The organism is Enterobacter sichuanensis, assembly GCF_009036245.1.
GTDB lineage: Bacteria > Pseudomonadota > Gammaproteobacteria > Enterobacterales > Enterobacteriaceae > Enterobacter > Enterobacter sichuanensis.
The window spans coordinates 3545329-3599895 of sequence record NZ_CP027986.1; the positions used below are offsets into that span (position 1 = coordinate 3545329).

Below are 54567 nucleotides of genomic sequence, written 5' to 3' on the forward strand. Positions count from 1 at the left end.
CTTTTATGCGTGAACGCGAATAATCAGGGAACAATTCGGCCAAAGCCTGATCTAAGCGTTGACCGAGCTGATTTTCGGAGACTGTTGCGGTGAGTTCTACTCGTTGTGCCATAAACTGCTTCTTCGTTTAACGTTGGGTTTTACGGCTTTGCCGTTTAATATAGTGTGCTATTGTAGCTGGTCTTAATCGGGAGCAGGAACAGAGTTTCTCCCGGACAAACATTTGAGGAAAGTCAAAACGTCATGACGCGCATGAAATATCTGGTGGCAGCGGCCACGTTGAGCCTGGCTTTGGTGGGCTGCTCCGGTTCAAATGAACAGGTCCCTGACAATCCGCCGAATGAAATCTATGCGACTGCACAACAAAAGTTGCAGGACGGTAACTGGAAACAGGCGATAACGCAACTGGAAGCGTTGGATAATCGCTATCCATTTGGTCCGTATTCGCAGCAGGTACAGTTAGATCTCATCTACGCATACTATAAAAATGCCGATCTGCCGCTGGCACAGGCAACCATCGATCGTTTCATGCGTCTGAACCCGACTCATCCTAACATCGACTATGTCATGTACATGCGCGGTCTCACCAACATGGCACTGGATGACAGTGCGCTTCAGGGCTTCTTCGGCGTGGATCGTTCCGACCGTGACCCGCAGCATGCGCGTGACGCCTTCAATGACTTCTCCAAACTGGTGCGCGGCTATCCGAACAGTCAGTACGTGACTGACGCCACCAAACGTCTGGTGTTCCTGAAAGATCGTCTGGCGAAATATGAGTACTCCGTGGCGGAATACTATACCCGCCGTGGCGCATGGGTTGCCGTGGTTAACCGCGTAGAGGGTATGCTGCGTGATTATCCGGATACCCAGGCAACGCGCGACGGCCTGAAGCTGATGGAAAATGCGTACCGTCAGATGCAGATGACCGCCCAGGCTGAAAAAGTGGCGAAAATCATTGCTGCCAACAGCAGCAACACCTGATATGACCTCAATGCAAAACGGCAGCCCGAAGGCTGCCGTTTTTTTATTCATTTCTGAGCATCGCTGAAGCGCTTTAGCCTCAACACATCCCGTCAACTATGACCGCAATTTTTGCCTTCCACAAGGTAAATCTCACCTCTTCCTGCCCTGCCTCACAAAAAAGATTCCCTGACAAAAACCGACAAAATAACGTGATCTAAATCACACATTTTGACATTGGGTCGGGTATGCTGGAATCACCAAGACGGAAAGACAAGAGGTAAAATTTATGACAATGAACATTACCAGTAAACAAATGGAAATTACTCCGGCAATTCGCCAGCACGTCGCAGACCGTCTCGCCAAACTGGATAAATGGCAAACACATTTGATTAATCCACATATCATCCTGTCCAAGGAGCCGCAGGGTTTCATCGCTGACGCAACTATCAATACTCCAAACGGCCATCTGGTCGCCAGCGCAAAACATGAGGATATGTACACCGCAATTAACGATTTGATCAACAAGCTGGAACGGCAGCTCAATAAAGTGCAACACAAAGGTGAAGCCCGTCGCGCCACAACATCGGTGAAAGACGCCAGCTTCGCGGAAGAAGTTGAAGAAGAGTAATCCTTTAAATTGAGTGTACCGCCAACGCGCCTTCGGGCGCGTTTTTTGTTTTTTATTGACAGGGTGAAAACAGTACGGGTACTTTAACGATATCAATCACAGGATGACCTTATGAAACTGACACCGTTCTTCTTCGCATTCTTTTTTACCTTCCCCTGAACGGGAGGCGTTTCGTCGTGTGATAAAGAATGCGAAGACGAACAACAAGGCCTCCCACACCGGGGGGCCTTTTTTATTGATAACGATAAAATGAGACAGGCAACACTATGACACCGGAAAACCCGTTACTGGATCTGCGAGTTAAGATCAGCGCACTGGATGAAAAATTACTGGCGCTGCTGGCCGAACGCCGCGCGCTCGCCATCGAAGTGGGTAAAGCCAAGCTGGACTCCCATCGCCCGGTCCGAGATATTGACCGCGAGCGCGATCTGCTGGAGCGGCTGATTCAGCTCGGTAAAGCGCATCACCTCGATGCCCATTACATCACCCGGTTGTTCCAGCTCATCATCGAAGACTCTGTTCTGACCCAGCAAGCTTTACTCCAGCAGCACCTGAACAAAACCAATCCGCACTCTGCGCGTATCGCCTTCCTCGGACCGAAGGGCTCTTATTCTCACCTGGCCGCACGTCAGTATGCCGCACGCCATTTTGAAGAATTTATTGAGAGCGGCTGTGCGAAGTTTGCCGATATTTTCAATCAGGTCGAGACCGGCCAGGCGGATTACGCCGTCGTGCCGATTGAAAACACCAGCTCCGGCGCCATCAACGACGTTTATGATTTGCTGCAGCACACCAGCCTGTCGCTGGTTGGCGAACTGACGATCCCTATCGATCACTGCGTGCTGGTCTCTGGCTCAACGGACCTGAGCAAGATCGAAACCGTCTACAGCCACCCGCAGCCGTTCCAGCAGTGCAGCCAGTTTCTGAACCGCTACCCTAACTGGAAAATCGAGTACACCGAAAGCACCTCCGCGGCGATGGAAAAAGTCGCGCAGGCTAACTCCCCCACCGTCGCGGCGCTCGGTAGCGAAGCGGGCGGCGCGCTGTATGGTTTACAGGTGCTCGAACGCAACCTGGCAAACCAGACACAAAACATCACCCGCTTCGTGGTGCTGGCCCGCAAGGCCATTAATGTGTCAGACCAGGTCCCGGCCAAAACCACGCTGCTGATGGCGACCGGCCAGCAGGCCGGCGCGCTGGTTGAAGCCCTGCTGGTGCTGCGTAACCACAACCTGATCATGACGAAACTGGAATCACGTCCGATCCACGGGAACCCGTGGGAAGAGATGTTCTACCTTGATATCCAGGCCAACCTGGAGTCTGCTTCCATGCAGAAAGCCCTGCGCGAACTGGGTGAAATTACCCGTTCAATGAAAGTGCTGGGCTGCTATCCAAGTGAAAACGTCGTGCCGGTCGATCCCATCTAACGTTCGATAAAGCGGCTTTTCTTCATCCCTGCCACGTTAACGGGCAGGGTGAAGATGGCGCCGGAAAGTGGATACTGCGCCACCTCCTGCGCGTCCATATTTTCCCGCGTGGTCGTGATGAACAGCGTTTTCATGTCGTCACCGCCAAAACAGACCATCGTCGGGCAACGTACCGGCATTTCATACTCTTCCAGCTGCTCCCCTTGTGGAGAAAAACGCGCGATACGCCAGCCGTCAAACAGCGCGCTCCAGTAGCAGCCCTCCACATCCATTGCCGCGCCGTCCGGTATCCCCTCCCCCTCTTTAAACTGACGAAATACCTCACGCCTGCCCGGTTCGCCCTGCGCATCGAGCGGCGTACGGTAAATCACACCATTTGGCGTGTCTGAGGTAAACATCCACTGATTATCCGGGCTAAACGCTAAACCGTTGTGCCCGTGAATATCGCACTGGATCACTTTCGGCGTCAGGTCGTTGTCGATACGCATCAGCAGTGCGCCGTTGTAATCCCCCGGTCCCCAGAAGGTTCCCGCATAGAAGCGCCCCTGACTGTCGGTTCCTCCATCATTAAAACGCGCCAACTGCGGATTAGAGGGGTTATCGCACACCTTGCGCTGCAGAAGGCCATGCTTGTCAGCCAGCCAGATGCCAGTGCGCATAGCGACGATAAACCCGCCTCGCTCACGCAGTGCGAAACAGCCCACCTCCTCATGGAAAGAGAGCACGGTATGTTCCGCGGTCGGCAGATGGTATCGGTGGATCTCCCCTTCCAGAATATCCGCCCAGTAGAGTGCGCGCTCTTCTGCGCTCCACGTCGGGCATTCGGGCAGATGCCCGGTGTAATTGAACAGCAACTGCGGTTCGGCCATGACGGTTCCCCAAAATGAAAAAAGCCAGCAATGCTGGCTTTCAGTATATACATCATCGCATTACTGGCGACTGTCATTTGCCTGGCGCAACAGCGTGCGGCTCTCACTCTGGAAACGCTGTGCGTAGTCGCCAAACCAGTGTTCGACCTTGCGGAAACTGTCGATAAACGCCTGCTTGTCTCCGTGCTCCAGCAGCGTAATGGCTTCCCCAAATCGCTGATAGTAACGCTTGATGAGCGCCAGGTTGTTTTCGGAGGACATGATAATGTCCGCATACAGTTGCGGATCCTGCGCAAACAGACGCCCGACCATTGCCAGCTCCAGACGATAGATCGGTGAAGAGAGCGCCAGCAGCTGTTCAAGCTGAACGTTCTCTTCCGCCAGATGCAGACCATAGGCAAACGTGGCGAAGTGGCGCAGCGCCTGAATGAAAGCCATGTTTTGATCGTGTTCGACCGCGCTGATGCGGTGCAGCCGCGCGCCCCAGACCTGAATCTGTTCCAGGAACCACTGATAAGCTTCCGGCTGACGACCGTCACAGTAGACCACCACCTGCTTAGCCAGACTGCCACTGTCCGGGCCAAACATCGGGTGCAGCCCCAGCACCGGCCCGGTATGCGCCGCCAGCATTGCCTGCAGCGGACCATTTTTGACAGAGGCCAGATCCACCAGGATACAGTCTTTCGGTAAAGGAGGAAGTTTCCCGATGATCTGCTCCGTCACGTGGATCGGCACGCTGACGATAACCATCCCGGCATCTTTCATGAGCTCCGGTGCCTGTGCCCAGTCCTCTTTTTCCAGAATGCGTACCTGATAGCCAGAAAGGGTCAGCATTTTTTCAAACAGACGCCCCATCTGCCCTGCCCCGCCGACAATCACCACCGGACGCAGGGACGGGCAGAGGGTTTTGAAGCCCTTGTCGTTTTCGCTGGAATAGGATTCCCGCATCACGCGACGCAGAACATCTTCAATCAAATCCGGCGAAACGCCCAGCGCCTGCGCCTCTTTGCGACGGGAGGCCAGCATGGAGGCTTCGCGCTCCGGGACGTAAATTGGCAGACCGTATTTGCTTTTTACTTCACCAACTTCGGCAACCAGCGCCATACGGCGCGCCAGCAGATCCAGCAGCGCCTTATCCACTTCATCAATTTGATCGCGTAATGCGGTCAATTCAGCAACCATAACTAACCTCTTAAGCCAGACGCGCCGCCAGCTGGCCGTTTAAATCTTTATGGATCTCACGCAGCAGGGCATCGGTGGTCTCCCAGCTGATGCAGGCATCCGTCACGGATACGCCGTGCTTCATTGCGCTGCGCGGTTGTTCAGATGATTGATTGCCTTCATGAATGTTGCTCTCAATCATCAGTCCGATAATCGAACGGTTGCCATCTTTGATCTGCGCGACCACGGATTCCGCAACCGCAGGCTGACGACGGTAATCTTTATTGGAATTACCATGACTGCAATCTACCATCAGTGCCGGGCGCAGTCCCGCCTGCTCCATCTCTTTTTCACACTGCGCCACATCTGCCGGGCTGTAGTTCGGCGCTTTACCGCCGCGCAGGATCACATGCCCGTCCGGGTTGCCCTGGGTTTGCAGGAGACACACCTGGCCTGCCTGGTTAATACCGACAAAGCGGTGCGGCATGGCGGCAGCGCGCATGGCGTTGATCGCCGTCGCCAGGCTACCATCGGTACCGTTTTTAAAGCCAACCGGCATCGACAGGCCAGACGCCATCTCACGGTGGGTTTGTGATTCCGTGGTACGTGCACCAATGGCGGACCAGCTGAACAGATCGCCCAGGTACTGCGGGCTGTTTGGATCCAGCGCTTCGGTTGCCAGCGGCAGCCCCATGCTGACCAGCTCCACCAACAGGCGACGCGCAATCTTCAGGCCTGCTTCCACATCAAACGAGCCATCCATGTGCGGATCGTTAATCAACCCTTTCCAGCCAACGGTCGTACGTGGCTTCTCAAAATAGACGCGCATCACCAGATAGAGGCTATCGCTGACCTCCTCCGCTAATGCTTTAAATCGACGAGCGTACTCAATGGCGGTTTCAGGATCGTGAATGGAGCACGGACCACATACCACCAGCAGGCGCGGATCGCGGCCGGCGATGATGTCAGAAATGGTCTGGCGCGAGTGCTCAATCTGAGCCTCCTGCGCGACGCTCAGCGGGAACTCCGCTTTCAGTTGATCCGGCGTGATTAAAACCTGTTCGTCAGTGATATGTACATTGTTCAGCGCGTCTTTTTGCATGATGGCGATCCTGTAAAGCTCGTTTGCGATAGTTGTTTTCCTCAATGAGGTGACACCACGATACCATAAAAAGTAAACATTTCAATCCAAAATACGTACACTTTAATTTACAGAAGCCATTTTATTGCCAATATCAGCCGGTAAAAACGTAAAGATTAAATTACATACGAGCTAGCATTTGCCAGGCTATGCTGAAGAAAAAAGGAGAATGGCTATGCGTTCAATTGCTCTTGTGCTGTTGTCGCTGTTGTTATCGGGCTGCCAGATCAATCCTTACACTTTCCAGCCCGACTGGACCAGTCCATCCTGGTTTGATGCAGGTAAAGAAGACGCCATGAACGGCCTGCCGGTTAAAGATAACCAGACCCTGGCCGATAGTTTTAACGATCCACACGTTGATCGTAGTGAATATCTTCGCGGCTATGCCGATGGTCAGAAGAAAGTTTGCGAAGAAGGCTTTATCCACGCCTGGGGTTTAGCAGGCAAATCTTTTCCTGCCAGTTGCGATACTGTCGAAAACGCCGCAAAACTGCATACCGCATGGCAACAAGGAATGGATGAAAGTATGCGTTCCAGCAGACTGAATTAAATCTGTTTTTATTCATCGAAAAATAAACAACTGTAGGATTTAGCTTAGGTCGGCCGGACGCTATTCCTGACATAATGACGGCTTTGATAAACAATGGTATTCTGCCCGCAACTCTTAAGGACATCTATTTCCGGAGCGTTGTGGCGGATTCTGGTGAGAAATTCATTCTTGAACTCTTTGTTCCGACTTACTCTGGTGCTAATGCTGTTCTTTATGGTGGGCCCGGCGACGGCAGGCACGCTCACGGAAACGGATAAATCGGTACGTTCGATTGTCTCAGGCATAGTGAGCTATACGCGATGGCCGTCACTTTCCGGACAGCCTAAACTCTGCGTCTACGCCACCTCTCATTATACTCACGCACTCAGCAGCAATGAGGGGCATAGCGAGTTACCTTATACTCCCGTTATTGTGCGTAACGATCGGGAAGCCCTGGCCGCGACGTGCGATGCTATTTATTTCGGGTCTGAATCACCGGCCAAACAACTTGAATTAATAAGTCAATATCAGGGCAGAGCATTACTTTTAATCTCAGAGCAAAATCCGGAATGTGTAATTGGCAGCGCGTTTTGCCTGATGATCGATCGCGACCAGGTACGGTTCTCCGTCAATCTGGATGCGCTGACGCGCAGTGGCGTTAGAGTCAATCCGGATGTATTAATGCTTGCACGGAATAAGCAGCATGGATAAAGATTTCACTTCAACGCCACGTCCGACGTTTAAAAGAACGTTGAGGCGAAACAGCATGATAAGCGTCATCATCACGATGACGTTAATATGGGTGTTGCTCTGTTTTGCTTCCGTTGTGACGTTAAAACAATACGCGCAAAAGAACCTGGAATTAACTGGCGCAACAATGAGCCACAGCCTGGAAGCCTCGCTGGTGTTCAACGATTCTCTGGCGGCCAACGAAACGCTTGCGGCCCTGGGTAAACAGGGGCAGTTTGCCGTGGCCGAGGTGGTCAACGCGCATAAAAAGCGGTTTGCTTACTGGTCCTGGAACCCGGAGGATAACAACGACACGCTGGGTGCCCTGGTCAGTCGCTGGCTTTTTCCCGTTCCGGTTGCGCAGCCCATCATGCATAACGGCGCAATGGTTGGCGAAATTCGACTTACCGCGCGAGACAGTCTCATCAGTCATTTCATCTGGATGTCGTTTGCCGTGCTTACCGGCTGCATTCTTTTTGCTACCGTCGTCGCACTCACCATTACCCAGTCTTTGCATCACGGTATGGTGACGGCCCTGCAAAACATCACCGACGTCGTGCATGATGTCCGCACTAACCGCAACTTCTCCCGCAGGGTGAAAGATGGCCGCATCGAAGAGTTTCACCAGTTTGGTGAAGACTTCAACAGTCTTCTGGATGAGATGGAAGAGTGGCAGCTAAAACTGCAGGCCAAGAACGCCCAGCTGTTGCGGACCGCCATGCACGACCCGCTCACCGGCCTTGCCAACCGTGCGGCGTTTCGTAACAGCATTGCGGCCTTAATGAACGACCCTTCAGCCAGAACCAACTCGGCCCTGCTCTTCCTCGACGGTGATAACTTTAAGTTTATTAACGACACCTGGGGACATGCGGCAGGAGACTGCGTGCTGATTGAAGTGGCGAGCAGAATGATGGAGTTTGGCGACAAACGTCATCAGTCATATCGCCTTGGCGGTGACGAATTTGCCATGGTGCTCTACGGCGTGCACTCTGAGCTTGAGGTACAACACATTTGTGCTGCGCTTTCGCAGCAGTTTATCCGTCCGTTTGATCTCCATAACGGACAAAAAGCATCAATGTCACTCAGCATTGGCTTTGCTCTGGCGTGGGAAAATGCTTCCATGGAAGCATTACTGGAGAGGGCTGACCGCAATATGTACCAGGTTAAAAACCAGCGTACAAAAACAATAAGTTAGAAAGGATACACTATGTTAAAACGATACTTCGCGCCGTTAGTTCTGGCCTCAATGGTTCTGGCAGGCTGTCAGTCGCCGCCAGAAGGCAAATTCACTCCTGAGCAAATCGCGGCGATGAAGTCTTACGGTTTTAACGAACTGAACGGTGACTGGTCACTTGGCCTCTCGGATACCATCCTGTTTGATAAAAATGACGCCCGGCTGCGACCGGAAAGTGAAACACAGATCAAGTCCATGGCCTCTCGCCTTGCCGAAACCGGCCTGAACCACGCGCGAATGGACGGCCACACGGACAATTACGGTGAAGAAAGCTACAACAATGCGCTGTCGTTAAAACGCGCCAATGCCGTGGCCGACGCCTGGGCGAAGGGAGCGAATATCCCGCGCAGCAATCTCACCACGCAGGGATTGGGTCAAAAATACCCGGTTGCGAGCAACAGTACCCCACAAGGACGTGCTGAAAACCGCCGGGTTGCCGTGGTTATCAGCACGCCATAGGGTTATTTAGCGGAAGATTCGGCGAGCGTCACCCCTGTTGCCGCTCGCCAGCGTAGCCAGTCCACCAGAACAAACAGCGCCAGACTCACGCCCATGACTGGCAGGGCTATCCCCAGCAGCAGGCTAATCAACCCCGTAATGCCCCTTCCCCAGCCCGACAACGCCAGCCAGCTCTGGCAAAGCGTCTGCACCGGACTCACTGTCGATTGCGCCGGACGACGCATCCACCACATCCGGTATCCCCAGATGATGAGCACGCACAGGGCAAGGCCGAACACGACGAGCAGTAGCTGATTCACCAACCCGAATAAGATCCCCATATGAAAATCTACTCCCCAGCGGGTCAGTTTTGCCATTAGCGGGAAATCCTCAAATCGGGTTCGGTCCAGCACCTGCATCGTATGCGGATCAACCGCAACGGCGTCCACCTGGGTTGGCCAGCTGCGATCGATTTCCGTCACCGTCCAGGCGCGATCTGCCGTTTGCGCCGGGCGGATCTCCAGCTTGCTGGCATCAATCCCCGCTTTACGCGCCGCGCTTAAGACCCCATCAAACTGCGTCAGATCCATCGCCATCTCCGGCATCATCATTCCGCCGTGATGGCTATGGTGTTCGGCATGTTCATCCACGCTCTCCGGCACACCGGAGAGCGTGGTGTTCACCTGAGGGGTGAGCCAGTTCATCTCTGCCCGCAGCTTATCAACGTTCCCGCCAGCCCACTGGGACCAGGTCAGGCCGGTTGCAGAGAATAAGAGCATTCCGCCCAGCAAAGCCCAGCCCAGCGTCACGTGCACGCGACGCCGGTTCTGGAAGCGATTGTTGATCCGTCGTTTGGGTCGGGTATAAAACCACAGGGCAATACCACCCAGCGCGGCCCCCCACATCCAGGAGGCCGCCAGCTCGCTGTAGAGGCGCCCAATGTCGCCCAGCATCAGGGACGTATGCAGGTAATCAATAGTCTGACGCAGGGGTAAAATCCCGCTGGTGCCGTATACCGTCAGATCTCCCAGCACCGCCAGGCTCACCGGATCGATAAAGATAGCCCGGTTCTCCGATGGCCCAAGTTTCGGGTCAGCAAACATCACGCGGGTGGTTTCACCTTTAACCAGCCCCGGACGAACGGCGTGCAAACGTAAATCTGATCCAACGGTTTTTTCCGCCACGGCGATTTGTTCCGCCAGAGGCTGCGGCTCGCCCACGGAATCCGTGTGGAGCGCATGCCGGTAGAGCGCATTCTCCAGCTGCGGGGTTGCCACATACAGCGTACCGGTCAGCGCGGCGAAGAAGATAAACGGGCCGACAAACAGCCCAACATAGAAATGGAGGCGACGCAGCAGGTTTCCCCATGCCGCGCGCGAAGTGCAGGTCGTCATACTTTTCCTTTTTAAGGCAAAAAGTTATCAATATTTTTTTAAATGGAAAAAGCAGACTGCCGCGGTGGCGCGCGGGTATCAGGGTAAAGCCAGGGGAAAAAGTGCCAGTGGCTGACCGCCTGACGCGGCGGTTTCACGCGAAGCCTCTGCAGCACCACGCTGAGCAGGACGATAAGCGCCAGCATCATGCCCGGCACGTGCGCTAACAGCACGCAGTAGCCGCACGCTTCAGCATGGTCAACAGGTACCGTGTGGGACATATCGCCGTGGTGCTCATCCATCGACATCATGCTCATGTCATGGTGCATACCCGGCATGGCGCTCATGGGATCTTTTTGCAACGAGACGGAGATCAGCGGCGCCACCACGATCAGCAGGATCGCAAACAGCGCGATCAAGGCCGCTGCGCGTTTCCGGTTTTGCTGATGCAGTACGTTATCCACTTCCCCTCCCCTCAAGAGGCAAGCATTGTAAATGATTTATGACGAAATGGTTAACGCGAGAGGTGCGATGGGATAAAAAAAGGGCCAGCCTTTCGGCCAGCCCTTTCTAACAGGATGTCGCTTAAGCGAATCTTAGTTCAGACGCTCTTTAATACGAGCAGACTTACCAGTACGCTCACGCAGGTAGTACAGTTTAGCTTTACGTACAGCACCACGACGTTTAACAGCAATGCTGTCAACTACCGGAGAGTGAGTCTGGAAGACACGCTCAACGCCTTCGCCGTTGGAAATTTTACGAACAGTGAATGCAGAGTGCAGACCGCGGTTACGAATAGCGATAACCACGCCCTCGAATGCCTGCAGACGTTTTTTGGAACCTTCAACAACCCATACTTTCACTTCCACGGTGTCACCTGGACGGAAGGAAGGTACGTCCTGCTTCATCTGCTCTTGTTCAAGTTGCTTAATAATGTTGCTCATAATTTAATCTCTTATCCTGGGTAAACTGATATTCGGGTGCGTATTACGCATTCCCATCATGTTCATGCTGCTGTTGCGCGTGTTCAGTTTTGAACTCGGCCAGCAACTTTGCTTGCTCTTCAGTCAGAGCCAGGTTTTCCAGAAGTTCAGGTCTTCTAAGCCAGGTTCGGCCCAGCGACTGCTTCAAACGCCAGCGACGTATCTCGGCATGGTTTCCAGACAGTAACACTGCCGGTACTTCCATCCCTTCTAACACTTCAGGACGAGTATAGTGTGGACAGTCCAGCAATCCATCGGCAAAGGAATCTTCCGTTGCCGAAGCTTCATGGCCCAGAACACCCGGAATGAACCGGGCGACAGAGTCAATCAGCGTCATTGCGGGTAACTCACCACCGCTGAGAACGTAATCGCCGATAGACCATTCTTCGTCAATCTCGGTTTGAATTACGCGCTCATCTATCCCTTCGTAGCGACCACAGACCAGAATCAGCTTTTGATTCGTCGCCAGTTCGCTCACGCCCGCTTGATCAAGCTTGCGTCCCTGAGGTGACAGATAAATCACCTTTGCGCCTTCACCTGCCGCGGCTTTTGCTGTGTGAATGGCGTCCCGTAAGGGTTGCACCATCATTAACATCCCCGGTCCGCCGCCGTAAGGACGATCGTCCACGGTACGGTGTCGGTCATGCGTGAAGTCACGAGGACTCCAGCTCTGGATGCTCAGCAGGCCATTCTTTACTGCCCGGCCAGTTACCCCGTAATCGGTAATCGCGCGGAACATTTCAGGAAACAGGCTAATTATGCCAATCCACATAGCGCCGTCTTTTACCGTTTATCCGGAGAATTTAAAAACCAGGATCCCAATCTACTTCAATGGTTTGAGTAGTGAGATCGACTTTCTTGATAACCTGTCCATCGAGGAACGGGACCAACCGCTCCTTGATGCCAAATGCATCTTTCAGGTTTGCCTTAATGACGAGAACGTCATTTGACCCGGTTTCCATCATGTCGATGACTTTCCCCAGGCTGTAGCCTTCAGTGGTCACTACCTGGCAGCCCATAAGGTCTTTCCAGTAGTAGTCACCCTCTTCAAGCTCCGGCAACTGCGACGAATCCACGACAATTTCACAATTAGTCAGCGCATTCGCGGCATCACGATCGTCAACGCCTTTCAGCTTGATGATGATGTCCTGATTGTGGTGACGCCAGCTTTCCAGCTCGACCTCTTCCCACTTACCGCCTTTCTGGATAAACCAGGGCTGGTAATTAAAAATGCTATCAGCGTCTTCAGTGGAGGAAAACACTCTGAGCCAACCACGGATACCGTAGCAAGAACCCATTTTTCCCAATACAATCGGTTCAACAGGTGCTTTATTGCTCATCATGACCACCGTGACAGATTAAGCTGCTTTGTTTGCTGCTTTGATCAGCGTAGCAACGCGATCGGAAACAGTAGCGCCCTGGCCAACCCAGTGAGCGATACGATCCAGATCCAGACGAGTTTCTTCTTCTGCGCCAGCGGCCAGTGGGTTGAAGAAACCAACGCGCTCGATGAAGCGACCGTTGCGTGCATTACGGCTGTCAGTCACAACAACCTGGTAGAACGGACGCTTTTTAGCGCCGTGACGTGCTAAACGAATAGTTACCATAACATCCTCTTGTGTGAATAAAACAACCGGGCCCCATCGAGGAACGGAGCCCGGGTGTCATATTAAAAGCCCGAAAATTTTACTCATTTTCGGGCAAAAAGCAATCTCAAAAGCGATTAACGCCCTGGAAAACCGGGAGGCATCATCCCTTTCATGCCGCGCATCATCTTCGCCATGCCGCCTTTCTTCATTTTCTTCATCATGCGCTGCATGTCGTCGAACTGTTTCAGAAGACGGTTAACGTCCTGCACCTGCATGCCGCAACCGGCTGCGATACGGCGTTTACGGGAACCTTTGATGATATCCGGGTTAGCGCGTTCCTTGAGGGTCATCGAGTTGATGATCGCCTCCATCCGCACCAGCACCTTGTCATCCATCTGCGCTTTCACGTTGTCCGGGATCTGGCCCATGCCCGGCAGTTTGCCCATCAGGCTTGCCATGCCACCCATGTTTTTCATCTGACGCAGTTGCTCAAGGAAGTCGGTCAGATCGAAACCATCACCTTTTTTCAGCTTGCTGGCCAGCTTCTCAGCCTGCGCGCGGTCAACCTTGCTCTCGATATCTTCGATCAGCGACAGCACGTCGCCCATGCCGAGGATACGGGAGGCAATACGATCCGGATGGAACGGCTCCAGCGCTTCAGTTTTTTCGCCCACGCCGAGGAATTTGATCGGCTTACCGGTGATGTGACGAATGGAGAGCGCCGCACCGCCGCGGGCGTCACCGTCCACTTTGGTCAGCACCACGCCGGTTAACGGCAGGGCTTCGTTAAACGCTTTTGCGGTATTCGCCGCATCCTGACCGGTCATGGCGTCAACAACAAACAGGGTCTCTACCGGGTTAATAGAGGCATGCACCTGTTTGATCTCGTCCATCATCGCTTCGTCAACGTGCAAACGACCGGCGGTATCCACCAGCAGCACGTCGTAGAATTTCAGCTTCGCCTCTTTCAGCGCCGCGTTAACGATATCGACAGGTTTCTGGGCGACGTCTGACGGGAAGAAATCCACGCCGACCTGCTCAGCCAGGGTTTCCAGCTGCTTGATCGCCGCCGGGCGGTAGACGTCCGCAGACACCACCAGCACTTTCTTCTTGTGCTTCTCACGCAGGAATTTACCCAGCTTACCGACGCTGGTGGTTTTACCCGCACCCTGCAGGCCCGCCATCAGCACTACGGCCGGTGGCTGAGCCGCCAGGTTCAGGACCTGGTTCTCTTCGCCCATCGCCGAAACCAGTTCGTTACGAACGATTTTGACGAACTCCTGACCCGGGGTCAGGCTCTTGTTAACTTCATGACCAACCGCCTTCTCTTTAACGCGGTTGATAAAATCACGAACAACCGGCAACGCGACGTCTGCTTCCAGCAGCGCCATGCGCACTTCGCGCAGCGTTTCCTTGATGTTGTCTTCGGTAAGGCGTCCGCGGCCGCTGATGTTGCGCAGCGTGCGCGACAAACGATCGGTTAAATTATCAAACATTGTCTCTCGCCTGAGTAGAAACGTTGGGCCGCCATGAGCGACACATACACAGAATTTTGCCGGAGTATAACATGAAGGCGCCTTTGTTGTTATGCAACGGTTGGAGCAGGCGTCACGTAACGTTATACTGCTTCTCTTTCTTATTAAGACAACTGTCGATGCCTATATGCCTGTTTTCGCACTGATCGCCCTTGTTGCCTACTCTGTCAGCCTCGCGCTGATCATTCCCGGACTGCTGCAAAAAAACAGCGGCTGGCGGCGCATGGCTATTCTTTCGGCGGTTATCGCACTGATTAGCCACGCGTTTGCGCTGGAATCACGCATTATCCCCGGCGACGGCAGCGTACAAAACCTGAGCGTCCTCAATGTCGGCTCGCTGGTCAGCCTGATGATCTGTACGGTGATGACCATCGTGGCCTCTAAAAATCGCGGCTGGCTGCTGCTGCCAATTGTGTATACCTTCGCGCTGATCAATCTGGCCTTAGCCACCTTTATGCCTAATGAGTTCATTACGCATCTGGAGGCGACGCCAGGGATGCTGGTGCATATCGGCCTGTCGCTCTTTGCCTATGCGACGCTGATCATCGCCGCGCTCTACGCCATGCAGCTCGCCTGGATTGACTACCAGCTGAAAAACAAAAAGCTGGCGTTTAACCATGAGATGCCGCCGCTGATGGTGATTGAGCGTAAAATGTTCCACATCACCCAGGTGGGCGTGGTGCTGCTGACCCTGACGCTCTGCACGGGTCTGTTTTATATGAAGAACCTGTTCAGCGTGGAGAATATCGATAAAGCGGTGCTCTCCATCATTGCCTGGTTTGTCTATATTGTCCTGTTATGGGGCCATTATCATGAAGGCTGGCGCGGTCGCCGCGTGGTCTGGTTCAACGTCGCGGGTGCGGGCATTCTCACCCTTGCCTATTTTGGCAGCCGCTTCATACAGCAATTTGCTGGCTAAGAAACAAAGGAGTTCCCCCTGGAACACATCTCTACCACCACGCTGATCGTTATCCTGATCGTCATGGTGGTCATCTCCGCCTATTTCTCCGGCTCGGAAACCGGCATGATGACCTTAAACCGCTACCGGTTACGTCATCGTGCTAAACAGGGTAACCGTGCCGCACGTCGCGTTGAAAAGCTGCTCCGCAAGCCGGATCGCCTGATTAGCCTGGTGCTCATCGGCAACAACCTCGTCAACATTCTGGCCTCTGCCCTCGGCACCATCGTCGGGATGCGCCTGTACGGCAACGCCGGGGTGGCGATTGCCACCGGCGTGCTGACGTTTGTGGTGCTGGTGTTTGCCGAAGTGCTGCCGAAAACCATCGCCGCGCTTTACCCGGAGAAAGTCGCCTACCCGAGCAGCTTCCTGCTGGCACCGCTGCAAATTCTGATGATGCCGCTGGTCTGGCTGCTGAACATGGTGACGCGCGTCCTGATGCGGATGGTGGGGATCAAAGCCGATGTCACCATCAGCAGCGCGCTCAGCAAAGAGGAGCTGCGCACCATCGTGAACGAATCCCGCTCGCAGATCTCCCGACGTAACCAGGACATGCTCCTCTCGGTGCTGGATCTGGAAAAAGTGAGCGTGAACGACATCATGGTACCGCGTAATGAAATCGTCGGTATCGACATCAATGATGACTGGAAAGCCATTGTCCGTCAGCTGACGCACTCCCCGCACGGGCGCATTGTCCTGTATCGCGACTCGCTGGATGACGCCATCAGCATGCTGCGCGTGCGCGAAGCCTACCGTCTGATGACGGAGAAAAAAGAGTTCACCAAAGAGGTGATGCTGCGCGCCGCCGACGAGATTTACTACGTGCCGGAAGGCACCCCGCTCAGCACGCAGCTGGTAAAATTCCAGCGTAACAAGAAGAAAGTTGGCCTGGTGGTCAATGAATACGGTGACATTCAGGGCCTGGTGACGGTCGAAGATATTCTGGAAGAGATTGTCGGAGACTTTACCACCTCAATGTCCCCTTCCCTTGCGGAAGAAGTCACTCCGCAAAATGACGGCTCGGTACTGATTGACGGAAGCGCGAACATTCGCGAACTCAACAAAGCCTTTAACTGGCATCTGCCTGAAGATGAGGCTCGCACCATTAACGGGATGATTCTGGAAGCGCTGGAGGAGATCCCGGCGGCAGGCACGCGAGTGCGCATTGAGCAGTACGATATTGATATCCTGGACGTGCAGGACAATATGATTAAGCAGGTGAAGGTCCTGCCTGTTAAACCCCTGCGCGAAAGTATCGCTGAGTAAGGTTGTAGGCCGGGTGAGGCGAAGCCGCCCCACCCGGCACTACGCGTGCGGCAAATTACGCTTTCGCTTTCGCCACGGTCACCATCGCTGCGCGAATGGTACGGCCGTTCAGGGTGTAGCCTTTCTGCATCACGCCCAGCACTTTACCGGCTTCAATCTCTTCAGATTCCACCATCGCAATCGCCTGGTGAACGTTTGGATCCAGCGGTACGTCGGTATCGGCAATCACTTCCACGCCAAACTTACGCACCACGTCGAGCATGGATTTCAGCGTCAGCTCGATGCCTTCGATCATCGCCGCGTTGTCCGGATTCGCTTTGTCAGCGACTTCCAGCGCGCGATCGAGGCTGTCGATAACCGGCAGCAGTTCGTTGACGAATTTCTCCAGCGCAAACTTGTGCGCCTTCTCAACGTCCTGCTCGGTACGACGACGCAGGTTTTCCATCTCCGCCTTGATGCGCAGAACACTGTCGCGTTCGCGATTCTGTGCTTCTACCAGCTGGGCTTCCAGATTCGCAATTTTTTCATCGCGCGGGTCCACCTGCTCAGCAGATGCGTCTGGCTCTACAGCCTCAACTTCATCGTGCTGTTCCGTGATAATTTCTTCAGGGGCTTGCCCCTCAGGCGTTTTCTGTTCTTTACTACTCATGAATTTCTCCGCGTTTTTCTGCATTCATCTCGCTAACTTCGCTTATTATGGGGATCAGTTTCCGGGATTCAAGGGAACAAGACAGATTGTCATCATTCATCAGGCACAAGGACCTCCAGAAAATGAATAATCATTTCAGGTGTATTGGGATCGTCGGGCATCCGCGTCACCCTACCGCATTGACGACACATGAAATGTTGTATCGCTGGTTGTGTAGCAAAGGCTATGAAGTGATGGTCGAGCAGCAGATTGCCCAGGAGCTGCAGCTGAAGAGCGTCAAAACCGGCACGCTGGCGGAAATTGGCCAACAGGCCGACCTCGCCGTGGTGGTAGGCGGCGACGGCAACATGCTCGGCGCGGCCCGCACGCTGGCGCGGTATGACATCAAGGTCATCGGCATCAACCGTGGCAATCTCGGCTTTCTCACCGACCTCGACCCGGACAATGCGCAGCAGCAGCTAGCCGACGTGCTGGAAGGCCGCTATATCAGTGAAAAGCGCTTTTTACTGGAAGCGCAGGTGTGCCAGCAGGACTGCCAGAAACGCATCAGCACCGCGATTAACGAGGTGGTCCTCCACCCCGGTAAAGTGGCGCACATGATTGAATTCGAGGTCTATATCGATGAAATCTTTGCCTTCTCCCAGCGTTCTGACGGGCTGATTATCTCCACCCCGACCGGCTCAACCGCCTACTCGCTTTCTGCCGGCGGGCCGATCCTGACCCCGTCTCTGGATGCCATTACCCTGGTGCCGATGTTCCCGCACACGCTCTCCGCCCGGCCGCTGGTCATCAACGGCGACAGCACGATCCGTCTGCGATTCTCGCACCGGCGTAACGACCTGGAGATCAGCTGCGACAGCCAGATAGCGCTGCCAATCCAGGAGGGTGAAGACGTTCTTATTCGCCGGTGTGATTACCATCTGAATCTCATTCACCCGAAAGATTACAGCTATTTCAACACATTAAGCTCGAAGCTTGGCTGGTCAAAAAAATTGTTCTGATTTTGCATCCAGCACTTTACTGTATATAAAACCAGTTTATACTGTATGAAAACACAGTTATGGTTTTTCATACAGGAAAACAATTATGCTGGCACAACTGACCATCAGCAACTTTGCCATTGTTCGTGAGCTTGAGATCGATTTCCACAGCGGCATGACGGCGATCACCGGGGAAACCGGTGCAGGTAAATCCATTGCCATTGATGCCCTCGGCTTGTGCCTTGGCGGCCGTGCAGAGGGCGACATGGTGCGCATGGGCGCGAACCGTGCCGACCTTTGCGCCCGTTTCTCCCTGAAAGACACCCCTGCTGCTCAGCGCTGGCTGGAACAGAACCAGCTTGAAGATGGACGTGAATGTTTACTTCGCCGCGTGATCAGCAGCGACGGTCGCTCCCGTGGCTTTATCAACGGCACGGCGGTTCCGCTTTCCCAGCTTCGCGAACTCGGCCAGCTGCTTATTCAGATCCACGGTCAGCACGCGCATCAGCAATTGGTTAAACCCGAACAGCAGAAAGCGCTGCTGGACGGCTATGCGGGTGAGTACGCGCTTACTCAACTGATGGCTGAGCACTATCGCCAGTGGCATCAAAGCTGCCGGGAACTTGCCCAGCATCAACAGCAAAGCCAGGAGCGTGCCGCCCGTGCGGAGCTGCTGGAATACCAGCTTAAAGAGCTGAACGAATTTAACCCGCAGCCGGGTGAGTTTGAGCAAATCGACGAAGAGTACAAACGCCTGGCAAACAGCGGCCACCTGCTCTCAACCAGCCAGAATGCGCTCAACCTGCTGGCGGATGGCGAAGACGTGAACCTGCAGAGCCAGCTGTATAACGTTCGTCAGCTGCTTACCGAACTGGTCGGCATGGACAGCAAACTCTCTGGCGTCCTGGATATGCTGGAAGAGGCGGCCATTCAGATCTCCGAAGCCGGTGACGAACTGCGCCACTACTGTGAGCGTCTCGATCTCGACCCGAACCGTCTGTTTGAACTTGAACAGCGCATCTCCCGTCAGATCTCCCTGGCGCGTAAGCATCACGTCACGCCGGAAGAGCTGCCAGGCTACTATCAGTCTCTGCTGGAAGAGCAGCAGCAGCTTGACGATCAGGCTGACTCCCTGGAAACCCTCTCTCTGGCAGTGAGCCTGCACCATGAACAGGCGCTGGCGACAGCACAAAAGCTGCACGACATCCGTCAGCATTACGCTCAGGAACTGAGCCAGCATATCACGGACAGCATGCACACGCTGGCGATGCCGCACGGCGTCTTCACCATTGATGTTCGCTTTGAAGAAAACCACCTGACGGCAGAAGGTGCGGATCGCATAGAATTCCGCGTCACCACCAACCCGGGGCAGCCACTGCAGGCAATCTCCAAAGTGGCCTCCGGCGGTGAGCTGTCGCGTATTGCGCTGGCAATTCAGGTGATTACCGCGCGTAAAATGGAAACCCCGGCGCTGATTTTCGATGAAGTGGATGTCGGGATCAGCGGCCCGACGGCGGCGGTGGTCGGTAAACTGCTGCGCCAGTTAGGCGAATCAACGCAGGTGATGTGTGTCACCCACCTGCCGCAGGTTGCGGGCTGTGGACATCATCACTTTATCGTCAGTAAGGAAACCGACGGCGAGATGACCGAAACGCACATGAAGCCGCTGGATAAACGTGCGCGTCTGCAGGAGCTGGCGCGCCTGCTCGGCGGCAGCGAAGTGACGCGTAATACGCTCGCGAACGCGAAAGAACTGCTGGCGGCATAAACTTTTTCGGGATCTCAGGGTCATACAGAACAACAAAAACGCCGCCAGACCGGTTTCAAAGTGGGGCAAGGTCTATTATCATCGGCATATTACATATGAGCCGCGTTCTGCTCGGGCCCGAAAAGGAATCAAATCACTATGCGTTGTAAAATGCTGACCGCTGCCGCAGCGGTTCTTCTGATGTTGACCGCAGGCTGTTCCACTCTGGAGAAAGTGGTTTACCGTCCTGACATCAACCAGGGGAACTACCTTACCCCTAACGATGTGTCCAAAATCCGTGTGGGGATGACACAACAGCAGGTCGCTTATGCACTGGGAACCCCGATGATGTCCGATCCGTTCGGCACTAACACCTGGTTCTATGTCTTCCGTCAGAAGCCGGGCCATGAAGATGCAACCCAGCAGACCCTGACGCTGACCTTCAGCAGCGCTGGTGTGTTGACCAACATCGACAATAAGCCTGCCCTGACCAAATAACTCGGTGTCAGAAATGCAAAAGGTGCTCATTGAGCACCTTTTTTGTGTCTGAACACTTGCGCAGAATCGTAGCCCCGGTAAGCGCAGCGCCACCGGGGAAAGAAACCGCTACTTACCCGATTTCTCCGCACGCTGGCGACGCAGCTCTTTCGGGTCAGCAATCAGCGGACGATAAATCTCCACCCGGTCGCCCTCTTTCAGCACATCCCCCAGCTTCACCGGACGGCTGTAAATTCCAACCTTATTTTTCGCCAGGTCGATATCGCTGCGAAGCTCAAGGATGCCGGAAGCGCGGATAGCCGCTTCGACGGTCGCCCCCTCTTCCAGCGTCACGCGCTGCAGGTACTGCTTCTCCGGCAACGCATACACCACTTCTACCGCAATCTTATGCGACACTGTAAACCTCTTTGGCGCGGGTGGTGAACGCCTGAACCATGTTCGAGGCCAGCTCTTTAAAGATGCGGCCAAACGCCAGCTCAATCAGCTTATTGGTAAACTCAAAGTCCAGATGGAACTCAATGCGACAGGCGTCAGCGCTCAGGGGCGTAAATTTCCAGCCTCCCATCAGCTTTTTAAACGGGCCATCCACCAGATGCATCAAAATACTCTGATTGCTCGTCAGCGTATTACGGGTGGTGAACGTCTTGCTGATCCCCGCTTTGGAGACATCCACTGCCGCCGTCATCTGCGTCGGGCCGGACTCCAGAACGCGGCTCCCGGTGCATCCCGGAATAAACTCTGGATAAGACTGAACATCGTTCACTAACTGATACATTTGTTCCGCGCTGTAAGGCACAAGCGCAGTACGGCTAATCTGAGGCATAGCATTTCCCATGGTCACACAACGGACAAATAATAACATTTATCACCTGTTAAAAAAACGCTAAGCCTCATCTCGTGCTAAGATAGCGCGTTAGACCTCACAGGACGCAATGAGGTGACTTTTTGAAATCAGATTACCGACGGCTTTACGACACTTATGACGAAGAAAAAAGCACATAAACCAGGCTCGGCGACCATTGCGCTCAACAAGCGTGCTCGCCACGAGTATTTCATTGAAGAAGAATTCGAAGCAGGCCTTGCGTTGCAGGGCTGGGAAGTAAAATCGCTGCGCGCCGGGAAAGCCAACATCGGCGATAGCTACGTGATCCTGAAAGATGGCGAAGCCTTCCTGTTCGGTGCGAACTTTACGCCGCTGACCGTCGCCTCATCACACTATGTGTGTGACCCAACGCGCACCCGTAAGCTGCTGCTGAACAAGCGTGAGCTGGAATCCCTTTACGGGCGCATTAACCGTGAAGGTTTCACCGTGGTCGCCCTGTCGCTGTACTGGAAAAACGCCTGGTGCAAAGTGAAAATTGGCGTCGCGAAAGGTAAAAAACAGCACGACAAACGTACTGACCTGAAAGAGCGCGAGTGGCAGCTCGACAAAGCGCGCATCATGAAAAACGCAGGACGTTGATTCTGCACACTTATTGTACTATTCAATAAGTTAGCGTTCCGGGCTGGTATCCAGGAAGTGAAATCTGGTATACTTAGTTCAACACTATTGGGGCTGATTCTGGATTCGACGGGATTTGCGAAACCCAAGGTGCATGCCGAGGGGCGGTTTGCCTCGTTAAAAGCCGCAAAAAAATAGTCGCAAACGACGAAAACTACGCTTTAGCAGCTTAATAACCTGCTCTGAGCCCTCTCTCCCTAGCTTCCGCTCTTAAGACGGGGATCAAAGAGAGGTCAAACCCAAAAGAGATCGCGTGGAAGCCCTGCCTGGGGTTGAAGCGTTAAAACTAATCAGGCTAGTTCGTTAGTGGCGTGTCTGTCCGCAGCTGGCGTGCGAATGTAAAGACAAACTAAGCATGTAGTACCGAGGATGTAGAAATTTCGGACGCGGGTTCAACTCCCGCCAGCTCCACCAAATAAAACAAGGGGTTACGTGAAAACGTAGCCCCTTTGTCTTTGATAATGGCGGCAAAATGGCGACAGACTTTGTTGTGACTGCCCATTGACGCAGAGCATTTTAGAATGAGAAGTGAAGCCGTGATACTGGAAAATTCGCGTCACTGCAAAAAATCACTCAAGCTGCATCTTTCGTTTCAGCATTCAGCCCTTCAGCCATCTGCCTGTATTGAGCTGCTAAGTCATCTCGTTCTTTCCGTAGATTTCGTTCACCACTTGATGTTGGTACTTTGATAGGGTCTACTTTGTTGTTTTCAAGATTTGAAATCGCGGAATCATATGCGGCTATCGCATTTGCATAAGGGTCATATACTTTACTTACTGCTACTTGTTTAGCTCCAGTGTAATACGTTTGGAATGCTTGATTGATTTCGCCTTTCATTTTCTCCGCCAAACTATTAGCCTCTCCTTTTAATTGCTCACCCTTTTCTTGTAATTCACTGACTCTGGCATGCCAATCAGATGCAGTGAACTGTGGGACTGCAACAACCCAGTTTATTCTTTCGGAATTAATTTCTGGAATATCAATAGAGAAATCTACTCTCCCCATTGTAAACTCAGGTATATCCATAGAAATATCGATTCTCTTGGATCTAATATCCGGCACTGAAATTATCACTTTACCTGTAATAGGATTATCAGATATTACAACATCTTTCATATATGCCTCAGGTACATCAAAAGAAATCCCTTGCGTTTTCATCGTTACCTGAGGGAGATCAAGTGACATAGCCTTTGTTTTCATAATAACGGTTGGCACATCAAAGCTAACATCTTGATCCACCCACGTCACTGTTATTTTAAAATCAACCGCTGCACCTACATTGGAATCATCATCAGCCTCATTGGCTAAGGCCTCCCCTCTAGATTTAATGTCGTCAAAAAAAGGTTGATACTTCTGCTTAATTTGCTCAATGATTTCTTGGAAACTGGCCATACGCTCACCTCATAACCTATATTCATATTGAATTCTTAGTATGATTTAGTTTTAAAACATCTAAATAGCACTAAATGTTTATCGTAAATTTACAATTAATACTATCAGTCGAAAACAGTTAGCAAGATATCTTTTTTAAAGAAAAGATATCTTGCTAACTTTATGGTTGAACTTTATTTGGTGGAAGAAATACTAATTTAATAAGAAAACTGCTGCTGCATCCTTTTGGGGTGCGGTGGCGCGGCGCTGATCTTTTCAGGGCGGCACACAGAGCGAACAAAGGTTTCATGCGTTACGAACGTATGCCCGCACTCAATGTTGGTACACTGGTTGTAACGTTCTTTGGTGTGCGTGGAGGCTTGAAAACTGCTGCGTGTATGTACAGCCTGAGCGCACAATGGACAATTCATCATTTATCAACTCTCCTTTTCTTTTGCTAATATCGCAATAATTACAAATCATTATTCAACATTGAGAACCAATCATTCCATTTCGAGATCGTCAATTTTCACTTCAAACTCAATGCAGGTTGTGAAACCACTGTCAGCGCTGACCGTGTGTGTGAGCGTGTTGATCGTCCATTCCACTTCATCAATTGGCTGTTTAAACCCGCTCACCTTCACCGGCATTTCGGTATACAGATCAGCCCTTCCCTCTGCGAGCTGCAGGGAGAATGTTGCAACTCCGCGCTGCAGGCGCTCCCACTGCATCTTTGCCGCTCGCTCTGCATTGCTGCGGTTTGCATAAGTTCTGTTGAGTACCAGCACGCTTTCATCCGTTCCAACCAGGTAATCTCCCTGTTTTGCTTCCGACTCCTTTGCCGCGGTGATTTTCTTTCGACGGCGCTTAACCTTTGCCGTCTCTTTTTTCTTTGGCTCACGGGTATGGAGCCAGCTGGCAATCCCCCCGTATAAGCATCGCGATCGGCCAGGGTAAAACGATGACCGTCATCGGCCTGGCGGGTTATGGTGATAACCGGCAGCGGCTTACCGCTTGCCGTTCTGCCCTGCCCCTGGCGGATAAACAACAGATTGCCGTCCTTAACTGAGGCTACTCACCAGGTAGCGAGGCGTTTTCGCCAGTTCAGCAATACCTAGGTACTTCAGAATCTCTGCCACCGACTTACCTGAAAGCTCTGTCAACGTCGTATCCAGTGGCTGCTTACCTGAAAGCGCATTGGTCACCGTGGTAGCGAAGTTAGGATCGTTACCCAGCGCTGCGGCCAGTTCGTTTAACGTATCAAGTGCCGCCGGCGATGAACCGACAAGTGCCGCCAGAGCTGGCTTAACAAAAGCCGTGGTGGCACTCTGCGTGTTGTTGGCGGTCTGCACTGCAGTGGGTGCCGTCGGAGTTCCCGTCAGGACAGGATTTGCCAGTGGCGCTTTCAGTGACAGCGCGTTATTGAGTACCGCCACCACCGCCTGCACAAATGCCGTGCTGGCAATCTGGGTTGTATTGGTTCCCGCCGGAGCGGTAGGGGTTTAAGATGTCCCTGTCAGTGTCGGGCTGTCTTTCGGGGCATACTGCGAATGCGGATCGGCTGCAGCCAGGTGTTTTGCCTGTTGGTCATCCACGTACACCTTCAGCTCCAGCACCCGGTCATTCATTTATTTACGGGTTACCAGCACCACGGCAGGGTCAATTTTCAGGGTGATGGTATCGGTGCTACTGGTAATCAGCACCATGCGCACGGTCTGGGTGCGCCCGCTCCCCTCCGCCAGCTGCGGCTTGTAGCTCTCCGGGCAGTTGCCCACGGCAATCAGTGCGCCGGTTTCATCAAACAAACCAACCTCACGAATCCACCAACCGCCCTCAGTTTCGGGGATCACCTGCTCAGCAATAATCTGACTACTGTTCTGCGGATCGATGTACAGCATATTGAGGGAAGCGCGGCGTTTTTCAGCAACCAGCGCGGTCTGCTGAGCGCTTGGAGTCGGTAGCAAGCCGCCACCGTCACCCACAGCCATCTGGGTTATTTTCAACGGAACACCGAGCGCGGCGGCGCTTGCCAGTTTCGCCGCGCCGATATCCGTCAGCAGGGTATAAAATTTTGCGCTCATGGATTCACTCTCATTGTGTCAATAACATGGACCGCTCCGCCCTCATAAGCGGTGCCAGCGGAAATAATGGTTTCGTTGATGTACGGGTAAATCGTAATTTCTTCGCCGGTGTAGGTGGCTGCGCCCACAAAATAGGGGCCGCTGGTCTGCAGGTTGATGGACATGCCGATCAGATGGCGGCTGCACGGCTTGGCATCACCGATCTGGCGCTCCAGCTCCAGATAGGTTTCTTCCGTAATCCCCTGGTCCTGCACGCCGATATCCAGGCGAAACGTGCCCGGTTGCTCGCCGGTCTGCCACCACTCAATGATGCGGATCAGGAAGCCGAATGGCTCTACCACGCGCCGCACGGCGCTGGTTGTCCCCTTGTGCTGATGGATATAGAACGCATCCTGCACCACGCGGCGCTTTACGCTCTCCGCCCATCCTTCGTCCCAGCGATCAACCGAAAAGGCCCACGCCAGATAAGGCAGAAACTTAACCGGGCATGTTGCCGGGTTCCATAAATCGCGCAGCGGCACCTGCAGTTCGGAAATTCCGCTGCAGGTCTGAGCGAGACGGCGCTCAAGCGGCGATGAACCAGGAGGAAGCAGACTATTCATCCGTTCCCCCGTTGGTTACGCTCCATTCGGTACATGAAGCGGCTTGTGTCTTATCCAGCACCACATCAGCGAGCGGCGAGGCCAGCTCAACACGCTGCACACCTTCAACATGCAGCGCGGCATAAATAGCACTGCGGCGAATATCACGCCCCAGCCTCGTCTGGCTGGCGATATATTTCTGCAGGCTGGCTTTTGCCGCCTCCATCACCGGCTCAACTTCTGGCCCTGGGTAAAGAAAAATCGTCGCATCCACGCTGTACGGAATAATTTCAGCGCTGCGCACCGTCAGACGGTCAGCAACCGGCCGCACGTTCTCACAGTTAAGCGCCTGTTCAACCACTGCCAGCAGATCCGCCGCTGCCGTTCCGTCGCCCTCACGGCTCAGCACGGTAAGCACCACCTCCGCCGGTGCCGGGCTGGTTGCGCTGGCGTCAACCACTCGCCCGCCAGCGCTTTTAGCGTGAAACTCGTAGGCCGCCGTCGGCCCCGCAACGGACAGCCCCTCAAATGCAGCAGGAACACGCAGGCGCAGCGCCTCATCACTTTCCATTACCGCTGCGACCGGCGGCACCGCGTCGTTATCCGCAGGTGTAACCGTCAGCCGCTTCACGTTGTAGTTGGCCGCCATCTGATCGAGGTCGCCGCCGATGGCATAAGCCACCATGACCGCCTGCGCGGCCTCATTAATGCGCTGACGCAGGAGGATTTCACGATACGCATTTTCCTGCAGGAGCTTGGTCACAGGTTCAGACTCCAGCTCAAGCGTGCGCCTTACCGCGTCCTGCTCGTCTGCCGGATAAAGGGCCACAAAAGCGGCCTTGCGCTCAGCCAGCAGCGTTTCAGAATCCGGCACGTCCACTATCTGTGGCGCGGGCAGCTGGGAAAGGTCATTCACTGCCATTGTCTGCTCCTGTAGTTACCGAAAGGGAAACCGGTGCGCCGTTGTTGCGCTGCCCGGTAAGCTCAACCACCATGGAGCCGTCAAAATTGCTGCTAATGGTGATGGAATCCAGCGTAAGCCGTGGCTCCCAGCGACTCAGCGCCACATAGACCGCAGACATGATCTGCAGGCGCAGCGCCGGGTTCTGCGGCTGGTCAATCAGGGCGGAAAGCAGGGAGCCGTACTCCCGGCGGGCAATCCGGCTGCCCTGCGGGGTCAGCAGAATATCCCGCACTGACTGGCGCAGATGGTCCGTATCAGTAATGGCCTTGCCATTGCCCTGGCTCATGCCGATATACAGCGTCATACCGGGCCTCCTGACGTATCGCCGCCGGACTTCACACCAGTGTGACCGTGTTTATCCACCACGATCCCGTTGGAACTCATCGCGCCTCCGCCCTGGGTGACACTGCCATTGATCACCATCTCGCTGTTAATGCGCGTGGTATCAGCCTCCACCACAAACTCACCGGTTTTGAGGGTGATATTGTCTGCCGCCTCGATCACCATGGATTTGATACCCCGGACGTGCCACCGCCCGGTGGCGGGTTCATACTCAAACCAGCCCCCGTCCGGGTACTCCGTCACGCAACCGTCCACGGAATCCGAGGGCGGCGCAAACTGATTGGAGTAGATGGCAGGCAACGCAAAAGCAGTTTCCAGATTGCCGCCCATGCTCAGCAGCACCACCTGCTCATCCGGCGACGGACACCACCATGTACGGGCACCACCGGCACGCAGCGTCAGCCAGTTAATCCAGTTGGTTTCAAGCTCGCCCACTCTCACCCGGCACAGCCAGTTTTCCCGGTCCACTTCGGTCACGGTGCCGGTGCGGATCAGGTTGGTGATAAGACGCATGATTTCGGTCAGTTGTGCGTTCATGTTGTCAGATTGCATGTGATGTCATTTTTTAAAAACAATGCTTCATTGTCTGGTCTTTGATACAAATACTCATGGACATTAAACTGTGAGGGAACTCTGGATGGAGTTTGATAAAATAAATGCATTCTTAGCCACAGCTATAGGTGGACTAATATTTAAATGGCTTGCGGGTGGAGTATCCTCTTTTTGGGCATGGCTAAATAAGTCCCATCCAGAAGAAGATTTTTTGGTGTCCAAAATCGGCATCACAAAACCAGTTATCAGGCTTAGTTTTTGCAAGTACAAACGAAACACTAAACCGCACACTAAGAACAATAAAATATTTCTCACCATATTTGGTTCTATAGTTATAGCCCTATCCGCTGTTGGTTTTTATCAATTCACGAAACTTGTTATTCAAGGACCAGTGCAGTGGATCGATTTTAAATATAAAGAAACAGGTGATTCGTTATGGATTAGACAGGATGAAGCAAGAAACAAGCCAAACAGTCCAAAATGGAATATATCTCCTGACACCTGCCTTAACCAAAAGGCATTAGATAAAATCACATCAATAAAACCCAAAACCATTGAATTCATTTGCGGTTACATGCTAGATCCAAAAAGGCGAGAAGAATTAGGTGTAGCAGCCAATAAAAACTCTCTCGGGCTAATGGTTATGATTCCCATAGCTTATTTATCTCTTCTATTTTTCTTCATGCTTGGCACAGCCATGTTTATTGATTTATATATAAACGCAAAAATCACCTTATTCAATAAATCAGAAGCAGAGAAAAGTTATCAATACCTAACATGAACTAAAGCCTAACCAGCCAGCGCAGCAGAGTGTCACGGGTAATGGTTTCCACCTCATCATTCACGCCCAACAGGCGGCGCTCTGCGTAGCGGACCTCCGGGCCTTTTCGGCTGACGCGATCCCGCAGGCCATAATGGTGAACACGGGCAATGCGCTGCACCTTGCCATCAAACTGCACGCTGGCGGAGTCCGCACTGGCGGCGGTTTTCAGGTATTTTGTGGTGCGAAGCTTTGCAAACATCTGCCGTTTGATGCGCCCCTTCTTGCTGCGGGCTGTCACCCGGCGCGGCTCATAGCCGCTGCCGTCAGGATTACGCTGCAGCCTGATGTTCTGCTGCTGCGTCCGGCGCAGCTGTTGCGCCAGTTGCCGCATCATACGGCTGCGTGCGGCAGGCTCCAGATTTGCCAGCAGCGCCGTCAGCCAATCATCCACCCTCTACAGGTCATCCACGTTTCACCGTCCACATTTCTTCGGGTACATCGGGTTCCGGCACCGCTTCAACGCTCGATACGGTGCCGTCTGTGCTGACAATCACGCGCTCCGTGAGCTGCAGATTGAGGCTGAGATCACACAGATCGTTGCTCAGGATATCGACGTCAAAGGTAAAAAATTTTTCGCGCAGTTCCGGGTTGTTGATGGCGTCCGGTTGATTGGTCATTAACCAGAGCAGCACGGGCGCCATCACTAAATTCTGGTTGCCGCTAAAATCTTCAATCACCACGTTCAGAGTGTAGCGGTATTCCCATGACATTGAACGGGCGCCGGTTGCAACCAGCGAACCGTTATCAACAAAAAGGTGCAGTTTGTCCGGGTTGTCACGGACATACGCCACCGATTTATTCAGGGCGTTGCGTAAGGACTGCGGCTTGTTCACTGTCTCGCTCCTGACACGCAATAATCGTGTCCACTTTGTCGGCACATGCCGCCCAGGCGGCCTCAGTCTCATCCAGCACCTGATTCAGATCCCCATTACTGCGCGGCGTTGACCTGTCCAGGCGGCACTGGGTCACTTTTGGACAACCACTCACGGTAAGCTCCACCTCCGGCGAGGGCCGGGCGGTCCCGCAGCCGGATAATGTCAGCAGGCAAAGGAGTGTCAGCCCAGCGGCGTAAATCCTCGTTTTCACGTTTTAGCTCCTCGATCCGGCGCTGGCGACTCCGCAACAGCGCGGAAGTATCCTCCGCTGCAGCATAAAGTTGCATCTGCGCCCGACTGTTGGTTTCGGTAAGAATGGACAGGCTGATGAGCTGGCTGTTTTTCTTCGCCAGCTCCTGCTTGTTCTTTTTAAGCGCCTCAGCCTGCGTCCCGATGGTGTGACCGGCATTATTAAGCCGCCATGACTGCCAGCCCAGCAGTGCCAGCACCAGAGCCAGAATCACCGCCAGCGCGCGCGTCATGCCCCTGCTCCTTTAAGACACCAGGCAAGCTCACGGGCGCGCCGGTTTTCCAGCCCTTTATTCCATTGACCATTTACATAAACCCAGCGGGGGAGCTGGTTGCACGCCTGCCACCATTGTTGGCGATTGATGTAAGAAACCATTGTTGACCGGCAGATTGCCCCCGTTCCGACATTAAAGCCGATACTGATCAGGGCATCGTAAACATGCTGAGGTGGCTTAACCTGCAGGCAGGCTTCAATCCTTTTTTCCGTCAGCAACACGTTATTAATCAGCCCCTGCGCTGCCTGTCGCTCCGTTATGGTTTTGCCCGGCACTACCCCGGACGTATTGCCGATCCCGTCAGTCCAGACCCCGGCGCTGCACTGGTATGGCTGCAGGCGGCCCCCTTCGAAATCAGCAATCAGTTTCAGCCCCTCAACTGAGGTATGAAGCGACTGAAAACCCGGCAGCGTGGCGGCAATCGCCAGCACCGCGCCGACCAGGCAACGCTTAACGATTGAAGGACTCATATTCCCCCCTGGATATTCTGCCGTCCCGCAGCAGCTGGTAGGCTTTCAAGCGTAAATAACAGGTCACCGCTGCAGTAATAATCCCCAGCGCAAGACCGGTAATGGTCGATACATCTTTAAGAGACAAATCGCCGAGCCATGCCAGAAGCAGGGCAACGCAGTAAGTGATAAAGGCGCTGATTCGTTCAAGCGTCATAGTTCAGTCCCATAACTGGACAGTCTGCGCAGTGGTTGACGCCGTGATATCCGGCAGCTCCACCTGCAGCCCGTGCGGTAAAAAGGGGCCATATTCAGCCAGCCCCGGATTCGCCTGCAGCACCTGTTCAGTGACTCCCTGCGTGCGCCCGTAATGGCGCCAGCAGAGTGCGTCCACCGTGTCATACTGATGCGCACGCACTTTCATCAGATAAGCTCCACCGTGCAGTGCGGTGCATCCTGCACACGGCTGATAGCCCAGCGGGCATCACGCCACAGATCGCCGCTGACCTCCGCCAGTTCCTCCCCTCGCTTTACCCCGGACGCCGTGGCGTCATAATCCTGGTAACGCTCATTGAGCACGGCGCGCGCCCAGCAATACACGGCGTTGAGGTAGTGCTGAATGCGCTCGCTTTTGCCGTCCAGCATTTCCGCCGGCACGTCAGCCAGATCCCGGTAGCCCAGCATCTGCTGGCGGTTGCGGAAGTCGTACAGCTCAGCGTTAACTTCGGAAATGGCTGTCAGCGCAACCTGCCTCAGACGGGGCTGCGTCACCGTGCCGTCAGTGCGCATCACACTGCGAAATTCCGACAGGTCCACATCAGGCCAGAACGGCGTATTTTTAATAACGTCCGCCTGTTCCGGTGACTGTTCTGGCGCAACAAACTGCATGCGGCTTTCTCCTGAAATAGTGGGCGGTGGACGGGGTTTTGATGTGGCAGTGCCTTTCGCCACCCCGTGCCGCCCGTGCGCGGGGCACGTTCGTTAGCGGCTGTCACTGCGCAATCTGCGCTCCAGCTGCTGCTTTTCTTTTTTCACGCCGCAGCGGGGATCGAGCTGCAGCGCATGGGTAAGGTGATTAAGCGCAGAAGCCGGGTTGCTTTCGGTCAGTACCGCGCCGATGGCTTTGTGCAGGCGTGCCCGGGACTGGTCCGGCATATCCAGATCGGGAGTCAGTTCCAGCGTCTGCAGGAGCAGATCGGCATCAAAACCGGCGGCGGCCAGCAGGGCGCTTTGTGCGGCGTCAGCCATTTCTTCCGCCAGAACGGTCTGCACGTTGCGGTTGCCCAGCGGCATCACCCAGCCATGGCGCAGCGCATGACGCCCGATTTCCAGCGCACCGGCATAATCACCGGCATCGATACGCCACAGCATCACGTACATCAGCACGTCATCCTGCTGCGCACCTCCGGCAGCCAGCACGCCCTCCGCCCAGGCGGCATACTTCGGCAGAAGCTCCACCTTGATTGCCGCCTTTTTCACGGTGGACTGGATACCCTTAAGGCGGCGGCGGTCTTCTGACAGCTGCAGTAGCATCAGGTCATAGCCGGACGCATGGCGAACACTGCCGCACTCCCGGGCGGCCTGTTCGGCCTGAATGCGCAGGCGGTGCTGCCGTGCGGGACTCAGGCTCATGCGTTACTCCCCACCTTCCGGCGCAGCTGGCGCGGTGAAGTCACCGATAGTGATGTTTTCGACCAAGGCCGCGCAGCGGTAGTCTTCAATCACATACGCTTCGTTGACGGATTCGAAGTTCTCAATTCGGTCACGTTTTGGGTTGTCGATAACAGAACGGCGGCGGGTGTCCTCCTGCCAGTAAATGGACAGGTTATCCAAACGGGTGATCAGCAGGGCATTCGCCGGGAAGAACGGCGCACGAACCGCCTGCAACCCACCCATGCGTTTCTGGCTGATAATCAGATCGGCGGCGATTTTCTCGCTGTTTTCCTGCTCTTTGTTAACCAGCGGGAAATACTTGTCAGACAGCAGCTCGCGGCCGCAGATAACAACCATCTCGTCATCGTCCTGATAAACCACGTCGATCAGCTCGTTGACCGCATCCATCACCAAGGCGTCCAGGTTGGCATAGTCGCCGCCCTTGCCCACCTTCACCGCGCCTGCGGTGATGGTGCCGTCCTGGGTGGTGCTGCCCATAACGTGGTCCGGCGCATCTTCGCGGATTTTCTGCAGCCAGCCCTTATTCACGTCCTGCAGCAGCGGGTTTTCAGCGCGATTAGAGGTTTTGGCACGCTTAACGCCGTTGAAGCCGATCATGATGCGGTCCAGCGCCTGACGCTTGACGATGGCGTTACGGATACGCACCTGGAAGTCCTGGAATTTCGCCCACAGGTCCAGCTTTGCGTAGGTCAGCACCGTATCAAAGTTGGTCTGTTCGCATTTATATTCCACGTCCTCCATCAGCATCGGATCGATAGGTTCGCGCTCTTTGGTGGTGGTGTCGGTGGTCCCGGCAATGGTGGAGCCAACGCCCAGGCCAAGCAGCTGGCCGGACTGTTCCGCAACCGGCGTGATGTTAATCAGCGTCAGGAAAGCGGCGGACTGCTGGATCTGATCTTCCAGCGTCTGCTGTACGGACGGCTCTACGGTGAACTTGCTGGACAGTTCTTCCACTTCCACGTTGTTCAGGCGCGCCAGCTGCTGAAGGTAGGCGTTAAAGGCAAAGCGGGTATTCTTTTTCATCGGGTTTTATGCTCCATCAGCAATTGGTCAGGGTGCCAGCCGGTGCGTCACCGCCCGGCGCGCGCTGGCGGTAATCTTTACGGCTGTCTTCACGGCTCAGCTGCTGCTGAAGCTCGGCAAAGGCGGCCTGCTGCTCCTGCAGCGAAGATTCAAGCTCAGACATGCGCGCGTCCTGGTCGGACAGAGATTTATCAGTACGCTCGCTCAGGTTCTACTGCTCGGTGGCGACCAGCTCGACGGCTTTGTGCACATCTGAGAAACGCGCATCATCGGTCTGCTCTTTTTTGGTGAACAGGGCGGTGACGCGGGCAAAGAGGGACGGCTTTTCGTCCTGGGTTTCTTCCAGTTCGATCAGCGTTTCTTCGGCGGCGGTAAACAGGTTTTCAGGGCTTAACTTGCGATTAGCCAGCGGGTTCTGTTTGGCGGTGGCACTGAAAGCCAGCATCTCGGTGCCCAGGCTCGCCGGATCGTCAGTGGCAGCCAGGCCGACGAGATAGGCTTTGCCGGTGTCGGCAAATTTCGGGCTGACTTCCATAGAGGTGAATTGCTTTTGCCACTGCTTAATCAGACTAATCAGATCGGGCGAAGGGTTAATCTCGGCGTACAGCCCCATTTTCCCTTTTAATGGCCCTTCCGTGATTTCTTCGGCAGTTAAGCCGGTGACATGCCCATAACGCTTAAACGTGCCATCTGGTGAATAGCCTTTAATGTGCTCAGGGTTAATTTGTGCCGTATACACCTCAGGATTGTAGCTGGCAGCCATTTGTACCAGCCATTCACGCTGGATTTCGCGCCCGTCGGTGGTGGCACCTTCCACCCCGATACGGAAGCGCTTTGCTTTCACTGTCATGAGCCGTGCTCCGTTAGAAATAACTTACTGGAGCCTTATGGTTGCGGTGATGGGGGGAGTGAAACAACGCGCGGCGCTTGTACGGTCAGCCACACAAACCGCAGCCGGGGAAAGCCGCCGGGCAAGGCCGTATGTTTGGGCAATGAACACGACAATGACCCCCGCAGACCTCGATCCCCGTCGGCAGGCCATGCTGCTGTACTTTCAGGGATACCGTGTAGCCCGCATTGCTGAAATGCTGGGCGAGAAAGTTGCAACCGTTCACAGCTGGAAGAAGCGTGACAAGTGGGGCGAGTATGGGCCGCTGGATCTGATGCAGCTCACCACCGCCGCACGCTACTGCCAGCTCATTATGAAGGAGCAGAAAGAAGGGAAAGACTTCAAGGAAATTGACCTGCTGGCGCGCCAGTCAGAGCGCCACGCCCGGATCGGTAAATTTAACGATAGTGGGAACGAGGCTGATTTAAATCCGAAGGTTGCCAACCGCAACAAAGGCCCGCGCCGCCAGCCCGAAAAGAACGTTTTCACCGACGAACAGATCGAGAAGCTGCAGGAGGTTTTCCATGGCTCGATGTTCGCCTACCAGCGCCACTGGTACGAGGCAGGCAACCACCACCGTATCCGCAACCTGCTCAAATCGCGCCAGATCGGGGCAACCTTCTTTTTTGCCCGGGAGGCGCTGATTGACGCCATCACCACCGGCCGCAACCAGATTTTTCTCTCAGCCAGCAAAGCACAGGCGCACGTCTTCAAGCAGTACATCATCGACTTTGCGAAAGAGGTGGATGTAGAACTGAAGGGCGACCCGATGACGCTCAGCAACGGCGCGTGCCTGTACTTCCTCGGTACCAACGCCCGCACGGCGCAGAGCTACCACGGCAACCTGTACCTGGATGAATATTTCTGGATCCCGAAATTCCAGGAGCTGCGCAAGGTGGCCTCCGGCATGGCTATCCATAAAAAATGGCGGCAGACCTACTTTTCAACCCCGTCCAGCCTGACACACAGCGCCTATCCGTTCTGGTCCGGTGCGCTGTTCAACCGGGGCCGCGCCAAAGCGGACAAGGTGGATATTGACCTGACCCACGGCAATCTGGCCCCGGGCCTGCTTTGCCCGGACGGCCAGTACCGCCAGATCGTCACCGTGGAGGATGCGGTGCGCGGCGGCTGTAACCTGTTCGACCTGGATCAGCTGCGGATGGAGTACAGCCCGGACGAATACCAGAACCTGCTGATGTGCGAATTCATTGACGATCTGGCGTCAGTATTCCCGCTGAGCGAACTGCAGGCGTGCATGGTGGACAGCTGGGAAGTCTGGTCCGATTTTCAGGCGCTGGCGCTGCGCCCGTTTGGCTGGCGCGAAGTGTGGATCGGCTATGACCCGGCCAAAGGCACGCAGAATGGCGACAGCGCGGGCTGCGTGGTCATGGCTCCGCCTGCCGTGCCGGGCGGAAAGTTCCGCATTCTGGAGCGTCACCAGTGGCGCGGGATGGACTTCCGCGCCCAGGCAGACGCTATCAAAAAACTGACGCAGCAGTACAACGTGACCTATATCGGCATCGACTCCACCGGCGTTGGCCACGGCGTGTATGAGAACGTGAAGGCGTTCTTCCCTGCCGTGCGCGAGTTCGTCTACAACCCCAACGTCAAAAACGCCTTAGTGCTCAAGGCCTACGACATTATCAGCCACCGCCGTCTGGAGTTTGACGCAGGGCACACCGACATAGCGCAATCATTCATGGCAATCCGCCGCGCCACTACCGCTAGCGGGAACCGCCCCACCTACGAAGCCAGCCGCAGCGAAGAAGCTAGCCACGCAGACCTGGCCTGGGCAACGATGCACGCGCTGTTTAACGAACCGCTGCAGGGCGAAGCCGCCAATACCAGCAACATTGTGGAGATTTTTTAATGAGTGAACACGACGCCCTGACCAGCACTGCGCTAGTACAGGAAGCCGCGCAGCAGAAGAATACAACTCACGCCGAAGCGTTCAGCTTTGGCGATCCGATCCCGGTACTGGACCGTCGCGAGCTGCTGGACTATGTGGAATGCGTGCAGATGGATAAGTGGTATGAGCCTCCCGTGAGCTTTGACGGCCTAGCCCGCACCTACCGCGCCGCCGTGCATCACAGTTCACCGATTGCCGTTAAGCGCAACATCCTGACCAGCACGTTTATTCCCCATCCACTGCTGAGCCAGCAAGCATTCAGCCGATTTGTGCAGGATTATCTAGTATTCGGTAACGCCTATCTGGAGAAGCGCACCAACCGGCTGGGTGGCATTCTTTCGCTGGAACCATCACTGGCGAAATACACCCGTCGCGGGATCGATCTCGACACATACTGGTTTGTGCAATACGGCATGACCACACAGCCCTACGAGTTCACCAAAGGCAGTATCTTTCACCTGATGGAGCCAGACCTTAACCAGGAGATTTACGGCCTGCCGGACTATCTTTCAGCCATCCCTTCTGCCCTGCTGAATGAGTCCGCCACGCTGTTCCGCAGGAAGTACTACATCAACGGTAGCCATGCGGGTTTTATCATGTACTTGACCGACGCAGCGCAGAACCAGGAGGACGTGAACAACATCCGCCAGGCTATGAAAAGCGCCAAAGGACCAGGCAACTTCCGCAACCTGTTTATGTACTCGCCCAACGGCAAAAAGGACGGCATTCAGATCATCCCACTGTCGGAGGTGGCGGCAAAAGATGAGTTTCTGAACATCAAGAACGTGAGCCGGGACGATATGATGGCCGCGCACCGCGTTCCGCCACAGATGATGGGGATTATGCCGAGTAATCTTGGGGGGTTTGGGGATGTTGAGAAAGCAAGTAAGGTTTTTGTAAGAAATGAATTGCTTCCACTACAGGAGAGAATTAAGGAGTTGAACTATTGGCTGGGCATAAATGCAATAGTATTCAAACCCTATAAGTTAAACTAATAGTAAAAACGCCGTAAAAGGCGTTTTTTTACTAAATCGCTAAATTAATTATGTTACACATAATCTTCCACTTAAGCTTTCAATCGTTCTATAAAGAACATGATAAATATAGGACAAACTAGCCACAATATTTTTTTCATGTGGTTGCAATGTCCGGTTTCCGGCCCAAGATAAAGAAGAACCGTAACTTCTAATATTCCTATAGAATATTTCCCCAAGGTCCTGTCCTTTTTCCCCGTAATAATTAGAATATCTATAATTCCAATCATTCCTTATTCTACTGGGTTTATGCCAACGAACATCATCTTCATCACATATATTAAGGAACAATTCCTTTAACTGTACATCCTCGTCTTCAACATCCAATCTCCGTACAATTTCAGCAATATTTTTCCAAACTTCAACATGTACTCGAGGAGATTTTTTCTCGAAATAAACTTTAACCCTCTTATCATATTGTGAATTTTTCAGAACAGCTTGATATCCATAATTAGAATCATTTAATACCACACTCGAAGCTGAGGGATTTGATGACCTTCTAATTATTTCCTTCATATCATCATTTGAAAAATTGATGATATACCTACCACATAATTTTGTAATCTCAGTAGCCATAAAAAAGGCTGCATAATACGCAGTAACTAATACCCAAGATGTTTGACAAGAATTTGAAATTTGCACTTGCAAATTCTTGACCTGCTCTTCAATTCTAACCCTCCCAAAATGGAAGTCTGAAAATAATGCATCCCTATATAATTCAGAAGATAACTCGACCGAAAATGAACTTAAATCTCCAAAATCAAAAATCAAATCATGTCCTGGATCTAATAACACCTCTTTAATAGTATCTTTAGAACGATATTCTTTACCAGGTTCAGGTGAAAGAGAATGCTGACTAATGGCTTTAATCGTCCTGCTAAATAATTTATCAGGCAACATAGTTATTAACCTAACAAGTCATCTGGAGTTTCAAGGGTTCTAATATTAAGCTCAATGAGGTTTTTCAAATCATCAGCCAATGCTTTTACATTTTGAGAGTTCGTGCCGCTATGCAATTCAAAATTAATTTTATTCGCACCAGACAAAACCTTATAAAAAGATGACTGCGAATAATTTCTGTAATAGGTAATTGAGTACGAACAAACATCTTCAAATATTAAAAACAACGCTTGAAAAAACACCGATGTTGCTAGGCGCTTGTCATTACCCTCTATCTCCTTAAGAATATCTGAAGCAGCATTTAAATAATGCATGACTAATATTTTCTTTTTCTCGTAATCAAATTTCTTCAAAGTCCCGCTATCAATAAGTTTTTCTAAACTAGAATGAAATGGCACATGTGATAATTTGCCAGGAATAGATGCCGTTGGTGCTATTCTACCATACAATGGCGACGCAACATCATCCCCCAACTCACGGAACATTCTGACTAAAATAGATTCTTTAGACTCCGGTTCAGACAAGAACTTCAACAATTCAATTCGTAAAGTTTTTGGCACACCAACTTGATTCGAGTTTATATCTAAGAAGTATTGCACTTCTTGCTTAAGATTTAAACCACTAAAGATACAAACTGGCAATTCAATATCATTTTTACTTATGCTCGCACCAAACAATCTATGTTGTCCATCAATAACAAATAACTTCCCTGCAATATCTTCAAAATCTAACATTTTTTCAGCTTCATTATATTTAAGCTTGCATCCTTCCTTAGTACTTAAAATTATCGCACCTGGAATTATATTACCTTCATCAAGATAAGCAGCAATGGATTTCGCTCTTTTATCACTAAGAAGTCTTTGATAACCCTCTTTAGGATTGTCATCGGCCCTGGAAACCTCAGAAATATCAAATAATTTCTTCGCATTCATGACTGTTACGAAACAATCAACATCGCCATTACCTATATTCCATGCTAGAACTTTATTCATGTAACACTCTCAATTCAAAAGGAAAAAGTCAGTTAATGTTAATAGATGCTTGAAAAATTTCAAGTACAGAAATCATGAATCTCATCTAACCAAGAAGCTGAGCACATTTTGTCACTTATTCTAAATTTACTCGCAAAATCTTGACTATGCCCAGTTGACACCGAGTGAGCTAATCTTGAGATTGAACATCGTCTTCAAGGATATCACTCATAATAATCGAGTCAGTGAAGTGTCTATCTCAAAAGCAGATATAAAGCACTTAGCGCGCGCTCGTATCCCCGCCACGCCTGCCCACTTTGTGTAGAGGTTTTCATGCAGGTGCAGGACAGGTCGGAAAGCGCGCCAGTTCTGGCGGCCCCGGCCCGTTGCGATCCTTTTTGGATCATGCGAATCCATGCACCATAGACATGCACTACGTTCTCAAACCGCAGGATGCCATATGAGAGAGAGTTTCCCATCATGCGGAATCACTAATGCGTATTCTCATCCTGCCCTACTCCATAATCATTCATCCTGGTAACCAGATCGCTTGTCAGCTCCGACAGCCACGAAATCGCAACCTCCTTATCGTCATCGCTACAATCTGAACTGGCAACCAGCCGGGCCATAAGTTCTATCCGCTGCAGTGCAAGTGACTCCATGAACAAATCGTTCACAACTCCCTCCCAATATAACTGTTTATATATACAGTACATCATATGATTTTAAAGCTGAAATAGTTTTTTACTCAGCTAACTCTTTGATTAATAGATATGCCATTTCTCTGAGCTGTCAGTACCATTGACGCCATTTGTCATCCTCCTGTAGGCGCTTGTTCCGGTAGAACAGGCGCAGCCCGGCTCCAGATGGTAGGCTGCCGCCACGCAGAAGCAGATCCACTTCCGTTTCACTGGCGTCAAAGCCTCTGGACCTCAACTCCGCATCGAGCTGCAGGCGCTGGTGATCCGTAATTTCCTGTTTGTAGCCTTTTCTGCGTTTCGGTTTTACAAGCCTGAGCCGGGCAACCAGCTCCCGCCGTTCCTTTTTGCCCATGCCGTGCAGATAGTCCTGGAGCGCCTTTTCATCCATGGACGGAATATCCGGTTCTTCACCCCCTGTCCGGTTCAAATTTTCAACAGGGGGACAGTTATTGCCACGAGTCCAAGGGGCGCAAGCGCCCTGGTCGGCTGTCGCCTCCTGAAGGTCAACGGCTTTTCGAACCATTTTCCACTTCACTGCATGAGTGCAGATCCGGCCCTCAATGATCGGGGACCAGATACCATAAATACGAACACCGTGATCGCCGTAGGCGCTCGGATCGTCGTTCAGTTCATAGGCAGTTCTGACCAGGTGATGCTTGCGGGGAACAAGAACGCCGCCCTGCTTCATGATGTAGGTGGCAAAACAGCCAGCATCAGCTGCGGCCAGCACAGCATCCAGACGCGGGTTTTCCAGTACGGGCGCGCCGGCCTTCTTGTCACCCTGCACCCTGGCAGCCTGACCGGCCAGCAGGCGCAGCTCGCGGTACGCCTGGCGGCCAGGAATACCAAAGAAGCGGAATTGCTGGACACGGTGCAGCGAAGCCCAGGCGTTTACATTCTCAGCGTTATCGCGCAGTGATCTGCCTGTTTCTTTGCTGACTTCCTGCGCCAGCCCGCGCCCGTCGATATTCTTGCTGATGTATTTGGCGATATAGCTGGTCGGTGTACCCTTGCGCCGGTTGATAAGCTCAGACTTGAAGCGCGGCCCGGTATTGGTGCCCAGCTCCTCCCGGTCCTCACGAATGGCGAATTTACGCAGCAGCGCGGTGATGGATTTGCGGTCTTTCTTGCGCATGAAGCAAAGCAGGTGCCAGTGCACGGTGCCGTCATGGTGTGGTTCAGCAACGCGGACGCCATACCAGCGCAGCCCGGCTTTGTGCATCGCCTTACGGAAGGCGGCGAACATATTCACCAGGTAATCGCTGCTCTGGCGGACCGTGGCACTGGTCCATTTCGGGTTTGGCCTGCCATTATTAAGCGTCGCGTGAAAGCGTGACGGGCAGGTGATGGTATAGAACACGGCGCATTCACCACGCATTTCTGCGATCAGCTCCAGCCCCTTAACACAGGCCATCATTTCGTTGCGCCGGTGCGCCGGATTGCTGCTGCTGGCGTTTACCACTTCTTCCATATCCAGCGTGTCACCTTCGGCGTTAACCAGCTCATGCGAGCGAAAAAACTCCAGTGATTTGCGGCGCTGTTCGCGTTTGTGGATCACGGCCTCATAGCTGACATACGGGGACGCCTTTTTGTTAACCAGGCAGACAGCGCGCAGCTGTTCTTCCCGCCATTCACACCGCATCTGCCACAGCTTGCGATACCACCAGTCCGCGCAAAGCATACGGGCAAGCGAGCCCGGAATAAGTTCGTATGGGACCGGGTTACGGCGGTACTTTTTACGGCGCAGTTGCTCGAAAGCAGGTGGGATGACATCAAGGCGCATGGCCTCAGCGGCCACCCTTTCCCATGACCGGCGGATCTCTTCCGGCGTAACGTCTTCATCCGTAAACAGCTCACCGCAGGCAGCATCCAGACACATGCTCATGTGTGCCGCCACCAGGGTAGATAACCGCTTGACCTGCTCCTGGTTCATTTCCGGCAGAACCAGCAGGCCATCCAGCCCGTCGTGGCTCGCCATAAAACGGAATGACACAGAAATCTGGCTGTTACGCACGCGCTCGAGGCGTTCCAGGCACGGCCTGATGGTTTCACGCAGATAGCGGGAATATGCCTTCGGTTTTCCCAGACCCTCGAAATATTTAATCCGTTCAAGAAGCGGCTTACTGATATGCGCCGGCTGGGCGCTCACGTCAGCAACGATGACCAGATCGGGATTAAATTGCTGCTGTTCGCGGGCCATTTTGGCGCGGCTTAGCAGCTGGTCCTGCTCCATTTCCCGCTGAACAGGATCACGGGATTCATTGAAGAAATAGCGATCCCAGACCTCATTACTCAGGGCTTCGCGGCGCAGTTGTTCCTGCTCGTTATCCGCAGCATAGAGAGTAATCAGGTTTGAAAGCACGGATGAAATGGCACCCTTATCTGTATCCAGATAAGGGTTAACCGCTTTCTTTTCAGCATTCCAGGAATAGCGGTAATTGCTCATGCGATCTCCAGTTCAAGCTGGAAAGGCTGCAACCCTTTTGAGGACCATTCAGAGATAGAGGGCGGCCGCACTGCCTCGATAGCGCCTTTAAGAATGGCGCAACGGTTTTTCAAAATTACGGCTTTGAGCTCTTTTTCGCTAAGACCGCGTGAATACTCAGCCTCGCGGATAGCCCTGGTTAGTTCAGGATATTTAGAGTTGAATTTAGGAACATTGCAGGCCAGATTCGTGCTGTCAGCGGTGGCGAGTGGATAATTGCCCATCACACGCCCATCAAGCATACGCAGGCCATGAACTCTGGTTTGAAAGGTATATTTGCAGTAAATAGTTTCGAAAGCCTCCTGCATACGACGATGCCAGCGCTCTGTCCTGATAACCGCATATTCTCCAGATGACCCAAAACAAACCCGGGGCCATTCGCGGCAAAGCTCAACCAGACGATCTATAGATTCGTGCAGGTGCCAGACAGGAGCCGCCTTATCCCGAAACATGCTAGGAACCTGACGAATCAGTGCATCGTTATCACTTTCTCCCCCCTCCACAACGTCAGGGATTACGAAAAAAGCCACTTTAGGGTGGTGGTAATAGCCAAGCAGCCACTCATAGAATTCGCACCAGTTAATAACCAGGCCCCGCATCCATGCTGAAAATGCTCCGTTATCAATACCCACAGCGGCGGCATAATTGAGAGATGCTGCAATCTGGTCCGGGCGCACATATGAAACGAAAGCACCGGCTCCGCTCACCGCAATGCGATGAACATCACCGGCACTTCCCCAAACAGGCGTGCCGTGAAAATGATGGGCCCCGAGCTGCACATCTTTCACGCAGGCACCTTCCATACAACAGAGCAATCAGTGCCACCGGGATCGACGCCTACGCACACCCTTGGTTTAAGCACCGCAATGAGCTCGTAAGCTTTTTTCCCTTCGCCCGCGGCAACGCCAATGCTGCGTTTTGTGCTGATACGGTGAAGGGTGAATTTTCGATAAAACGAACAAATCAGCCTGGTGTCGCTGTTGGACACAATGATCGGATGGCCTTCTGATGACCGGCGCACCAGGATAGATGCCAAATCATACTGGTCATCATCAGAGAACCCGGCAGTGTGATAACCGCTAAAAGTACCGTCATAAGGCGGATCGCAGTAGACAACATCACCCGCCTGCAGCATTGCCAGCGTTTCGTCATAGCTGGCACAGATGAACGTGGCACGCACTGCCTTCTCAGCAAAGGACAGGATTTCTGCATGAGGGAAATATGGATTTTAATAATTACCGTAGGGAACATTAAATTTCCCGCTTTGGTTATAACGACACAACCCACGATAACAATGGCGATTCAAATACAGGAATAATGCGGCGCGCTCCAGGGCAGTCAGGGATGTATCTTCGTTAAAACGCAGTCGGTTTTCATAATATTTTTCAGCACTGTTATCTTCGCTGAAAAACCCCCACGCAACCTGTATTAATTCCTCAGAATGGTGGGCCGCTTTCTTATACAAATTAATAAGGTCAGCGTTAATATCTGCGACAAGATAATTGGGATAGTCTGTTGCCATCATCACAGCGCAGGAACCCGCGAAAGGTTCAACCAGTCGCAGGCCAGCAGGAAGGTGCTTAATCAATTCGGGCATGACATCAGTTTTATTGCCCGCCCATTTCAGGATAGTGCTCATACAACGCCTCCGTTGTAGTGCTTGCCTTTAAGCTCTGCGATTTCCTGGCAGGTCACACAGCACTGCACGCCCGGAATAGCGCGGCGGCGAGCTGGAGGGATGGGTGCATCGCATTCGATGCAAAGCACACGGGAAACGCCCGGCGCTCTGCTGCGGGCAGTGTGGATGTGGCGCTGACGTTCTTCTTCAACGCGCTGCTGTACGAGGTCCATAGAATCAGCCATTAGTGCAGCTCCTGAGATTCATTTTCGTAGCGGGTTGCTTCACAGCGCAGTAGCTCAGCCGCTTCTATACCGTTTAAACCTTTGTTGGTGATGTGAGTTGCCAGCGCCTCAAGGCGGATTGAAACTGCGAGCGCGCGGCCTTTGCGCTCCTCTCGTTTGGCAATATCGATCACCGCCATAAGCGAGTCGGTTTCGGCTACAAACATTTTTCGTAATTCTTTCTGCATGGTTCATTCTCCTGAATTTGGGCAAAAGAATGCCCGGCGGGTTTACGCCATTAATTTCTGTTGTGGGTTAATTCGGCATGGTTAGCCGTTTGGGAAATAAGCTCACCACTGCACGAAAATGATTCATTGCTTTAACCAGCTCCCGCTTTTCGTCAGTAGTTAGATCACTAATATTAACGCCGTGACGTTCTGCCGGAATTTTTGCCATAAAGAATATGGCTGCCAGTGCCCGCTCATTTTGTTTATGGTTTATATCGCGACGGTCACGCATATCTTTAATGAACCTTTCAAGCTCTGGCTCAGTATTCAGACCAAACACACTCGCCCTCAATTCAGCTATACGGTTCAAACCTTCAAGCCGTTGACCCGGGCTTAGTGGAACAGTCGCAGCAGTGCCTTCAATAGCCATGGTTTCACCTGTTTGGTAGTGGTCAGCCCTGCCAGCAGTTCTCCCTGAGAGGGGGACGGGTGCCAGCGCTTACCATCTTTCCCGATAATCCAGCCATGGCCGCAGTGCATACCTTGGCTTTGTTTAACCAAAAGCGATGCGAATGAGGGTTCTTTATTAAGCATGAGCACCTCAAATCAGACCAAAAGACGCGCTAAGGCCCGTCACTGTATCAACAGCACTTGCCATTGCCGGGTTGTACTGCAGGCGCGCGTGCATGGAAACAGCTGTAAGTGCCATTAAGCGAGTGACAGAATTGATGCTTTCGATAACCTGGCGGCGTTCCGTTGTTGTCTGGTGTTCGCCAGAAACAGCGCTTGCTGCAACACGACCAATCTCTGCTGTAGCATTCAACACGTAATGAGGCATTCTCTCGCTGGCTACTTCGTTCAGCGGCACACATGGCAAGCAATGGATTTGCGCCAGGAAACCATCAACCAGTGTTGAATCCTCTGTTATATCGGTAAGCATCCAAATTTCCGGCGCCGTGAGTTGATGGGGCTGCTCGGGGTTCAGTTTGTTGCGCAGCGTCTGGACGTTCATGCCTGCGCGGTCAGCCAACTTCGCCATATTGTGACGCAGTGCGAAAGCTCGGCAGGCTTCATCAAAGTGTGGATGTTTGGAAACCTTATAATCAAACATTTGATCCTCACAGAAAGTTCTCATAATCGAACTTACTGACCAACAATGACGCGGAAGTTGGAATGACCGAGAGACTCACGAACCTGATCGGTTTTGTACATCAAGTAACGCAAGCTTACGCGCCCCTTGTTTTTCTCTTTTTTAACCATGTACTTAGCAAGTTGACCATGATGAATTTTTTGGTACACAGAGCCGCGGGAAATACCTTCCCACTCCGCGAACTCTGCAGGCGTAGCCATCTCTTTTGGTACACGAATTGAAATATCTGTACTCATAGTGCAGTATCCTTAGGTTTAAGTTAGTTTTATCTCGTTCAAGCCCACTTTTCGGGATTCCCCTTGCGGGATAATTGCGATACTACGATCACTTTAAGTGGTCGTCAATGGAGTATTTGATGATCAACATCCAGGCAGGTCCCAATACGGGAGGTAGAGAGGCGATCGAAAGATTGCTTAAGGCATATGGATTCAGCACCAAACAAGCACTAGCTGACCATTTAAAAATTTCAAAAAGCACCATGGCAAACAGAAACTTACGGGATAGCTTCCCTGCTGAGTGGGTCATCCAGTGTGCACTTGAAACAGGGGTTTCGCTGCTATGGCTAGCCACAGGCCAGGGTGAAATGTTCACTTCAGAAGACCGAGAAAAAATCCCCGTAAACGAGTCAAACATCACGCTTCGACCACTTTCCAAAATCGTTGCCCCCAGCATTAAGCAAGCCGAATTGAAGAATGGAGAGTTGAATAACGAAGGGGAAGTCTTGCTTGATAGCAGCTTACTGGACAGTGAGCCCGGCAATTCATTGTTTATAAAAACGTCTACTGACTGCTTTGTAGTGGATATATCTGTCAAACAGGTTAGCAATGGTTACTGGCTTGTCGATATTGATGGGGTGAAAAGCATCGTCAAGATTGCCCGAATACCAGGCAATAGAATTGTTGTTCACCAGGACGACTCATCCTTTGAGTGTTCTGTTGATGATGTGGAAGTTGTCGGGCGAGCCATTAAAGTAATCAAGAGTATTTAGTCATGACCATCAGGAAACAGCCGAACGGAAAATGGTTGTGTGAGTGCTACCCTAATGGGCGGGACGGCAAGCGCGTCCGCAAGCAATTTGCGACGAAAGGCGAAGCCGTAGCATTCGAAAACTTCACCATGGATGAAGTGAACAAAAAGCCGTGGCTGGGTGAAAAGGAAGATCGGCGGCGTTTGTCTGAATTGATTGAGCAATGGCACTCCCTTTACGGCCAGACTCTCGCTGACCCCAAACGGCTAATGGCGAAACTCAACATTATCTGCAATGGGTTGGGAGACCCTGTAGCTTCAGAGTTAACCGCCGGTGACTTTACGAGATATCGTGAAGCACGATTGAAAGGTGAAGTACGTAACGAAGACGGCATGCTAATGTCACCAGTAAAGCCCCGCACGGTAAACTTGGAACAGCGTAACTTATCATCCGTTTTTGGTACCTTGAAAAAACTGGGCCACTGGTCAGCACCTAACCCGCTCGCCGGGTTACCAACTTTCAAAATCGCAGAGGGAGAATTGGCGTTCCTGGACTCTGACGAAATAAAACGCCTTCTCGATGCCTGCGCTGATTCTCAAAGCCCCGGCCTGTTGATGATAGCAAAGGTATGCCCAGCAACTGGCGCACGATGGAGTGAAGCCGAAAACCTACAGGGCCATCAGTTATCAAAATACCGAATTACCTATACCAAAACCAAAGGCAAGAAAAACCGGACCGTGCCAATATCTCAGAAACTGTACGACGAACTTCCCAAAAACAGAGGGAAGTTATTCACGCCATGCCGAAAAGCCTTTGAACGTGCCGTTAAGCGAGCTGAGATAGAGCTACCTGAGGGCCAGTGTACCCATGTACTACGGCATACATTTGCGAGTCACTTTATGATGAACGGTGGAAATATACTTGTTCTTAAAGAAATTCTCGGGCATGCCGATATAAAAATGACAATGGTTTACTCGCATTTTTCTCCAGACCATTTGGAGGATGCTGTTACAAAAAACCCGCTTTCGACAATAGGATATTAAAATGAAACTAATAGACGAACTTATTGAGATATACGACACATTAAATAAACACCCTTTACTACAACCGCCCTATGAACATAAAGGAAACTTGATAAGTGACTTTAATGAGCGTATTGAATGTTATTTGAGAGCCATAGATGAAATAGCTCTAAAACACCCTGGTAACAACTTAATAAAAAAGATAAAGAAAAGAAAAATAACAATCTCCACATTTTCAGAAAAAATAACAGACACACTAGCACAATATTTAAGAGGGAATATAAGAGAAGCATATACAACTTTTGACCAAGCCATTACACGTACAGCCATGAACACTCACATATATAATATGACAAGGCCTCTATCTAAAATAGGTAACAAAGATAATCTATTATTCCGAGTGAGAAGTAGTGATACAATATTAAAAGAACGCAAAGAACTGTTTCATATACCTTTTGAGGATAGACATAGAGTTGGTGCGATGCGATTCTCTGTTTCTGGATTGCCATGTCTTTATCTTGGTTCATCGATATTTGTTTGCTGGCAAGAGATGGGGAAACCAGATTTTGATAAACTGTACATTTCTTCATTTAAGACTGATGAAGAAACAGATGATTTAAGAATATTAGATCTTGGTTACAACTTAACATCAGCAGTAAAAACACAGCCATTAGATCGTTTCTTCCATTTCGATATCGATTATAATCAAGAAAGTGAACCAGAAGAAATCAGTGATATTGAAATCGACTATCAGGAGTCAAACAATAATTACGGCTCATGGGGAATCAATAATATTATCTCCAAGCTATTAGCATGGCCTCTAGTGCTTGCTTGCAATTACAGTAAATATCATAGCACCGCTAATTTCCACAAGGAATATATCATTCCTAATCTTCTTATGCAGTGGATAAGCAGTGACAAAAACAAAGATATTTCGGGTATATCATACCGCTCAACAAAAATACTTAATCAAAAAAACAAAAGCATCGGTATAAATGTTATCATCCCCCCAAAAATGGAAGAGTTGCCTATTGATTATTCAGGCCATTGCCCTGTATTAAAAAGAACATTCCTAATGACAAATCCAGTATCATGGACAGTATTCAGTACTCTCGACATAATTCCAGAAAAATACAAGGGAGATAGTGCTACTGCTTCAGATGATGAACATCGATTTAGTTCTAGCTCTAGCTCTAGCTCTAAAATTGAAAGTCTAGATGAATCTTTAGTTGAACTCTATGAAAGATCAACTTTCAGGAAGGTAGAACTCCTGATAGATCAAAAAATGAACTACAAACGCATACCATAATGGCGGCATTTTGGCGGCAGAGCATTAAAAAAGTATGAAATAGCCAAAAACCACAAAACACCAACATACTGTTTTTAATTATAAATAACTGTTTTCGTTATAATAAAAATGGTATGTAGAAATTTCGGACGCGGGTTCAACTCCCGCCAGCTCCACCAAATAATGATCCGGATACGTCCGGTGAAGTACAGAAAGCCCGCATGGCACAAGCCCTGCGGGCTTTTTTGTGTCTGCCGTTGTCCGAGTGCATCCGGCTAAATCCGGGGAATATTGGTATACGTTTAGGTATACGGTAAAATGTATACTAAAAGCGTATACCAATTCATGAAGGAGCGGCCACAGTGGCACGGACAACACGCCCCCTGACCAACACCGAAGTTCTGCGCGTTAAAGCGTTAGAGAAGGATCTAACGCTGCATGATGGCGATGGCCTTTTCCTGATAGTAAAAACCAGCGGGAAAAAGCTCTGGCGATTCCGTTATCAACGCCCGGCAACAAAGCAGCGAACAATGATGGGGCTCGGTGCCTTCCCTGCACTTTCACTTGCTGATGCCCGAGGGTTAAGAGCTGCTTACCTTGCCTTATTAGCCAACGGAATTGACCCACAAATTCAGGCCGAAGTTGCAGAGGAACAGCAGCAAATCGCACTGGACAGTATTTTTTCAACGGTCGCCGCTAACTGGTTCCATCTTAAAAGCAAAAGCGTTACCCCTGATTACGCAAAAGATATTTGGCGCTCACTGGAGAAAGATATATTCCCTGCCATCGGAGAAATCCCCGTTCAGCTAATCAAAGCCCGGACATTGGTTGAAGCTCTTGAGCCAATCAAAGCTCGTGGGGCGCTGGAAACAGTTCGTCGCCTGGTACAACGTATCAACGAAATAATGATTTATGCGGTTAACACTGGTTTGATTGATGCCAACCCAGCATCAGGTATTGGTATGGCTTTTGAAAAACCTAAAAAGCAAAACATGCCGACGCTCCGGCCAGAAGAACTACCTAAGCTGATGCGATCTCTGGTTATGTCAAATCTTTCTGTTTCGACTCGCTGCCTAATTGAGTGGCAGCTCCTGACCCTCGTGCGTCCTTCAGAGGCATCCGGCGCTCGGTGGACAGAGATCGATCTCGATTCAAAGCTCTGGACAATTCCTGCCGAGCGCATGAAGGCTAAGCGTGAGCATATCGTGCCTCTATCACCTCAGGCATTAGATATCCTAGAACTGATGAAGCCGATTAGTGCTCATCGTGAACATATTTTCCCAAGCAGAAATAATCCAAATAAATCAATGAACAGCCAAACTGCAAATGCAGCCCTAAAACGGATCGGTTTCGCTGGAAAATTGGTAGCTCATGGTCTCCGATCAATAGCCAGTACCGCCTTGAACGAACAAGGCTGCAATCCCGATGTTATAGAGGCGGCTCTTGCTCATAGTGATAAAAATGAAGTACGCCGTGCTTATAATCGATCGATATATTTAGAACAACGAAAACAATTAATGAATTATTGGGGTAGCATTGTGTGCCCCCCAATAATAAAAAACTAAATTCGGCCCAAGCTAACTTTCGAAATTAATGACTTAGGCGATTCAAGTAGATTTAACATCAAGATGTTCACCACAGTAGCCAATTATTATTTTACGTTTTTTCCTGTCAACAAAAAAATGGATCCTTATAGTCTCAGATTTTGAACGGGCCGTTCCTATCCCAACATGCTGAAACATTTTTATTTTATTACCATCATATTCAAACTCTCTCATTTTAGACAATGTAGCGGAGCGCTCTACAGTCTCTGACTCATTTGCTGAATAGGCGTCGCCAAGAATATCTTTAGCTGTATTATCCCCATTTTCAAGATACTCGATGAGGTACACCGTGCAAAGTTTATACAACAAATAAATCAATCTATGGTTATGCTTGAATTTAGAAGATTCCCGTGCTGATATGAACGCTGACTTAAGAATCTCAACATTATTAGGAATAAGGAGCTCTAATAATCTTAGAACAGACTCAGGATTTAATCTATTACTAATTAAAGATATTATATTCTCAACATCAATGTCATCTCCATCATTTGTTGCCCGACGATTAAAATTCCTTACCTCAAACTTTAATCTTTCTAATTCGGCTTCAATTTTATTCTTCTCTGCTACAACCGCATCATGCTTTCCATCTATTTCATCAATCCTTTTCAGATAATCGAGTTCTAACTCTTCGCTTGCTGACTTGAACTCTTCAAACTCTAACAGAGCCTCATCAAGCAAAGCTTCAAACTGAACCCCACCCTTTAATTCGTTCATTCGTTGCCTAAACGCAATGTTATCATCTCGCTGTCTTTTGGCTCGGACATTTGCAGGTGATAAATGTAGTTTTTTATTATAACCATTAAATGAATGTGTTATCACAGATAATATATGGTTGTTAACAGGTATATTACTAACCTTAATCTCATCAATTTGCTTTGGAAGAAAAAGCTTTGTCCCTATATAACCAGACTGATTCATTGGGTAAATGATATTTATTGCACCACCCCAAGATGAATAATTCCTCCCGAGCAAACGTTCCATTTCCCAAGAGTCCATTTTACCACTTGTTGCAACAACCTGAGCAAGGCCGATGAGTTGTTCTTGTAATTTTTCTGGAATAACAGGAAATCCATTAACTCCTTCACTAATAAAAACTAGAGGGTAAGTCCGGTCATCTCTAGAGATTTCATGCATTAAATATTGAAAGTCACCGTATTGACTTTTAATATAATCCACTCGCTGACCAACAACATCAAAATCGAATACGCAGTTTCTTTTTAAATATGAAACAAGCGACGGTCTGGTGGCTATTGGCTTGGCATCAACCAGGGTACTAACATCACTTATTTCTAATAATATGGATACAAACGTGTTTGCACCTTCCCTTCTAATACCAATTTCGGTAATCCATTGTCTACCACTTACATCTTTATCTGGATGTGTATACATTATGGAATAGATTTTGGGATCCATCCGATCTGCCGTGTAGGTTCTGACATAGGCTCTTTCTAAATTCCAATCACGACGTGAAAGTAGCTCATCTGGAGAAATTCGAATTTTAGAAACTCTGTTAAGCCAACCGCAAACAGAGCGCACCACACTAAAAAAACCATCCTCACCAACACAATTAAACGAATTAACATAAACTAGCACAACAACCTCCTTTGTTTTTGATAAGTTTCAATTTTGACATCCCAGCTCTTACTATAAGAAAAATCTCATAAATCAAGCATTTCATCTTTATATACTTTTTGTAATTTATTTCAATCTTTGCGCGCAATGCTCTCCCCGCCCCGCCTGCCCGCTTAAGGGGGCGCTTTTAATGCAGGTGCATGACCGGCCTCAGGGCCGCCAGTGCTGGCGCTGGCGGGGGATTCAGTGTCGGTAAACGCATGCAAAACCATGCACCTTATGAATGCATGGCTTTTATACGTAAAAATGGAGGGATTTTGGGGATTTTTAAGCGGACTACGGCACAGCCAGTTCTGCACGGCGGCGAGTATAATTCAGGTTCTGTGCAGGCGTGAATTTTTCACGACTATCATCGCGCGAAACCGCGTCAGGTCTGAATCCGATGGCCGTTAAAATGTCATTATCTTGCGCCGAATAATTAATTTTTTCACCGGCGACCAGCCAGAGCTGTAGCGCCTCACGCAGATAGTCGAGTGAGTGCTGCATGGCGCAGCGCTGAACGGCGGAGTGTTGCCCGGAATAATTCATCAGTTCAGGGGCAAGGGCGGCGGCCAGCTCCGCGCCGTGCACCTGCATAAAATCATTTAAACGTTCGCGGATGCTGATGCGCTGCACCTCCTCATGCGAGCGGATGTAGCGACCGGCAGCCTGATTAATTTCCCATTTTTTAACGTCGATAACCGCATTCCGTTATCTGACGGACGGCTTCTTCCTTAAATTCAGGTGTAAATCGTGGGATGCCCATACGTTCCTCCTATGCTCAAACTATAGGGCAGGATCGTCTACCGGGGCGGAGTCAGTCCACACGGCGCGCATGTGATCACTGGCCGCAACCTTAACCACATAGGACAGCCCACTATTGCTTATAACATATTCTCAGCCACCAAAACCGACACGTTGAACTACCGCGTCTCTATTAAAGTTGGAATGCTAAAAATTGTTCTTAGGCGTCGCCAGCAAGTAAAGCATGGAGAAAAACAAGGATCCCCAATATACCGAGTCATATCGATAGGGATCAAAATTAATATGCAAAAAGCCGCTTACAAATTCGTAGCCATTTGCAAAGATGTTTATCTGAATGGATGCAATAGCGATTACAAATATCATATAAGCAATAAATAATGGATATTTATGAAGCCTGTTAACTTTTAACTTCCCCAAATAAAGCAAGAAGAAAACCACAATAGATACAATAAAATAGACCACAGCAGGCCAGACAGGAGGATAAAGCGAAAATTCCAAATCTTGTGGCATAATCAGTTCCCTTTAGTTATCTGGTACATCTGCCAACCTGTAATGCTACTACTGGTCGCATCCAGAGTGATTGCGGTTTTGGATGCCTCTTGCCAGCCTGGGCGGCGGCTGGCTCCACGCAGTGCGCCTGCATAAAATCATTTAATCGGTCGCGGATGCTGATGCGCTGTACCTCTTTATGCAAGCGGATATAACACCCTACAGCCTGGATTATGTTCCATTATTCACACCAATAATCTCGCGCAGCGTTTGCTTGCTCCGGCCACTGTAGCCATCACTCGCAAGCATTAACCTGGCAGCATTATTCTCCCCCGAAAGGGCTGATAATGGCACGGTTTATCCTGTCTTATCGTTAAAAAAGCCAGCGACCAGCATTCGCCGATTCAATAAGCATACTCACTGTCAACGGCTCGGGCGCATGATGATCGGTTCTAAGATAGCGGGGCAATATCGCATTTGGCAGGAAGCGAATCCCCTCATTTGGGAAGTAACGATTAAAGACGAAGCCAGACATATCCACATCCAGACTTCCTGAATATTCCTCAAGGAAATCAGTCATATCTTCCGGCAGTACACTTCGTTTCCCTGTGCTTACAGAGGTATCGTCCGACATTTCCCAGAAGTGTTTTTTAATGAGTTCCCTGACGAGTGTGGCTTTGTCTGTCATTACCTTTCTCCTGGCCCAACGATAAGCTGATAACGGTGGATAACGTTATGGGTGATCATAGCAAGGTCATAGGCCGTCAGTACGGCACCAACCCAAGGGAGCCATCTCCCGATGTATGCCCCTATACTGGTTGTGTATGCCCACTCGCCACGTAAGAGTTTTGCCCTGGTGATGGTTCTACGGCCCTGCTTAAAACGCTGTCGGGTAAGCGTACGAAGCCCAAGAGAAAGCGGGCTTGTTCCCCTGGTTGCAGCACCTGCCCCCAGTTTCCCGCTAACAGGAATTACCGGCAAGCTGACCAACATGGAAGCAATTGCCAGCAAGTCAATCACATCACTAAACTGCTTTTTAAATTCATCCAGAAGAAGCCAGTAAAGTAGCTCCTCTTTATCGACGCTCATTCCATCAAAGAAGTATGTTCCGTTTAACTGTTTGGTCGTATCCATAACCTTTCCCTGTTTAAGCTGAAGAACTAAATCCTAATACTGGCCTTTGGTACCGTCCAGAACATACACCTTAGCGTTATCCTAATTTTGGGATCAGACGATGCCACGACAAAAAATGTTGG

65 protein-coding genes, 1 other RNA gene, 6 pseudogenes and 1 other annotated feature (1 of these 73 only partly in view) are annotated in these 54567 nt (G+C 51.4%); of the genes and pseudogenes, 22 read left to right on the forward strand and 50 right to left on the reverse strand.

Annotation, left to right across the window (positions count from 1 at the left end):
- A protein-coding gene (gene rluD / locus C1N69_RS17015) for a 23S rRNA pseudouridine(1911/1915/1917) synthase RluD (protein WP_025759248.1) crosses the window boundary here: on the reverse strand, positions 1–112 show its 5' end (the start). Its footprint begins 869 nt before the window's first position; the window shows 112 of its 981 coding nt (coding positions 1–112); its start codon is at positions 110–112; its stop codon lies off the left edge, out of view.
- A gap of 131 nt (positions 113–243) precedes the next feature.
- Here rluD and bamD point away from each other — a divergent pair, with 131 nt between their 5' ends.
- The 4 genes from bamD (at position 244) to pheA (ending at position 3018) form a co-directional block, all read left to right on the forward strand.
- A complete protein-coding gene (bamD, locus tag C1N69_RS17020) occupies positions 244–981 on the forward strand; it encodes an outer membrane protein assembly factor BamD (RefSeq protein ID WP_023308867.1) in 738 nt (245 codons plus the stop codon).
- 268 nt (positions 982–1249) lie between these two features.
- Complete coding sequence (gene raiA / locus C1N69_RS17025; RefSeq protein ID WP_008502470.1) at positions 1250–1591, forward strand: ribosome-associated translation inhibitor RaiA; 342 nt, start codon at positions 1250–1252, stop codon at positions 1589–1591.
- A gap of 110 nt (positions 1592–1701) precedes the next feature.
- Positions 1702–1827, forward strand: a sequence feature (Phe leader region).
- Positions 1703–1750 carry a pheA operon leader peptide PheL gene (pheL, locus tag C1N69_RS17030; protein ID WP_100249759.1) on the forward strand — a complete coding sequence of 16 codons (48 nt, stop codon included), beginning with the start codon at positions 1703–1705 and terminating at the stop codon, positions 1748–1750. (Overlaps the previous feature by 48 nt.)
- Positions 1828–1857: 30 nt before the next feature.
- Positions 1858–3018, forward strand: a complete 1161-nt coding sequence (gene pheA / locus C1N69_RS17035; RefSeq protein ID WP_155031574.1) for a bifunctional chorismate mutase/prephenate dehydratase — start codon at positions 1858–1860, stop codon at positions 3016–3018.
- Here the strand turns inward: pheA and C1N69_RS17040 are convergent.
- From C1N69_RS17040 to aroF, 3 genes are read right to left on the reverse strand one after another with little or no spacing between them, the layout of a single operon-like run.
- On the reverse strand, positions 3015–3887 hold the full coding sequence (locus tag C1N69_RS17040; protein WP_025759251.1) for an SMP-30/gluconolactonase/LRE family protein: 873 nt from the start codon (positions 3885–3887) through the stop codon (positions 3015–3017). The two genes, pheA and C1N69_RS17040, sit on opposite strands and share 4 nt — an antisense overlap.
- 60 nt (positions 3888–3947) lie before the next feature.
- Positions 3948–5069: a bifunctional chorismate mutase/prephenate dehydrogenase gene (gene tyrA, locus C1N69_RS17045; protein WP_025759253.1), complete on the reverse strand. Its 1122-nt coding sequence runs from the start codon at positions 5067–5069 to the stop codon at positions 3948–3950.
- A gap of 10 nt (positions 5070–5079) precedes the next feature.
- Positions 5080–6150 carry a 3-deoxy-7-phosphoheptulonate synthase AroF gene (gene aroF, locus C1N69_RS17050; protein WP_025759254.1) on the reverse strand — a complete coding sequence of 357 codons (1071 nt, stop codon included), beginning with the start codon at positions 6148–6150 and terminating at the stop codon, positions 5080–5082.
- Between the two features lie 214 nt (positions 6151–6364).
- Here aroF and C1N69_RS17055 point away from each other — a divergent pair, with 214 nt between their 5' ends.
- The 4 genes from C1N69_RS17055 to C1N69_RS17070 all read left to right on the forward strand — a co-directional run bounded on the left by C1N69_RS17055 (position 6365) and on the right by C1N69_RS17070 (position 9140).
- Positions 6365–6739, forward strand: coding sequence for a DUF2799 domain-containing protein (locus tag C1N69_RS17055; RefSeq protein WP_025759255.1), 375 nt, complete (start codon positions 6365–6367; stop codon positions 6737–6739).
- Positions 6740–6940: 201 nt separating this feature from the next.
- A complete protein-coding gene (yfiR, locus tag C1N69_RS17060; protein ID WP_224753061.1) occupies positions 6941–7429 on the forward strand; it encodes a regulatory sequestration protein YfiR in 489 nt (162 codons plus the stop codon).
- Positions 7422–8642, forward strand: a complete 1221-nt coding sequence (gene dgcN, locus C1N69_RS17065; protein ID WP_045286631.1) for a diguanylate cyclase DgcN/YfiN — start codon at positions 7422–7424, stop codon at positions 8640–8642. The genes yfiR and dgcN overlap by 8 nt, the downstream gene beginning before the upstream one ends.
- A 12-nt stretch (positions 8643–8654) precedes the next feature.
- Entirely contained in the window at positions 8655–9140 is a 486-nt protein-coding gene (locus tag C1N69_RS17070; RefSeq protein ID WP_025759259.1) for an OmpA family protein, read from the forward strand.
- A 2-nt stretch (positions 9141–9142) separates the two neighbouring features.
- Here C1N69_RS17070 and C1N69_RS17075 read toward each other — a convergent pair whose 3' ends face one another.
- The 7 genes from C1N69_RS17075 to ffh all read right to left on the reverse strand — a co-directional run bounded on the left by C1N69_RS17075 (position 9143) and on the right by ffh (position 14560).
- A complete protein-coding gene (locus C1N69_RS17075) occupies positions 9143–10513 on the reverse strand; it encodes a PepSY-associated TM helix domain-containing protein (RefSeq protein WP_155031575.1) in 1371 nt (456 codons plus the stop codon).
- A 38-nt stretch (positions 10514–10551) separates the two neighbouring features.
- Positions 10552–10956 (reverse strand): DUF2946 domain-containing protein, encoded by a 405-nt coding sequence (locus C1N69_RS17080; protein ID WP_094918824.1) that lies wholly within the window; start codon positions 10954–10956, stop codon positions 10552–10554.
- A gap of 132 nt (positions 10957–11088) precedes the next feature.
- Positions 11089–11436, reverse strand: a complete 348-nt coding sequence (rplS, locus tag C1N69_RS17085; protein WP_002914145.1) for a 50S ribosomal protein L19 — start codon at positions 11434–11436, stop codon at positions 11089–11091.
- Between the two features lie 43 nt (positions 11437–11479).
- Positions 11480–12247 carry a tRNA (guanosine(37)-N1)-methyltransferase TrmD gene (trmD, locus tag C1N69_RS17090; protein ID WP_008502493.1) on the reverse strand — a complete coding sequence of 256 codons (768 nt, stop codon included), beginning with the start codon at positions 12245–12247 and terminating at the stop codon, positions 11480–11482.
- 31 nt (positions 12248–12278) lie between these two features.
- Entirely contained in the window at positions 12279–12818 is a 540-nt protein-coding gene (gene rimM, locus C1N69_RS17095; RefSeq protein WP_032672618.1) for a ribosome maturation factor RimM, read from the reverse strand.
- A 15-nt stretch (positions 12819–12833) separates the two neighbouring features.
- Positions 12834–13082 carry a 30S ribosomal protein S16 gene (gene rpsP / locus C1N69_RS17100; RefSeq protein ID WP_003863133.1) on the reverse strand — a complete coding sequence of 83 codons (249 nt, stop codon included), beginning with the start codon at positions 13080–13082 and terminating at the stop codon, positions 12834–12836.
- 116 nt (positions 13083–13198) lie between these two features.
- Entirely contained in the window at positions 13199–14560 is a 1362-nt protein-coding gene (gene ffh / locus C1N69_RS17105) for a signal recognition particle protein (RefSeq protein WP_008502496.1), read from the reverse strand.
- A gap of 166 nt (positions 14561–14726) precedes the next feature.
- On the opposite strand from ffh, the gene C1N69_RS17110 reads away from it, so the two are divergent.
- Entirely contained in the window at positions 14727–15518 is a 792-nt protein-coding gene (locus tag C1N69_RS17110) for a cytochrome C assembly family protein (RefSeq protein WP_032623031.1), read from the forward strand.
- 18 nt (positions 15519–15536) lie between these two features.
- Positions 15537–16823 (forward strand): HlyC/CorC family transporter, encoded by a 1287-nt coding sequence (locus C1N69_RS17115; protein ID WP_025759264.1) that lies wholly within the window; start codon positions 15537–15539, stop codon positions 16821–16823.
- Positions 16824–16878: 55 nt separating this feature from the next.
- Here the strand turns inward: C1N69_RS17115 and grpE are convergent, their stop codons facing one another.
- On the reverse strand, positions 16879–17472 hold the full coding sequence (grpE, locus tag C1N69_RS17120) for a nucleotide exchange factor GrpE (protein ID WP_008502499.1): 594 nt from the start codon (positions 17470–17472) through the stop codon (positions 16879–16881).
- A 122-nt stretch (positions 17473–17594) separates the two neighbouring features.
- Between grpE and nadK the strand changes: the two genes are divergently transcribed.
- The 3 genes from nadK to bamE all read left to right on the forward strand — a co-directional run bounded on the left by nadK (position 17595) and on the right by bamE (position 20697).
- On the forward strand, positions 17595–18473 hold the full coding sequence (nadK, locus tag C1N69_RS17125; protein WP_155031576.1) for an NAD(+) kinase: 879 nt from the start codon (positions 17595–17597) through the stop codon (positions 18471–18473).
- A gap of 85 nt (positions 18474–18558) precedes the next feature.
- Complete coding sequence (gene recN, locus C1N69_RS17130) at positions 18559–20220, forward strand: DNA repair protein RecN (RefSeq protein WP_155031577.1); 1662 nt, start codon at positions 18559–18561, stop codon at positions 20218–20220.
- A 138-nt stretch (positions 20221–20358) separates the two neighbouring features.
- Positions 20359–20697, forward strand: a complete 339-nt coding sequence (gene bamE, locus C1N69_RS17135; RefSeq protein WP_008502502.1) for an outer membrane protein assembly factor BamE — start codon at positions 20359–20361, stop codon at positions 20695–20697.
- Between the two features lie 108 nt (positions 20698–20805).
- On the opposite strand, the gene C1N69_RS17140 is transcribed toward bamE, so the two are convergent.
- Both C1N69_RS17140 and C1N69_RS17145 read right to left on the reverse strand, forming a co-directional pair.
- Positions 20806–21093 (reverse strand): RnfH family protein, encoded by a 288-nt coding sequence (locus C1N69_RS17140; RefSeq protein WP_025759268.1) that lies wholly within the window; start codon positions 21091–21093, stop codon positions 20806–20808.
- On the reverse strand, positions 21083–21520 hold the full coding sequence (locus C1N69_RS17145; protein ID WP_003863117.1) for a type II toxin-antitoxin system RatA family toxin: 438 nt from the start codon (positions 21518–21520) through the stop codon (positions 21083–21085). The genes C1N69_RS17140 and C1N69_RS17145 overlap by 11 nt, the downstream gene beginning before the upstream one ends.
- A 156-nt stretch (positions 21521–21676) precedes the next feature.
- Between C1N69_RS17145 and smpB the strand changes: the two genes are divergently transcribed.
- Together smpB and ssrA are read left to right on the forward strand one after the other, a co-directional pair.
- On the forward strand, positions 21677–22159 hold the full coding sequence (gene smpB, locus C1N69_RS17150; RefSeq protein ID WP_024908331.1) for an SsrA-binding protein SmpB: 483 nt from the start codon (positions 21677–21679) through the stop codon (positions 22157–22159).
- Between the two features lie 89 nt (positions 22160–22248).
- Positions 22249–22612: a transfer-messenger RNA gene (ssrA, locus tag C1N69_RS17155) on the forward strand.
- Positions 22613–22771: 159 nt separating this feature from the next.
- Here the strand turns inward: ssrA and C1N69_RS17160 are convergent.
- The 8 genes and pseudogenes from C1N69_RS17160 to C1N69_RS17195 all read right to left on the reverse strand — a co-directional run bounded on the left by C1N69_RS17160 (position 22772) and on the right by C1N69_RS17195 (position 28074).
- On the reverse strand, positions 22772–23590 hold the full coding sequence (locus tag C1N69_RS17160; RefSeq protein WP_155031578.1) for a hypothetical protein: 819 nt from the start codon (positions 23588–23590) through the stop codon (positions 22772–22774).
- Positions 23591–23787: 197 nt separating this feature from the next.
- Complete coding sequence (locus C1N69_RS17165) at positions 23788–24003, reverse strand: ogr/Delta-like zinc finger family protein (protein WP_155031579.1); 216 nt, start codon at positions 24001–24003, stop codon at positions 23788–23790.
- Positions 24004–24072: 69 nt separating this feature from the next.
- Positions 24073–24644: pseudogene (locus C1N69_RS17170) on the reverse strand (contractile injection system protein, VgrG/Pvc8 family); the annotation flags it as partial.
- Between the two features lie 34 nt (positions 24645–24678).
- Positions 24679–25650: pseudogene (locus tag C1N69_RS17175) on the reverse strand (phage tail protein); the annotation flags it as partial.
- On the reverse strand, positions 25647–26252 hold the full coding sequence (locus C1N69_RS17180; protein ID WP_155031580.1) for a phage tail protein I: 606 nt from the start codon (positions 26250–26252) through the stop codon (positions 25647–25649). The pseudogene C1N69_RS17175 and the gene C1N69_RS17180, both read right to left, overlap by 4 nt.
- Positions 26245–27153 (reverse strand): baseplate assembly protein, encoded by a 909-nt coding sequence (locus C1N69_RS17185; protein ID WP_155031581.1) that lies wholly within the window; start codon positions 27151–27153, stop codon positions 26245–26247. Before C1N69_RS17185 ends, C1N69_RS17180 begins: the two co-directional genes overlap by 8 nt.
- Positions 27140–27499, reverse strand: a complete 360-nt coding sequence (locus tag C1N69_RS17190) for a GPW/gp25 family protein (RefSeq protein ID WP_155031582.1) — start codon at positions 27497–27499, stop codon at positions 27140–27142. The genes C1N69_RS17185 and C1N69_RS17190 overlap by 14 nt, the downstream gene beginning before the upstream one ends.
- Positions 27496–28074 carry a phage baseplate assembly protein V gene (locus C1N69_RS17195; RefSeq protein WP_155031940.1) on the reverse strand — a complete coding sequence of 193 codons (579 nt, stop codon included), beginning with the start codon at positions 28072–28074 and terminating at the stop codon, positions 27496–27498. The genes C1N69_RS17190 and C1N69_RS17195 overlap by 4 nt, the downstream gene beginning before the upstream one ends.
- Positions 28075–28174: 100 nt before the next feature.
- Here C1N69_RS17195 and C1N69_RS17200 point away from each other — a divergent pair, with 100 nt between their 5' ends.
- A complete protein-coding gene (locus C1N69_RS17200) occupies positions 28175–28870 on the forward strand; it encodes a DUF6216 family protein (RefSeq protein ID WP_155031583.1) in 696 nt (231 codons plus the stop codon).
- 1 nt (position 28871) lies between these two features.
- Here C1N69_RS17200 and C1N69_RS17205 read toward each other — a convergent pair whose 3' ends face one another.
- From C1N69_RS17205 to C1N69_RS17255, 11 genes and pseudogenes are all read right to left on the reverse strand, one after another.
- Positions 28872–29303: a phage virion morphogenesis protein gene (locus tag C1N69_RS17205; RefSeq protein WP_075287537.1), complete on the reverse strand. Its 432-nt coding sequence runs from the start codon at positions 29301–29303 to the stop codon at positions 28872–28874.
- 10 nt (positions 29304–29313) lie between these two features.
- Entirely contained in the window at positions 29314–29745 is a 432-nt protein-coding gene (locus tag C1N69_RS17210; protein ID WP_155031584.1) for a phage tail protein, read from the reverse strand.
- A complete protein-coding gene (lysC, locus tag C1N69_RS22860) occupies positions 29708–29956 on the reverse strand; it encodes an Rz1-like lysis system protein LysC (RefSeq protein ID WP_244956331.1) in 249 nt (82 codons plus the stop codon). The genes C1N69_RS17210 and lysC overlap by 38 nt, the downstream gene beginning before the upstream one ends.
- Positions 29841–30269 (reverse strand): Rz-like lysis system protein LysB, encoded by a 429-nt coding sequence (gene lysB / locus C1N69_RS22990; RefSeq protein WP_155031586.1) that lies wholly within the window; start codon positions 30267–30269, stop codon positions 29841–29843. The genes lysC and lysB overlap by 116 nt, the downstream gene beginning before the upstream one ends.
- Complete coding sequence (locus C1N69_RS17225; RefSeq protein ID WP_155031587.1) at positions 30266–30781, reverse strand: lysozyme; 516 nt, start codon at positions 30779–30781, stop codon at positions 30266–30268. The genes lysB and C1N69_RS17225 overlap by 4 nt, the downstream gene beginning before the upstream one ends.
- Complete coding sequence (locus tag C1N69_RS17230) at positions 30762–30977, reverse strand: hypothetical protein (RefSeq protein WP_050870765.1); 216 nt, start codon at positions 30975–30977, stop codon at positions 30762–30764. The genes C1N69_RS17225 and C1N69_RS17230 overlap by 20 nt, the downstream gene beginning before the upstream one ends.
- Positions 30978–30980: 3 nt before the next feature.
- Positions 30981–31184 carry a tail protein X gene (locus C1N69_RS17235; protein ID WP_000868184.1) on the reverse strand — a complete coding sequence of 68 codons (204 nt, stop codon included), beginning with the start codon at positions 31182–31184 and terminating at the stop codon, positions 30981–30983.
- On the reverse strand, positions 31184–31648 hold the full coding sequence (locus C1N69_RS17240; protein WP_155031588.1) for a head completion/stabilization protein: 465 nt from the start codon (positions 31646–31648) through the stop codon (positions 31184–31186). The genes C1N69_RS17235 and C1N69_RS17240 overlap by 1 nt, the downstream gene beginning before the upstream one ends.
- A gap of 93 nt (positions 31649–31741) precedes the next feature.
- Entirely contained in the window at positions 31742–32392 is a 651-nt protein-coding gene (locus tag C1N69_RS17245) for a phage terminase small subunit (RefSeq protein WP_155031589.1), read from the reverse strand.
- A gap of 3 nt (positions 32393–32395) precedes the next feature.
- Positions 32396–33457, reverse strand: a complete 1062-nt coding sequence (locus C1N69_RS17250; RefSeq protein WP_155031590.1) for a phage major capsid protein, P2 family — start codon at positions 33455–33457, stop codon at positions 32396–32398.
- 16 nt (positions 33458–33473) lie between these two features.
- A pseudogene (locus tag C1N69_RS17255) lies at positions 33474–34307 on the reverse strand (GPO family capsid scaffolding protein).
- Positions 34308–34449: 142 nt separating this feature from the next.
- Between C1N69_RS17255 and C1N69_RS17260 the strand changes: the two are divergent.
- The gene (locus C1N69_RS17260; RefSeq protein ID WP_155031591.1) at positions 34450–36216 is read left to right on the forward strand and encodes a terminase ATPase subunit family protein; all 1767 of its coding nucleotides are present in this window, start codon (positions 34450–34452) and stop codon (positions 36214–36216) included.
- Entirely contained in the window at positions 36216–37250 is a 1035-nt protein-coding gene (locus C1N69_RS17265) for a phage portal protein (RefSeq protein WP_155031592.1), read from the forward strand. The genes C1N69_RS17260 and C1N69_RS17265 overlap by 1 nt, the downstream gene beginning before the upstream one ends.
- Positions 37251–37298: 48 nt before the next feature.
- Here C1N69_RS17265 and C1N69_RS17270 read toward each other — a convergent pair whose 3' ends face one another.
- The 11 genes and pseudogenes from C1N69_RS17270 to C1N69_RS17330 all read right to left on the reverse strand — a co-directional run bounded on the left by C1N69_RS17270 (position 37299) and on the right by C1N69_RS17330 (position 45801).
- The gene (locus tag C1N69_RS17270) at positions 37299–38189 is read right to left on the reverse strand and encodes a hypothetical protein (protein ID WP_155031593.1); all 891 of its coding nucleotides are present in this window, start codon (positions 38187–38189) and stop codon (positions 37299–37301) included.
- 5 nt (positions 38190–38194) lie between these two features.
- A complete protein-coding gene (locus tag C1N69_RS17275) occupies positions 38195–39181 on the reverse strand; it encodes a DGQHR domain-containing protein (protein WP_155031594.1) in 987 nt (328 codons plus the stop codon).
- Positions 39182–39952: 771 nt separating this feature from the next.
- Positions 39953–42307: a replication endonuclease gene (locus tag C1N69_RS17290; RefSeq protein ID WP_155031596.1), complete on the reverse strand. Its 2355-nt coding sequence runs from the start codon at positions 42305–42307 to the stop codon at positions 39953–39955.
- Positions 42304–43125 carry a hypothetical protein gene (locus C1N69_RS17295; RefSeq protein ID WP_420841813.1) on the reverse strand — a complete coding sequence of 274 codons (822 nt, stop codon included), beginning with the start codon at positions 43123–43125 and terminating at the stop codon, positions 42304–42306. Before C1N69_RS17295 ends, C1N69_RS17290 begins: the two co-directional genes overlap by 4 nt.
- A gap of 5 nt (positions 43126–43130) precedes the next feature.
- Positions 43131–43997: pseudogene (locus C1N69_RS17300) on the reverse strand (DNA adenine methylase); the annotation flags it as partial.
- Positions 43982–44209, reverse strand: a complete 228-nt coding sequence (locus tag C1N69_RS17305; protein ID WP_155031598.1) for a TraR/DksA family transcriptional regulator — start codon at positions 44207–44209, stop codon at positions 43982–43984. The gene C1N69_RS17305 and the pseudogene C1N69_RS17300, both read right to left, overlap by 16 nt.
- Positions 44209–44415 carry a DUF2732 family protein gene (locus tag C1N69_RS17310; RefSeq protein ID WP_162138795.1) on the reverse strand — a complete coding sequence of 69 codons (207 nt, stop codon included), beginning with the start codon at positions 44413–44415 and terminating at the stop codon, positions 44209–44211. The genes C1N69_RS17305 and C1N69_RS17310 overlap by 1 nt, the downstream gene beginning before the upstream one ends.
- A gap of 88 nt (positions 44416–44503) precedes the next feature.
- Positions 44504–44845, reverse strand: coding sequence for a DUF5347 domain-containing protein (locus C1N69_RS17315; RefSeq protein ID WP_155031599.1), 342 nt, complete (start codon positions 44843–44845; stop codon positions 44504–44506).
- Positions 44809–45009, reverse strand: a complete 201-nt coding sequence (locus tag C1N69_RS17320; protein ID WP_155031600.1) for a phage filamentation protein Fil family protein — start codon at positions 45007–45009, stop codon at positions 44809–44811. Before C1N69_RS17320 ends, C1N69_RS17315 begins: the two co-directional genes overlap by 37 nt.
- A gap of 7 nt (positions 45010–45016) precedes the next feature.
- A complete protein-coding gene (locus tag C1N69_RS17325; protein WP_155031601.1) occupies positions 45017–45526 on the reverse strand; it encodes a phage regulatory CII family protein in 510 nt (169 codons plus the stop codon).
- 32 nt (positions 45527–45558) lie between these two features.
- A complete protein-coding gene (locus tag C1N69_RS17330) occupies positions 45559–45801 on the reverse strand; it encodes a Rha family transcriptional regulator (protein WP_000102106.1) in 243 nt (80 codons plus the stop codon).
- 119 nt (positions 45802–45920) lie between these two features.
- On the opposite strand from C1N69_RS17330, the gene C1N69_RS17335 reads away from it, so the two are divergent.
- The 4 genes from C1N69_RS17335 (at position 45921) to C1N69_RS17355 (ending at position 50407) form a co-directional block, all read left to right on the forward strand.
- The gene (locus C1N69_RS17335; RefSeq protein WP_155031602.1) at positions 45921–46553 is read left to right on the forward strand and encodes a phage repressor protein CI; all 633 of its coding nucleotides are present in this window, start codon (positions 45921–45923) and stop codon (positions 46551–46553) included.
- 2 nt (positions 46554–46555) lie between these two features.
- Complete coding sequence (locus tag C1N69_RS17340; protein ID WP_155031603.1) at positions 46556–47575, forward strand: site-specific integrase; 1020 nt, start codon at positions 46556–46558, stop codon at positions 47573–47575.
- A gap of 1 nt (position 47576) precedes the next feature.
- On the forward strand, positions 47577–48863 hold the full coding sequence (locus C1N69_RS17345; RefSeq protein WP_155031604.1) for a hypothetical protein: 1287 nt from the start codon (positions 47577–47579) through the stop codon (positions 48861–48863).
- Positions 48864–49204: 341 nt separating this feature from the next.
- The gene (locus C1N69_RS17355; protein WP_155031606.1) at positions 49205–50407 is read left to right on the forward strand and encodes an integrase domain-containing protein; all 1203 of its coding nucleotides are present in this window, start codon (positions 49205–49207) and stop codon (positions 50405–50407) included.
- 42 nt (positions 50408–50449) lie between these two features.
- On the opposite strand, the gene C1N69_RS17360 is transcribed toward C1N69_RS17355, so the two are convergent.
- From C1N69_RS17360 to C1N69_RS17390, 6 genes and pseudogenes are all read right to left on the reverse strand, one after another.
- On the reverse strand, positions 50450–52039 hold the full coding sequence (locus tag C1N69_RS17360; protein ID WP_141401603.1) for a hypothetical protein: 1590 nt from the start codon (positions 52037–52039) through the stop codon (positions 50450–50452).
- 315 nt (positions 52040–52354) lie between these two features.
- Positions 52355–52756: pseudogene (locus tag C1N69_RS17370) on the reverse strand (phage polarity suppression protein); the annotation flags it as partial.
- A 252-nt stretch (positions 52757–53008) separates the two neighbouring features.
- Positions 53009–53332, reverse strand: a complete 324-nt coding sequence (locus tag C1N69_RS17375; protein ID WP_059386409.1) for a hypothetical protein — start codon at positions 53330–53332, stop codon at positions 53009–53011.
- 94 nt (positions 53333–53426) lie between these two features.
- Positions 53427–53587, reverse strand: a pseudogene (locus C1N69_RS23005) (phage polarity suppression protein); the annotation flags it as partial.
- 97 nt (positions 53588–53684) lie between these two features.
- Positions 53685–53999, reverse strand: coding sequence for a DUF1493 family protein (locus tag C1N69_RS17385; protein WP_155031607.1), 315 nt, complete (start codon positions 53997–53999; stop codon positions 53685–53687).
- Complete coding sequence (locus C1N69_RS17390) at positions 53999–54445, reverse strand: STM2901 family protein (RefSeq protein WP_155031608.1); 447 nt, start codon at positions 54443–54445, stop codon at positions 53999–54001. Before C1N69_RS17390 ends, C1N69_RS17385 begins: the two co-directional genes overlap by 1 nt.
- Positions 54446–54567 lie beyond the last annotated feature (122 nt).

What these genes read in the sequence shown, in the direction of transcription:
- bamD (WP_023308867.1), top strand. Translation starts at nt 244, where the DNA reads ATGACGCGCATGAAATATCTGGTGGCAGCGGCCACGTTGAGCCTGGCT.
- raiA (WP_008502470.1), top strand. Translation starts at nt 1,250, where the DNA reads ATGACAATGAACATTACCAGTAAACAAATGGAAATTACTCCGGCAATT.
- pheA (WP_155031574.1), top strand. Translation starts at nt 1,858, where the DNA reads ATGACACCGGAAAACCCGTTACTGGATCTGCGAGTTAAGATCAGCGCA.
- C1N69_RS17040 (WP_025759251.1), bottom strand. Translation starts at nt 3,887, where the DNA reads ATGGCCGAACCGCAGTTGCTGTTCAATTACACCGGGCATCTGCCCGAA.
- tyrA (WP_025759253.1), bottom strand. Translation starts at nt 5,069, where the DNA reads ATGGTTGCTGAATTGACCGCATTACGCGATCAAATTGATGAAGTGGAT.
- aroF (WP_025759254.1), bottom strand. Translation starts at nt 6,150, where the DNA reads ATGCAAAAAGACGCGCTGAACAATGTACATATCACTGACGAACAGGTT.
- C1N69_RS17055 (WP_025759255.1), top strand. Translation starts at nt 6,365, where the DNA reads ATGCGTTCAATTGCTCTTGTGCTGTTGTCGCTGTTGTTATCGGGCTGC.
- yfiR (WP_224753061.1), top strand. Translation starts at nt 6,941, where the DNA reads ATGCTGTTCTTTATGGTGGGCCCGGCGACGGCAGGCACGCTCACGGAA.
- dgcN (WP_045286631.1), top strand. Translation starts at nt 7,422, where the DNA reads ATGGATAAAGATTTCACTTCAACGCCACGTCCGACGTTTAAAAGAACG.
- C1N69_RS17070 (WP_025759259.1), top strand. Translation starts at nt 8,655, where the DNA reads ATGTTAAAACGATACTTCGCGCCGTTAGTTCTGGCCTCAATGGTTCTG.
- C1N69_RS17075 (WP_155031575.1), bottom strand. Translation starts at nt 10,513, where the DNA reads ATGACGACCTGCACTTCGCGCGCGGCATGGGGAAACCTGCTGCGTCGC.
- rplS (WP_002914145.1), bottom strand. Translation starts at nt 11,436, where the DNA reads ATGAGCAACATTATTAAGCAACTTGAACAAGAGCAGATGAAGCAGGAC.
- trmD (WP_008502493.1), bottom strand. Translation starts at nt 12,247, where the DNA reads ATGTGGATTGGCATAATTAGCCTGTTTCCTGAAATGTTCCGCGCGATT.
- rimM (WP_032672618.1), bottom strand. Translation starts at nt 12,818, where the DNA reads ATGATGAGCAATAAAGCACCTGTTGAACCGATTGTATTGGGAAAAATG.
- rpsP (WP_003863133.1), bottom strand. Translation starts at nt 13,082, where the DNA reads ATGGTAACTATTCGTTTAGCACGTCACGGCGCTAAAAAGCGTCCGTTC.
- ffh (WP_008502496.1), bottom strand. Translation starts at nt 14,560, where the DNA reads ATGTTTGATAATTTAACCGATCGTTTGTCGCGCACGCTGCGCAACATC.
- C1N69_RS17110 (WP_032623031.1), top strand. Translation starts at nt 14,727, where the DNA reads ATGCCTGTTTTCGCACTGATCGCCCTTGTTGCCTACTCTGTCAGCCTC.
- grpE (WP_008502499.1), bottom strand. Translation starts at nt 17,472, where the DNA reads ATGAGTAGTAAAGAACAGAAAACGCCTGAGGGGCAAGCCCCTGAAGAA.
- nadK (WP_155031576.1), top strand. Translation starts at nt 17,595, where the DNA reads ATGAATAATCATTTCAGGTGTATTGGGATCGTCGGGCATCCGCGTCAC.
- recN (WP_155031577.1), top strand. Translation starts at nt 18,559, where the DNA reads ATGCTGGCACAACTGACCATCAGCAACTTTGCCATTGTTCGTGAGCTT.
- bamE (WP_008502502.1), top strand. Translation starts at nt 20,359, where the DNA reads ATGCGTTGTAAAATGCTGACCGCTGCCGCAGCGGTTCTTCTGATGTTG.
- C1N69_RS17145 (WP_003863117.1), bottom strand. Translation starts at nt 21,520, where the DNA reads ATGCCTCAGATTAGCCGTACTGCGCTTGTGCCTTACAGCGCGGAACAA.
- smpB (WP_024908331.1), top strand. Translation starts at nt 21,677, where the DNA reads ATGACGAAGAAAAAAGCACATAAACCAGGCTCGGCGACCATTGCGCTC.
- C1N69_RS17160 (WP_155031578.1), bottom strand. Translation starts at nt 23,590, where the DNA reads ATGGCCAGTTTCCAAGAAATCATTGAGCAAATTAAGCAGAAGTATCAA.
- C1N69_RS17165 (WP_155031579.1), bottom strand. Translation starts at nt 24,003, where the DNA reads ATGATGAATTGTCCATTGTGCGCTCAGGCTGTACATACACGCAGCAGT.
- C1N69_RS17180 (WP_155031580.1), bottom strand. Translation starts at nt 26,252, where the DNA reads ATGAATAGTCTGCTTCCTCCTGGTTCATCGCCGCTTGAGCGCCGTCTC.
- C1N69_RS17185 (WP_155031581.1), bottom strand. Translation starts at nt 27,153, where the DNA reads ATGGCAGTGAATGACCTTTCCCAGCTGCCCGCGCCACAGATAGTGGAC.
- C1N69_RS17190 (WP_155031582.1), bottom strand. Translation starts at nt 27,499, where the DNA reads ATGACGCTGTATATCGGCATGAGCCAGGGCAATGGCAAGGCCATTACT.
- C1N69_RS17195 (WP_155031940.1), bottom strand. Translation starts at nt 28,074, where the DNA reads ATGAACGCACAACTGACCGAAATCATGCGTCTTATCACCAACCTGATC.
- C1N69_RS17200 (WP_155031583.1), top strand. Translation starts at nt 28,175, where the DNA reads ATGGAGTTTGATAAAATAAATGCATTCTTAGCCACAGCTATAGGTGGA.
- lysB (WP_155031586.1), bottom strand. Translation starts at nt 30,269, where the DNA reads ATGACGCGCGCGCTGGCGGTGATTCTGGCTCTGGTGCTGGCACTGCTG.
- C1N69_RS17225 (WP_155031587.1), bottom strand. Translation starts at nt 30,781, where the DNA reads ATGAGTCCTTCAATCGTTAAGCGTTGCCTGGTCGGCGCGGTGCTGGCG.
- C1N69_RS17230 (WP_050870765.1), bottom strand. Translation starts at nt 30,977, where the DNA reads ATGACGCTTGAACGAATCAGCGCCTTTATCACTTACTGCGTTGCCCTG.
- C1N69_RS17235 (WP_000868184.1), bottom strand. Translation starts at nt 31,184, where the DNA reads ATGAAAGTGCGTGCGCATCAGTATGACACGGTGGACGCACTCTGCTGG.
- C1N69_RS17240 (WP_155031588.1), bottom strand. Translation starts at nt 31,648, where the DNA reads ATGCAGTTTGTTGCGCCAGAACAGTCACCGGAACAGGCGGACGTTATT.
- C1N69_RS17245 (WP_155031589.1), bottom strand. Translation starts at nt 32,392, where the DNA reads ATGAGCCTGAGTCCCGCACGGCAGCACCGCCTGCGCATTCAGGCCGAA.
- C1N69_RS17250 (WP_155031590.1), bottom strand. Translation starts at nt 33,457, where the DNA reads ATGAAAAAGAATACCCGCTTTGCCTTTAACGCCTACCTTCAGCAGCTG.
- C1N69_RS17260 (WP_155031591.1), top strand. Translation starts at nt 34,450, where the DNA reads ATGAACACGACAATGACCCCCGCAGACCTCGATCCCCGTCGGCAGGCC.
- C1N69_RS17265 (WP_155031592.1), top strand. Translation starts at nt 36,216, where the DNA reads ATGAGTGAACACGACGCCCTGACCAGCACTGCGCTAGTACAGGAAGCC.
- C1N69_RS17270 (WP_155031593.1), bottom strand. Translation starts at nt 38,189, where the DNA reads ATGTTGCCTGATAAATTATTTAGCAGGACGATTAAAGCCATTAGTCAG.
- C1N69_RS17275 (WP_155031594.1), bottom strand. Translation starts at nt 39,181, where the DNA reads ATGAATAAAGTTCTAGCATGGAATATAGGTAATGGCGATGTTGATTGT.
- C1N69_RS17290 (WP_155031596.1), bottom strand. Translation starts at nt 42,307, where the DNA reads ATGAGCAATTACCGCTATTCCTGGAATGCTGAAAAGAAAGCGGTTAAC.
- C1N69_RS17305 (WP_155031598.1), bottom strand. Translation starts at nt 44,209, where the DNA reads ATGGCTGATTCTATGGACCTCGTACAGCAGCGCGTTGAAGAAGAACGT.
- C1N69_RS17310 (WP_162138795.1), bottom strand. Translation starts at nt 44,415, where the DNA reads ATGTTTGTAGCCGAAACCGACTCGCTTATGGCGGTGATCGATATTGCC.
- C1N69_RS17315 (WP_155031599.1), bottom strand. Translation starts at nt 44,845, where the DNA reads ATGGCTATTGAAGGCACTGCTGCGACTGTTCCACTAAGCCCGGGTCAA.
- C1N69_RS17320 (WP_155031600.1), bottom strand. Translation starts at nt 45,009, where the DNA reads ATGCTTAATAAAGAACCCTCATTCGCATCGCTTTTGGTTAAACAAAGC.
- C1N69_RS17325 (WP_155031601.1), bottom strand. Translation starts at nt 45,526, where the DNA reads ATGTTTGATTATAAGGTTTCCAAACATCCACACTTTGATGAAGCCTGC.
- C1N69_RS17330 (WP_000102106.1), bottom strand. Translation starts at nt 45,801, where the DNA reads ATGAGTACAGATATTTCAATTCGTGTACCAAAAGAGATGGCTACGCCT.
- C1N69_RS17335 (WP_155031602.1), top strand. Translation starts at nt 45,921, where the DNA reads ATGATCAACATCCAGGCAGGTCCCAATACGGGAGGTAGAGAGGCGATC.
- C1N69_RS17340 (WP_155031603.1), top strand. Translation starts at nt 46,556, where the DNA reads ATGACCATCAGGAAACAGCCGAACGGAAAATGGTTGTGTGAGTGCTAC.
- C1N69_RS17345 (WP_155031604.1), top strand. Translation starts at nt 47,577, where the DNA reads ATGAAACTAATAGACGAACTTATTGAGATATACGACACATTAAATAAA.
- C1N69_RS17375 (WP_059386409.1), bottom strand. Translation starts at nt 53,332, where the DNA reads ATGCCACAAGATTTGGAATTTTCGCTTTATCCTCCTGTCTGGCCTGCT.
- C1N69_RS17385 (WP_155031607.1), bottom strand. Translation starts at nt 53,999, where the DNA reads ATGACAGACAAAGCCACACTCGTCAGGGAACTCATTAAAAAACACTTC.
- C1N69_RS17390 (WP_155031608.1), bottom strand. Translation starts at nt 54,445, where the DNA reads ATGGATACGACCAAACAGTTAAACGGAACATACTTCTTTGATGGAATG.